At 45.8% G+C, this 57671-nt stretch carries 63 protein-coding genes, 2 other RNA genes and 1 pseudogene (2 of these 66 cut by a window edge); 4 read left to right on the forward strand and 62 right to left on the reverse strand.

What is annotated here, in order from left to right; genetic code table 11:
* The 11 genes and pseudogenes from ACTNEN_RS09285 to ACTNEN_RS09335 form a co-directional block, all read right to left on the reverse strand.
* Positions 1-965, reverse strand: the 5' portion of a protein-coding gene (locus tag ACTNEN_RS09285; RefSeq protein ID WP_441206029.1) for a hypothetical protein. It extends 889 nt beyond the left edge of the window; the window shows 965 of its 1854 coding nt (coding positions 1-965); the start codon lies at positions 963-965; its stop codon lies off the left edge, out of view.
* A 121-nt stretch (positions 966-1086) separates the two neighbouring features.
* Positions 1087-2466 (reverse strand): replication-associated recombination protein A, encoded by a 1380-nt coding sequence (locus ACTNEN_RS09290; RefSeq protein ID WP_441206031.1) that lies wholly within the window; start codon positions 2464-2466, stop codon positions 1087-1089.
* An 18-nt stretch (positions 2467-2484) separates the two neighbouring features.
* On the reverse strand, positions 2485-2901 hold the full coding sequence (locus ACTNEN_RS09295; RefSeq protein WP_441206032.1) for a winged helix-turn-helix transcriptional regulator: 417 nt from the start codon (positions 2899-2901) through the stop codon (positions 2485-2487).
* A gap of 147 nt (positions 2902-3048) precedes the next feature.
* Positions 3049-5556, reverse strand: coding sequence for an excinuclease ABC subunit UvrA (locus tag ACTNEN_RS09300; RefSeq protein ID WP_441206033.1), 2508 nt, complete (start codon positions 5554-5556; stop codon positions 3049-3051).
* Positions 5557-5954: 398 nt separating this feature from the next.
* On the reverse strand, positions 5955-6137 hold the full coding sequence (locus tag ACTNEN_RS09305) for a hypothetical protein (RefSeq protein ID WP_441206035.1): 183 nt from the start codon (positions 6135-6137) through the stop codon (positions 5955-5957).
* Positions 6138-6555: 418 nt separating this feature from the next.
* Positions 6556-6786, reverse strand: coding sequence for a hypothetical protein (locus ACTNEN_RS09310; RefSeq protein WP_441084590.1), 231 nt, complete (start codon positions 6784-6786; stop codon positions 6556-6558).
* A gap of 75 nt (positions 6787-6861) precedes the next feature.
* Positions 6862-7259, reverse strand: a pseudogene (locus ACTNEN_RS09315) (RNA 2'-phosphotransferase); the annotation flags it as partial.
* 141 nt (positions 7260-7400) lie between these two features.
* Complete coding sequence (locus tag ACTNEN_RS09320; protein ID WP_441084589.1) at positions 7401-8093, reverse strand: ABC transporter permease; 693 nt, start codon at positions 8091-8093, stop codon at positions 7401-7403.
* Entirely contained in the window at positions 8090-9007 is a 918-nt protein-coding gene (locus tag ACTNEN_RS09325; protein ID WP_441084588.1) for an ABC transporter ATP-binding protein, read from the reverse strand. The genes ACTNEN_RS09320 and ACTNEN_RS09325 overlap by 4 nt, the downstream gene beginning before the upstream one ends.
* Before the next feature lie 50 nt (positions 9008-9057).
* Positions 9058-10023: a sensor histidine kinase gene (locus ACTNEN_RS09330; protein WP_441084587.1), complete on the reverse strand. Its 966-nt coding sequence runs from the start codon at positions 10021-10023 to the stop codon at positions 9058-9060.
* 44 nt (positions 10024-10067) lie between these two features.
* Positions 10068-10649 carry a response regulator transcription factor gene (locus tag ACTNEN_RS09335; protein ID WP_441084586.1) on the reverse strand — a complete coding sequence of 194 codons (582 nt, stop codon included), beginning with the start codon at positions 10647-10649 and terminating at the stop codon, positions 10068-10070.
* A 108-nt stretch (positions 10650-10757) separates the two neighbouring features.
* Between ACTNEN_RS09335 and ACTNEN_RS09340 the strand changes: the two genes are divergently transcribed.
* Complete coding sequence (locus ACTNEN_RS09340; RefSeq protein WP_002575858.1) at positions 10758-11558, forward strand: helix-turn-helix domain-containing protein; 801 nt, start codon at positions 10758-10760, stop codon at positions 11556-11558.
* Positions 11559-11638: 80 nt separating this feature from the next.
* Here the strand turns inward: ACTNEN_RS09340 and ACTNEN_RS09345 are convergent, their stop codons facing one another.
* The 7 genes from ACTNEN_RS09345 to ACTNEN_RS09375 form a co-directional block, all read right to left on the reverse strand.
* Entirely contained in the window at positions 11639-12859 is a 1221-nt protein-coding gene (locus ACTNEN_RS09345; protein ID WP_002584949.1) for an MFS transporter, read from the reverse strand.
* Between the two features lie 1320 nt (positions 12860-14179).
* Positions 14180-15706: a MobA/MobL family protein gene (locus tag ACTNEN_RS09350; protein ID WP_441084585.1), complete on the reverse strand. Its 1527-nt coding sequence runs from the start codon at positions 15704-15706 to the stop codon at positions 14180-14182.
* A 369-nt stretch (positions 15707-16075) separates the two neighbouring features.
* On the reverse strand, positions 16076-17377 hold the full coding sequence (locus ACTNEN_RS09355; protein ID WP_441206207.1) for a VapE domain-containing protein: 1302 nt from the start codon (positions 17375-17377) through the stop codon (positions 16076-16078).
* A gap of 7 nt (positions 17378-17384) precedes the next feature.
* On the reverse strand, positions 17385-18119 hold the full coding sequence (locus tag ACTNEN_RS09360; RefSeq protein ID WP_441084583.1) for a CHC2 zinc finger domain-containing protein: 735 nt from the start codon (positions 18117-18119) through the stop codon (positions 17385-17387).
* A complete protein-coding gene (locus tag ACTNEN_RS09365; protein WP_194611358.1) occupies positions 18106-18447 on the reverse strand; it encodes a plasmid mobilization protein in 342 nt (113 codons plus the stop codon). Before ACTNEN_RS09365 ends, ACTNEN_RS09360 begins: the two co-directional genes overlap by 14 nt.
* Positions 18448-18449: 2 nt before the next feature.
* On the reverse strand, positions 18450-19514 hold the full coding sequence (locus tag ACTNEN_RS09370; protein WP_441206037.1) for a tyrosine-type recombinase/integrase: 1065 nt from the start codon (positions 19512-19514) through the stop codon (positions 18450-18452).
* Positions 19514-19708 (reverse strand): ICEBs1 excisionase, encoded by a 195-nt coding sequence (locus ACTNEN_RS09375; protein WP_235986279.1) that lies wholly within the window; start codon positions 19706-19708, stop codon positions 19514-19516. The genes ACTNEN_RS09370 and ACTNEN_RS09375 overlap by 1 nt, the downstream gene beginning before the upstream one ends.
* 202 nt (positions 19709-19910) lie before the next feature.
* Here ACTNEN_RS09375 and ACTNEN_RS09380 point away from each other — a divergent pair, with 202 nt between their 5' ends.
* Entirely contained in the window at positions 19911-20552 is a 642-nt protein-coding gene (locus ACTNEN_RS09380) for a helix-turn-helix domain-containing protein (protein ID WP_441084581.1), read from the forward strand.
* A gap of 88 nt (positions 20553-20640) precedes the next feature.
* Here ACTNEN_RS09380 and guaA read toward each other — a convergent pair whose 3' ends face one another.
* The 3 genes from guaA to ssrA all read right to left on the reverse strand — a co-directional run bounded on the left by guaA (position 20641) and on the right by ssrA (position 24437).
* Complete coding sequence (gene guaA / locus ACTNEN_RS09385; RefSeq protein WP_441206040.1) at positions 20641-22182, reverse strand: glutamine-hydrolyzing GMP synthase; 1542 nt, start codon at positions 22180-22182, stop codon at positions 20641-20643.
* Positions 22183-22329: 147 nt separating this feature from the next.
* The gene (locus tag ACTNEN_RS09390; RefSeq protein WP_441206041.1) at positions 22330-23694 is read right to left on the reverse strand and encodes an NCS2 family permease; all 1365 of its coding nucleotides are present in this window, start codon (positions 23692-23694) and stop codon (positions 22330-22332) included.
* A gap of 402 nt (positions 23695-24096) precedes the next feature.
* Positions 24097-24437, reverse strand: a transfer-messenger RNA (tmRNA) gene (gene ssrA / locus ACTNEN_RS09395).
* A gap of 155 nt (positions 24438-24592) precedes the next feature.
* Between ssrA and ACTNEN_RS09400 the strand changes: the two genes are divergently transcribed.
* Positions 24593-24961 (forward strand): helix-turn-helix domain-containing protein, encoded by a 369-nt coding sequence (locus ACTNEN_RS09400; RefSeq protein WP_441206042.1) that lies wholly within the window; start codon positions 24593-24595, stop codon positions 24959-24961.
* Positions 24962-25141: 180 nt separating this feature from the next.
* On the opposite strand, the gene uvrA is transcribed toward ACTNEN_RS09400, so the two are convergent.
* The 37 genes from uvrA to ACTNEN_RS09585 all read right to left on the reverse strand — a co-directional run bounded on the left by uvrA (position 25142) and on the right by ACTNEN_RS09585 (position 52855).
* Complete coding sequence (gene uvrA, locus ACTNEN_RS09405) at positions 25142-27973, reverse strand: excinuclease ABC subunit UvrA (protein WP_441206043.1); 2832 nt, start codon at positions 27971-27973, stop codon at positions 25142-25144.
* A 48-nt stretch (positions 27974-28021) separates the two neighbouring features.
* The gene (locus ACTNEN_RS09410; protein ID WP_441206045.1) at positions 28022-28534 is read right to left on the reverse strand and encodes a Gx transporter family protein; all 513 of its coding nucleotides are present in this window, start codon (positions 28532-28534) and stop codon (positions 28022-28024) included.
* A 150-nt stretch (positions 28535-28684) separates the two neighbouring features.
* Positions 28685-28882, reverse strand: a complete 198-nt coding sequence (locus ACTNEN_RS09415; protein ID WP_441206046.1) for a cold-shock protein — start codon at positions 28880-28882, stop codon at positions 28685-28687.
* Between the two features lie 140 nt (positions 28883-29022).
* On the reverse strand, positions 29023-29934 hold the full coding sequence (hslO, locus tag ACTNEN_RS09420) for an Hsp33 family molecular chaperone HslO (protein ID WP_441206047.1): 912 nt from the start codon (positions 29932-29934) through the stop codon (positions 29023-29025).
* Positions 29931-30488: an SEC-C metal-binding domain-containing protein gene (locus ACTNEN_RS09425; RefSeq protein WP_441206049.1), complete on the reverse strand. Its 558-nt coding sequence runs from the start codon at positions 30486-30488 to the stop codon at positions 29931-29933. The genes hslO and ACTNEN_RS09425 overlap by 4 nt, the downstream gene beginning before the upstream one ends.
* 160 nt (positions 30489-30648) lie before the next feature.
* Positions 30649-31866, reverse strand: a complete 1218-nt coding sequence (locus tag ACTNEN_RS09430; RefSeq protein WP_441206051.1) for an AI-2E family transporter — start codon at positions 31864-31866, stop codon at positions 30649-30651.
* A 38-nt stretch (positions 31867-31904) separates the two neighbouring features.
* Positions 31905-32085, reverse strand: a non-coding RNA gene (gene ssrS / locus ACTNEN_RS09435) — 6S RNA.
* Between the two features lie 31 nt (positions 32086-32116).
* A complete protein-coding gene (locus tag ACTNEN_RS09440) occupies positions 32117-32845 on the reverse strand; it encodes a thiamine diphosphokinase (protein WP_441206052.1) in 729 nt (242 codons plus the stop codon).
* Complete coding sequence (locus tag ACTNEN_RS09445) at positions 32842-33390, reverse strand: nucleoside deaminase (protein ID WP_441206053.1); 549 nt, start codon at positions 33388-33390, stop codon at positions 32842-32844. The genes ACTNEN_RS09440 and ACTNEN_RS09445 overlap by 4 nt, the downstream gene beginning before the upstream one ends.
* Positions 33387-34160, reverse strand: coding sequence for a uridine phosphorylase (udp, locus tag ACTNEN_RS09450; protein WP_441206055.1), 774 nt, complete (start codon positions 34158-34160; stop codon positions 33387-33389). The genes ACTNEN_RS09445 and udp overlap by 4 nt, the downstream gene beginning before the upstream one ends.
* Positions 34161-34169: 9 nt before the next feature.
* On the reverse strand, positions 34170-34874 hold the full coding sequence (gene deoD, locus ACTNEN_RS09455; RefSeq protein ID WP_441206056.1) for a purine-nucleoside phosphorylase: 705 nt from the start codon (positions 34872-34874) through the stop codon (positions 34170-34172).
* 121 nt (positions 34875-34995) lie between these two features.
* Complete coding sequence (locus ACTNEN_RS09460; protein ID WP_441206058.1) at positions 34996-35427, reverse strand: cytidine deaminase; 432 nt, start codon at positions 35425-35427, stop codon at positions 34996-34998.
* A 480-nt stretch (positions 35428-35907) separates the two neighbouring features.
* Positions 35908-36693, reverse strand: coding sequence for an N-acetylmuramoyl-L-alanine amidase family protein (locus ACTNEN_RS09465; RefSeq protein WP_441206060.1), 786 nt, complete (start codon positions 36691-36693; stop codon positions 35908-35910).
* Positions 36694-36864: 171 nt separating this feature from the next.
* Positions 36865-37023 carry a hypothetical protein gene (locus tag ACTNEN_RS09470; protein WP_441206062.1) on the reverse strand — a complete coding sequence of 53 codons (159 nt, stop codon included), beginning with the start codon at positions 37021-37023 and terminating at the stop codon, positions 36865-36867.
* 48 nt (positions 37024-37071) lie between these two features.
* Positions 37072-37269, reverse strand: a complete 198-nt coding sequence (locus tag ACTNEN_RS09475; protein ID WP_441206064.1) for a phage holin — start codon at positions 37267-37269, stop codon at positions 37072-37074.
* Between the two features lie 10 nt (positions 37270-37279).
* Positions 37280-37765, reverse strand: coding sequence for a hypothetical protein (locus ACTNEN_RS09480; RefSeq protein ID WP_441206066.1), 486 nt, complete (start codon positions 37763-37765; stop codon positions 37280-37282).
* Entirely contained in the window at positions 37762-37914 is a 153-nt protein-coding gene (locus ACTNEN_RS09485; protein WP_441206068.1) for a hypothetical protein, read from the reverse strand. The genes ACTNEN_RS09480 and ACTNEN_RS09485 overlap by 4 nt, the downstream gene beginning before the upstream one ends.
* Position 37915: 1 nt before the next feature.
* Positions 37916-38224, reverse strand: a complete 309-nt coding sequence (locus ACTNEN_RS09490) for a hypothetical protein (RefSeq protein ID WP_441206069.1) — start codon at positions 38222-38224, stop codon at positions 37916-37918.
* Between the two features lie 15 nt (positions 38225-38239).
* Complete coding sequence (locus ACTNEN_RS09495; protein ID WP_441206071.1) at positions 38240-39598, reverse strand: glycine-rich domain-containing protein; 1359 nt, start codon at positions 39596-39598, stop codon at positions 38240-38242.
* A gap of 2 nt (positions 39599-39600) precedes the next feature.
* Positions 39601-40056, reverse strand: coding sequence for a hypothetical protein (locus tag ACTNEN_RS09500; protein WP_441206073.1), 456 nt, complete (start codon positions 40054-40056; stop codon positions 39601-39603).
* Positions 40057-40464, reverse strand: a complete 408-nt coding sequence (locus ACTNEN_RS09505; protein ID WP_441206074.1) for a hypothetical protein — start codon at positions 40462-40464, stop codon at positions 40057-40059.
* 17 nt (positions 40465-40481) lie between these two features.
* Entirely contained in the window at positions 40482-40634 is a 153-nt protein-coding gene (locus ACTNEN_RS09510) for a hypothetical protein (RefSeq protein ID WP_441206075.1), read from the reverse strand.
* 20 nt (positions 40635-40654) lie between these two features.
* The gene (locus ACTNEN_RS09515; protein ID WP_441206076.1) at positions 40655-41017 is read right to left on the reverse strand and encodes a hypothetical protein; all 363 of its coding nucleotides are present in this window, start codon (positions 41015-41017) and stop codon (positions 40655-40657) included.
* A gap of 379 nt (positions 41018-41396) precedes the next feature.
* The gene (locus ACTNEN_RS09520; RefSeq protein ID WP_441206077.1) at positions 41397-41753 is read right to left on the reverse strand and encodes a hypothetical protein; all 357 of its coding nucleotides are present in this window, start codon (positions 41751-41753) and stop codon (positions 41397-41399) included.
* A complete protein-coding gene (locus ACTNEN_RS09525; protein WP_441206079.1) occupies positions 41746-44643 on the reverse strand; it encodes a phage baseplate protein in 2898 nt (965 codons plus the stop codon). Before ACTNEN_RS09525 ends, ACTNEN_RS09520 begins: the two co-directional genes overlap by 8 nt.
* The gene (locus ACTNEN_RS09530) at positions 44643-45032 is read right to left on the reverse strand and encodes a hypothetical protein (protein ID WP_441206081.1); all 390 of its coding nucleotides are present in this window, start codon (positions 45030-45032) and stop codon (positions 44643-44645) included. The genes ACTNEN_RS09525 and ACTNEN_RS09530 overlap by 1 nt, the downstream gene beginning before the upstream one ends.
* A gap of 8 nt (positions 45033-45040) precedes the next feature.
* Positions 45041-48361 (reverse strand): phage tail protein, encoded by a 3321-nt coding sequence (locus tag ACTNEN_RS09535; protein WP_441206083.1) that lies wholly within the window; start codon positions 48359-48361, stop codon positions 45041-45043.
* 49 nt (positions 48362-48410) lie between these two features.
* On the reverse strand, positions 48411-48770 hold the full coding sequence (locus tag ACTNEN_RS09540; RefSeq protein ID WP_441206084.1) for a Gp15 family bacteriophage protein: 360 nt from the start codon (positions 48768-48770) through the stop codon (positions 48411-48413).
* Complete coding sequence (locus tag ACTNEN_RS09545; RefSeq protein WP_441206085.1) at positions 48739-49032, reverse strand: hypothetical protein; 294 nt, start codon at positions 49030-49032, stop codon at positions 48739-48741. Before ACTNEN_RS09545 ends, ACTNEN_RS09540 begins: the two co-directional genes overlap by 32 nt.
* Positions 49033-49048: 16 nt before the next feature.
* Positions 49049-49504: a phage tail tube protein gene (locus ACTNEN_RS09550; RefSeq protein ID WP_441206086.1), complete on the reverse strand. Its 456-nt coding sequence runs from the start codon at positions 49502-49504 to the stop codon at positions 49049-49051.
* Between the two features lie 2 nt (positions 49505-49506).
* On the reverse strand, positions 49507-49914 hold the full coding sequence (locus ACTNEN_RS09555) for a minor capsid protein (protein WP_441206088.1): 408 nt from the start codon (positions 49912-49914) through the stop codon (positions 49507-49509).
* Positions 49914-50396, reverse strand: coding sequence for a hypothetical protein (locus tag ACTNEN_RS09560; protein ID WP_441206090.1), 483 nt, complete (start codon positions 50394-50396; stop codon positions 49914-49916). Before ACTNEN_RS09560 ends, ACTNEN_RS09555 begins: the two co-directional genes overlap by 1 nt.
* Positions 50396-50734, reverse strand: coding sequence for a hypothetical protein (locus ACTNEN_RS09565; protein ID WP_441206092.1), 339 nt, complete (start codon positions 50732-50734; stop codon positions 50396-50398). The genes ACTNEN_RS09560 and ACTNEN_RS09565 overlap by 1 nt, the downstream gene beginning before the upstream one ends.
* An 11-nt stretch (positions 50735-50745) precedes the next feature.
* Positions 50746-51120, reverse strand: coding sequence for a hypothetical protein (locus ACTNEN_RS09570; protein ID WP_441206094.1), 375 nt, complete (start codon positions 51118-51120; stop codon positions 50746-50748).
* A gap of 12 nt (positions 51121-51132) precedes the next feature.
* Complete coding sequence (locus ACTNEN_RS09575; protein ID WP_441206095.1) at positions 51133-51333, reverse strand: hypothetical protein; 201 nt, start codon at positions 51331-51333, stop codon at positions 51133-51135.
* 11 nt (positions 51334-51344) lie between these two features.
* On the reverse strand, positions 51345-52235 hold the full coding sequence (locus ACTNEN_RS09580) for a capsid protein (RefSeq protein ID WP_441206096.1): 891 nt from the start codon (positions 52233-52235) through the stop codon (positions 51345-51347).
* A 17-nt stretch (positions 52236-52252) separates the two neighbouring features.
* Entirely contained in the window at positions 52253-52855 is a 603-nt protein-coding gene (locus ACTNEN_RS09585; protein WP_441206097.1) for a hypothetical protein, read from the reverse strand.
* 162 nt (positions 52856-53017) lie between these two features.
* Here ACTNEN_RS09585 and ACTNEN_RS09590 point away from each other — a divergent pair, with 162 nt between their 5' ends.
* The gene (locus ACTNEN_RS09590) at positions 53018-53383 is read left to right on the forward strand and encodes a hypothetical protein (RefSeq protein ID WP_441206098.1); all 366 of its coding nucleotides are present in this window, start codon (positions 53018-53020) and stop codon (positions 53381-53383) included.
* A gap of 218 nt (positions 53384-53601) precedes the next feature.
* On the opposite strand, the gene ACTNEN_RS09595 is transcribed toward ACTNEN_RS09590, so the two are convergent.
* From ACTNEN_RS09595 to ACTNEN_RS09610, 4 genes are all read right to left on the reverse strand, one after another.
* Positions 53602-53727, reverse strand: coding sequence for a hypothetical protein (locus ACTNEN_RS09595; RefSeq protein WP_441206099.1), 126 nt, complete (start codon positions 53725-53727; stop codon positions 53602-53604).
* Positions 53724-55364 carry a phage minor capsid protein gene (locus ACTNEN_RS09600; protein ID WP_441206100.1) on the reverse strand — a complete coding sequence of 547 codons (1641 nt, stop codon included), beginning with the start codon at positions 55362-55364 and terminating at the stop codon, positions 53724-53726. Before ACTNEN_RS09600 ends, ACTNEN_RS09595 begins: the two co-directional genes overlap by 4 nt.
* A gap of 179 nt (positions 55365-55543) precedes the next feature.
* Entirely contained in the window at positions 55544-57118 is a 1575-nt protein-coding gene (locus ACTNEN_RS09605) for a phage portal protein (protein ID WP_441206101.1), read from the reverse strand.
* On the reverse strand, positions 57115-57671 hold the 3' end of the coding sequence (locus tag ACTNEN_RS09610) for a terminase (RefSeq protein ID WP_441206102.1). The gene runs 808 nt beyond the window's last position; the window shows 557 of its 1365 coding nt (coding positions 809-1365); its start codon lies beyond the right edge, outside the window — the gene reads right to left on this strand; its stop codon occupies positions 57115-57117. Before ACTNEN_RS09610 ends, ACTNEN_RS09605 begins: the two co-directional genes overlap by 4 nt.

Genomic DNA, 57671 nt, shown 5'->3' on the forward strand with positions numbered 1-57671 from the left:
GGACGATCTGTGCCACGACGTCCTTTTTCAAAAAGCCATAAGGCACAGGTACCTAAGGCAAGGATACACATACCTGCCGCACTGCCTGCAATGAATGCATAATTGCTGCGCAGATACCAATCGGAGGATAAGCTGTTTTGCAGTGTGAAGAAAAAAACGAAATGTGCCAGCATAAGGCCCATCAACAGCGGAAGCCAGAGTTTGGCTTTAGGTCCAATATGGGCCGAAGAAATTGACTCGATCAGCTGCGTCTTACGTTCCGCCGCACCCTGACTGCTTCCCTCCATCCAGGCTTTTACAACCGCATCCGCCGGAAAACTGCCGGATGCATCTGAAATTCCGGAATATCGTATGTACCAGTCTGCCACCGATAGCTCCGGGGCTTTGGATAATTCCGCCCCAGTTGCATTCGCGTGGCCGGACTCCGGCGATGCCGTTAAATTATGCGCTAAAACCTTCGCAGCAATCCGGAGAAGTGCAAACAGTTTAAGCTGAGATGCACTGAGCTTTGCTGTGTTAATTTCATCCAGTGCTGCTTCCGCACGCGACGAATCATCCATCAAGATATCAAGCCTTGCCATCGCAAGCAGCGACGTAACACGCAATCCTTCTTTTTTATGAAATCCATACCAGTATCTGTAAAGGTTAAAATCATGCCGGCCCTGGGATGAAAGACCGTCAGCGATGCGCACCAAAAGATTATTAACAAAAAGTAAAAGACTTACAATCGTAATAAACAGCGAGAGGAGAAGACCGAGAAGCCCCCAAAGCTTCACCGCCTCCAGCTTGTAATCCATGTAAATCAGATAAAATCCGATACTAAGCCAGCCTACCGGCATAAGAAGCGTTGAAAGGATACGCCAGAGCACAGCAAGTCTTTTACCTCTCTTGTGCCATTGGTATCCACTGAGACCATGCCTCGAATGATACATATTCTGATTTTCCCATTCGCTCCTCTGAACCATTTCCGCCCTCAACCCTAGCTTTGTCTTATTATTCTGTTCATCAAAATTTCTTCCAATTGGAATATCTCATCGCGCCCAATCATTGCTTCTTTGCCTTTGCAGGCTGCTTTACTCTCTATGATCAATCTTCCCATGGTTTCTCGGGCTTCCCCGAAAGCGACGGGTCAACGTAAGCGTACCTCTCCGGTTCTTTCCCGATTTTTCTGAAATACGCTTTGATGTCTTTCTCGTGTCCGATATCATTCGGCTCATAGATTTGTTCTTTACGAACCGCATCGGGCAGATACTGCTGCTCCACCCAGTGGTTTGGATAGTTATGTGCATACTTGTAACCGACACCCCGGCCGAGCTTTTTGGCACCTTTATAGCTGGAGTCCTGAAGATAGGATGGAATCGGCAGATTTCCTGTTTTCCGGACCAGCGACAATGCTTTTTCAATTCCGAGATAAGCAGAATTTGATTTCGGTGCAGAAGCAATATAGGAGGCCGCCTGCGCCAGAATGATTCTGCCCTCCGGCATACCAACACGCTCCACGCCGATTGCCGCCGATGCTGCAACACAGATCGCCATCGGGTCGGCATTGCCGACTTCTTCCGATGCAGCTACCAGCATTCTGCGTGCAATATACTTCACATCCTCTCCTGCCTCAAGCATCCGGGCCAGATAATAAAGGGCAGCATCCGGATCAGAGCCGCACATGGACTCAATAAAAGCTGCGATCGTATCGTAGTGATTGTCCCCGGTCTTATCGTAGCGGATTGCCTTCTTCTGTATGCACTCCTCTGCCACCTTCAGTGTGACATGTATCTTTCCATCGCTTCCCGGATCTGTTGTAAGCACAGCAAGTTCTATGGCATTCAGAGCGGCACGGGCATCGCCATCTGCGATATCGGCCAGGAAATCCGCCGCATCCTCCGCGATATCTGCATTATATGATTTTACTCCCCTTTCTGACTCAAAAGCCCTGTGGATCAAAGTCAGAATATTCTCCTTTGACAACGGCTTCAGTTCAAAAATTCTCGATCTCGAAAGAAGCGCACCATTCACTTCAAAATACGGATTTTCTGTCGTTGCGCCGATCAAAATCACCGTGCCGTCTTCCACATATGGCAGCAGATAGTCCTGCTGTGCCTTATTGAACCGGTGGATCTCGTCAATAAAAAGAATTGTCTTTCTTCCGTAGCCTCCCAGGTTCTCTTTCGCCTTTGCGACAACCTCATCAAGATCTTTCTTTCCCGCAATCGTAGCGTTCACCTGATGGAAATCAGCGGATGTAGTATTAGCAATCACGCGCGCAAGGGTTGTTTTTCCCACACCGGGCGGGCCATAAAAAATAACCGAGCTGATCCGGTCTGCCTTAATCGCACGGTAAAGAAGCTTATCCTTCCCGATAATATCCTCCTGGCCAACCACCTCATCCAGAGTTTGCGGGCGCATTCTGGCAGCAAGCGGAGCCTCCTTTTCTTTCTTGCTCTCCGCCGCATATTCAAAAAGATCCATCTGCTTTTCCACCGTCCTTTATCTGCATTCTATATCTCCATACAGCTCTTTATCATACTTAAAGCCCCAGTTCATAATCGCATAGAATACCGGAAGCAGGTCTCTTCCCATTTCCGTCAGGGAATATTCCACATGCGGTGGAATCTCGTTGAATTGCTTTCTCGTGATCAGACCATCGTCTTCAAGTTCCCGGAGTCCCTTGCTGAGCATCGTATTGGTAATACCCGGAAGATCTTTCTTCAGCTGTCCGAACCGGACCGTATCATAAATGCACATCTCATACATAAGCTGTGATTTCCACCTGCCCTGCAGCATTATAAGAAGCGGGGTGACGGGGCAATGCCCGTCCTCCGTTACAATTCCCTTCTTTATATTCACCAGGTACTCCGAGTAGCTCATATACTCTGCAGGTTTTTCTTCTTTTTTTGCTGCCATTGTTTTTTCCTCTCAGCACTGTTTAACTCACATCTTTAAATCTTCTTCCGGCTTAATTGTATATAAATGATACTATATTCAGATATAAAACCAAGTACATAGAATTTCCAACATCGTATCATATATTACGCAAGAAGTATTTACCTTTTATATATAATGCCCGGTAATGCTTTCATCTATCTGTTTGATTTCATCCGGTGTCCCGCAAGCAACGATCCTGCCGCCTTCCTTTCCGCCACCCGGTCCCATGTCGATGATGTAGTCGGCATTCTTAATGACATCAAGGTCATGCTCAATGACAACGACAGTTGCTCCATGGTCAATCAGTGTCTGAAAAACAAGCAGCAGCGTCTTCACATCCTGCGGATGCAGGCCGATCGTTGGTTCATCAAAAACAAACACGGAATCGCTCTGACCCTTTCCCATCTCGCTGGCAAGCTTTAACCTCTGTGCTTCACCGCCGGAAAGTCCCGGCGTTTCCTCGCCAAGAGTCAGATAGCCAAGTCCTAAGTCGTGCAGCACCTGCAGACGCTGCTGCAGGAGTTTAAGTCCGCCGAGAGCGTGCAGTACCTGATCCACACTCATATTCATGAGCTCCGGCAGACTGTATTCGTTTCCGTCCTTTGCTTTTCTGCGAATATCAGCAGCATCTCTGCTATACCGGGAGCCCCGGCAGTCCGGGCAGGGAATCTTCACGTCGGGCAGGAACTGAACATCCAGCGAGATCTCTCCTGTTCCATCACAGGTCGGACAGCGGAGTTTTCCCGTATTGTAAGAGAAATCTCCGGCCTTGAAGTCGTGTTCCTTTGCGTCTTTTGTTTTTGCGTAAACTTTTCTGAGCTCGTCATGGACATTTGCGTACGTCGCCACGGTCGAGCGCACATTGATGCCGATCGGTGTAGCGTCGATCAATTTGACCTGTGTGATGCCTTCTGCTTCGATGTTTTTCACATGTCGCGGCAGCTTCTGCCCGCTGATCTTTGCCTTCAGCGCCGGGATCAGGCTTTCGAGCACCATTGTCGTCTTTCCCGAACCGGAAACGCCCGTCACCACGGTAAGGCGCCCCATCGGTATCCGGACATCCAGAGGATGCACCGTATGAATCCCCCCTGTTTCCAGATGTATGACACCTTTCTCAAACATGGAAGCCGTCTGCAAAACCGGACGGATTCTTGCTTCATACTGATCGGATAGGAACGGCCCGATAACAGACCTTGGATTCTTAGAAACGTCTTTGATGCTTCCCTCGGAAATCACCGTCCCGCCGTCTGCTCCGGCTCCTTTTCCCATCTCGATCATCCAGTCGGCATGCTTCAAAACCTGTGTGTCATGATCGACAATGATAACGGAGTTCCCGTCCGCACGCAGATCGTCCATTACGCCGGTCAACCCTTTGAGATTATAGGGATGCAGACCGATCGACGGCTCATCAAGAACATAAAGGACACCGGTCGTGCGGTTGCGGACTGCCCTTGCGAGCTGCACACGCTGCCGTTCCCCCGTGGAAAGCGTTGAAGCCGCCCGATCAAGCGACAGGTATCCAAGGCCGAGGTCCATCAGCCGCTTTGAGACGTCCATAAAGGATTCACAGATATTTTCCGCCATCGGACGCATTTCTTCCGGAAGAGAAGCCGGAACACCCTGCACCCAGGGGATCAGTTCCGAGAGGGTCATAGCTGCCGCCTCATCCAGTCCGATTCCCCGAAGCCGCGGCGCGCGGGCCGCCTCCGAGAGCCGTGTCCCATGGCAGTCCGGGCAGACGGCTTCTTCGAGATATTTTTCAAGCCGCTTCATTCCCTTCTCGTCCTTGACCTTGGCAAGGGAATTCTTGACGGAATTGACCGCGCTGTAATAATTAAAATCCATCTCCGCGGGTTCCAGCGTATTTGGATTGACGTAGTGGATGTGATGTTTTTTAAGCTCGCCGTGATAGACAATTTCCTTTTCCTCCGGCGAAAGGTCACGGAACGGCACATCGGTCCGCACGCCCATCGTCCGCACGATATCCTTCATCAGCGACCACATGAGCGTTCCCCAAACGACAACCGCGCCTTCGTCGATTGTCTTGGAATCATCCGGTACCAGCGCTGCCTCATTTACAGTCTGGACAACTCCTGTTCCGCCACAGGTCTTGCAGGCGCCGGTGCTGTTGAAAGCGAGCTCCTCGGCTCCGGGGCCATAGAATTTCGCGCCACAGACAGGACAGGTAATTTCCTGCATGGCCGCGACAGAAAGAGACGGCGGGCAGTAATGCCCATTGGGGCAGCGGTGACTCGCAAGCCGGGAAAACATCAGCCGCAGACTATTGAGCATCTCCGAAAGTGTACCGAACGTGCTGCGGATGCCGGGAACTCCCGGCCGCTGGCGCAGCGCAAGCGCCGCCGGTACGTACCGGACATCTTCCACATCCGCCCGTTCCGCCTGCGTCATCCTTCGGCGCGTATAGGTGGAGAGAGATTCCAGGTATCTGCGGGATCCCTCCGCATATAACACGCCAAGTGCCAGCGAGGACTTTCCTGAGCCGGAGACACCAGCAATCGCTACAATCTCGTTAAGCGGGACATCTACATTGATATTTTTCAGGTTATGAACCTTTGCGCCGCGTACCTCAATGTATCTTGGCAGCATCTTCCTCTGTCTGATCTCACTGGACATAACAATTACCTCTTCTCTGTACATTTTCCAGTTGATATTTTCCTTTGGCGTAATCCGGAATCGAAACTAACATTTTATTTCATCAGTTCCGATGTATTTATCATCAATGGTGGTTTTCTTGATTCTACCCACAATTCTGGTATTTATATCGTATCATATTCCAAATTTATATCTAGTACGCAGATTTTTCTAACCTAGTATCATGCGTGATACCATATCATAAATCGCCGGTATCTATACAAGACAAAGAGTCAACGTGCTATGAGCAGGTAATCCTATGTCAAGTTTTCGGTTTGGCAAATATCTGGACGATATTGTTTATTGTTCAGCGATTTTTATGATTGTTTTCCCTTTGGAGCCGCCATGCTTTACCTTGTCCAGGGCTTCATTTACCTGATTTAGACTGAATAAGGAACGATCAGTTTTACCTCCCCTCGGATAATCATGTTGTCCAGAGGATTCACAGCTGCCACCATAATACGCGCCAGAATTTCGTCATCCTCCGGAACAGGAACCGGAAGGTCTTGAATTTCCAGATCTGTGCCTTTTTTGTCATAATGTGTTAAAACTGCCGCTTTCAATGTACAGCCTCCGTATCATTTTTCCTGATGTATGCCTGCATCGATTTCATTTAACAGACTCTGAAAATCATCCCGAAAAAATGGTATGCTACCCCCAAGTAGGACATTGAAATATAAAACCTACTTGGGGGTAGCATACCAGTCCACATAAAATATGGCTTTTTCAGGACCGGAGCATTATTCCAGCTCGAGTCTCCATAAAGAAATCTGCGTAATTTTAGTAGCGTATGCGCTACTTTTATTTGGTTTTATCGCCCATTTGGATCACGATAATTTATATCGCGCTCAAAGTGTACTCAAAATGTACTCACGGCTGTTCTTAGTTCAAACTGTTTCGCGGCTGGTGTCCCCAATTTGTACCCACTGGCTTCTTTGCCTGAATCAGTCGCCCTATTAGTCACCTTGCGCGAAGTCAATATTAATCATGCTTGATCTCCCAATGTCCGTGATTTCCGCTTCCAACGTAATGTAATTCATCCATCGCATTAATAATCCTTTGAAGAGAACGGAGACTGATTGATAAATTTTCCGCCATTTCTTTCCGGATAATTCTGTTATTTGACTTTACCATTGCGAGAATGCCAGATTCATAGGATTCTCTTATTTTTTCTTCATCGTGAGTGCCACCGTGAGGGACATTGGCACTCACGCCTGTCCCCCAGCCTTCTCCGCAGTGCCGGTGGAATCTTACCGTAAATCCGTAATCGTCGGGACACCTCTTCTTGACCGCAGTCTCTTCATCCAGAGACAGGTGCACATACAGCCTCGACTTCGGGATCAATCCCTGTTTATCAATGGATGCCGTAAACTTTTCGCGGTTCCGTGATACAGAAATTCCGGCGGTTCCATTTCCTCCAGTTCCACATCTACTGGAATAGAATGTCCCTGATTTGCACGAATCAGCGTATGATCTTCGTTATAAGAATACCGTTGTTTCTCATCTGTTCTGACAATTTCGTCCAGCATATCTCTGTCAATCTTATATTCCCCAGATTGATCCCGGCAATCATATCATCAACATCCCGCCTAGCCATGCTCACCCAGCGTGATGCCGATCGCCTCCGGCTTATGGCGAAGGATAAGACTGATAAAGCGGCTGGTACCGGTAAGTGAATCTGACATATCCAAAACTCATTCCTTTCCATAGACAGGCGCATCTTCCGCGACCATTACTGTACGGTCTTCCGGAATACCCGTATGTGTAACATCTTTTCGGCGGCTCTTTGGGGATGTTTCCCGTGGCCGGATTGTTCGAGATATTTCTCAAGCTTTCAGTCTATTCATCCAATGATGAATTGAAAAGACATAGAAGGCGGTACACACTATAAATATCGACGTATAGCTGCACCATAGAATCGGGAACGAATTGATCTGGCTGATGATCACCTGATAGATAAACAAAAATCCAATGCCGTATAAAAACACAGAAGACACGGCCTTTTTCATAATGGCAACCGCAGAGATAAAAAGCACTGCTGCCTCCGCGACAAGCAGATCAACCATCACATATTGCCAGAATTCGTTGCAGGCACTTTTCGTAAGGACACCATTTACCAGGGAAAACCGGTTATCTGCGATAATAACAAAAGCAAAGCAGATAACCTGCGATAGAAATTGACAAGTAAGGCTAATCATAGAAGCCAGCAGTATTTTTGCCAGAAAAATGCGTGTCCTTTTAATCGAATATGTAAACATGATCATTACTGTATGGTTGACATATTCTTCCACGATAATTTTGCTGATCAGATAAGCTGTATAAAACAAATAGAAATCCCATACGGTAGATGTCATCATTTTAAAGATCGCCGCAAAACTGCTGGCGTGGTCCTGATTGACTCCGAATATGGAAACAAAGGTTGAGAAAAGCAAAATTGCCGTAATCGGAACATCTAACAGAATCAGATTTCTGATCCGGATTTTTCGAGCCTCAAGGCGCACTAGTGACCATATTTTCATTGCTGGCCTCCATTCTGCAGAACTGCAAAGAAATAGTCCTCTAATGTTTTATTGGCCTGCGACAGTTCATAAAGGGAAACCCCGCCATTTATCAGTTCCTTAGCAATCATGGATGAATCCGTATTCTGATAAATATGAATTCTGTTATTTTCCTGCACTGCAAAATCTTTGATTCCAAGACGTTCGAGAATGATACAGCTTTTCCTGACATCATCAATGCAGATAGTCAAATGGCTCCGGTTGTTGTTCTTTATTTCGACCATTGTCTTTTCCTGAACCATTTTATGCTGATCGATTATCCCAATCCAATCCGCCAAATGCTCCATTTCAGACAAAATGTGGCTGGAAATCAAAATTGTAGTGCCATAATCCTTGTTGATATCCTTCATCAGGGTTCGCATATTCTTGATCCCTTCCGGATCAAGCGCGTTCGTTGGTTCGTCCAGTATCAACAACTTAGGATAGGCTAATATGGCACGCGCGATAGCAAGGCGTTGACGCATCCCCAGCGAATAAGTCAAAACCTTTCGCCCGGCCGCCGCCGTCAGATCAACCTGCTCTAAGACCTCAGCTGCCCGTTTCTTGTCATGAAATCCCATATAGGAAGCATGGAGCTGTAAATTTTCAAGTCCCGTCAAGTGCTCGTAAAAATATGGATACTCAATGATGGACCCGGTTGAATCCAATCCTTCTGATGTAACTCCTGTATGATCAAAAATTCGCAGGCTGCCCTTGTCCATCGTCTCAAGTCCAACCAGTATTTTCATGAGAGTGCTTTTCCCGGCACCGTTCAGACCAATCAGTCCATAGATCGAACCTTCCGGAACATGAATATTGAAATTGTTTAAGGCTATGGTGGAATCGAACCTTTTTGAAATGTATTCCCCTTCTATGATGTATGTGTATGCATTCAATTCAATAAGCCCCCTTTCTGTAAATGGATGTCTTATTGAATGATATGATATCAGCCGATGTTGTCATTTTCTGTTCGCATTTCTAACGTTTTTCTAACAATAATTGAAAAACAAGTAGCTCCGGGCTGGCTTTCCAACTGAATTGACATGTGACAACGTGCGGCAATCTTTTCCACGATGGATAGTCCCAATCCGGCATGTCCTTGTGAAGCATAGTCTGATTTATTGATCTGATAGTTTCTGTCAAAGATCTTTTTCTGCTCCGCAGGCGGAATGCCGGGTCCATGATCTGATATCTGTATGACAATTTCCTGATCATTTTGCGAAATGGCAATTCCCAAAAACCTGCCGGATTCGCCATACTTAATAGAATTGTCGATCAAATTTTGCATGATGCAGCGAATCGCGTCAGGACTCGTCGCAGCATAAATTGGAGGATCACTTAAATCCAAACTTACCTGAAAATGATTATCATTCAGGCAATCATAGTATGAAAGCGCGATCTCCCGGCACAATTCTGTAAGGTTTATGCGTTTCAATGGAAATTCCGCATCCCCCGAACAGATTCTGGCAAAATCCAGCTGTTGGAGTATGATATGCTGCATCATCTGCGCTTTTTGTTTTGTTTTCTGCAGGGCAAGATTTACTTCAGGGGAATTGTTTCCAAACTCCCGGTATTTCAATACTAATAAGTCGATATACCCAGACAGGGTAGTGATCGGCGTCTTCAGATCATGGGAAATGTCGGCAATATTTGTCCGATACTGTTCCTGAACATCACGGTATTGCCGGGAAAGACGATATCTTTGAAGCAGCAAAGTATTGAGCGAAGTGATCATCCTCTGCAGTTCCTGATTATCTGTATGATATAAGAGAGGTTTGAAATCATCCTGCTCCCTTGTAATATATTTCGTGATTACGGAAATACTCCTCTGTAAGTCTCTTCTCAGGTTATATTGATAAATGGAAAACCCGATTAAAATAGCAATTAAAATTATAGCAGCTGTCAAGATCATGCAAATTTGTCTCCAATATAAATTCCATCACAGTTGGATTTTTATTAATCTGAGTTCTTCATGCGGTAGCCGATTCCCCATAAAGTTTCAATGCAGTCTCTAGATGGGCCAAGCTTTTTACGAAGGCGGTTGATATGCGTATTGACGACATCTTCATTATCTGCATATGAATCTTCCCATACGTGCTGATAAATCTGTCCTTTGGAGAAAACCTGATTTTGATGAGATGCCAGGAAGTACAAGATATCGAATTCTGTTCGTGTCAGGTCAATCTTCCGATTGCCTGTATAAACTTCTCTCGTATCAGGGTTGATAAGCAAATCATAGATTTGAATGGATCTCTGCGGCATTTTTCCGTCGTAAATCTCAACTCTGCGCAAATTTGCCTTAATCCGTGATTCGAGCTCCGTAATGGAAAAAGGCTTTACTACATAATCATCTGCACCATACATGAAGCAGATAGATTTTGCATTGTCACTGTTTTCCCCTGTGATCACAATGATCGGCAATGTGCACACGTTACGTATGTTTTTAATTGCAGTGATTCCACTGCCATCCGGCAGCCCAAGATCAATTAATATGAGGCAGTAGGCAGACATAGATGAGATGTCCACTAAAGAATCCAATCTATGGACAGCGGTAAAATAAAACTGTAAATGCCTATGCCGTTATGCTATGAGCATAGTACATAGCATAACGGCTTCTCTTTCGTTGAGCTAGCAAGGAGGGTGAATATGTCTTTATCCATACAAGAGCGATTAAAAGACCTACGTGTGGAGCGTGGCTTGACGCTGGGGCAGCTTGCGGAGCAGACCGGGCTTTCCAAGTCTGCGCTGGGCAGTTACGAAACGGAAGACTTCAAGGACATCAGCCACTATGCCCTTATCCGGCTGGCGAAGTTTTACGGTGTGACCGCTGATTATCTGCTGGGGCTGTCTGAAATGAAAAATCACCCAAACGCCGATCTTGCAGACCTGCGTTTGAGTGATGAAATGATTGACCTGCTGAAAAGCGGGAGGATAGACAATACCCTGCTGTGTGAGCTGGCGGCGCACCCGGATTTCCCCCGGCTGATGGCTGACCTTGAAATCTATGTGAACGGAACGGCACTGAAACAGGCGCAGGGTGCAAACGCCATAGTGGACACGATGAGCGCAACTGTTATAAAAAAGCATAATCCTGGCATGAGTGATACGCAGTTAAGACAGCTTATCACCGCCCATATTGATGAGGACGAGTTTTGCCGCTATGTGATACAACGGGACATAAACGGGATTGCCCTTGCTCTGCGGGAAACACACAAGGACGATTTTTTCAGCGTCCCAGAGGATAACCCGCTAAAAGAAATGCTGGAAACTGCTGGTGAAATCGTCAGCCAGGACAGCGACACGGAACAAGCGTACTTGGCGTTTATCTGCAAACGGCTCAAGCTGAATTTTAGGAAGCTGTCAGTAGAAGAACGGAAGTGGCTGAAAAAGATTGCGGAAAAATCCGACTTGCTGAAGAATCCAAAACCGCAGAGAGGACGAAGATAAAAAATGCCTGAACGGCGGTTCTGGTTTTTCAGAACCACCATCCAGGCATTTTGTTTAGTAATAGAAAAAGGTGCAGTTGATTATTGCGTATTGTCAATCTCTCTCAAACCGGGTAGTAAAAATACGGCAAGCGCAACGATGATAATGCCAATTCCGCAAATGACAAACCATTTCTCAACTCCCAGCCGCTCCGCCAGAGGCCCGGAAATGACAAGGCCAAACGGCATGGCGAGGGAAGCGGCGCTTGTCAGTAGAGAAAAAACTCTCCCCAGATATTCTGGTTTGACCGTTTCTTGAAAAATCGCATTTTGCACACCGTAAAATGGAGCGGAAATTCCCATAACAGTACAGCACACAACAAAGACAAGAAATGCGTCTGGCGGCAAAAGCCCGGAGAGCATATTGCTAACGCCCATCAGGAGAACGGAAAGACCGATGGTGTACCGCCGTTTCTTAAAACCGCCCCAAATGCTCAGAATGACTCCGCCAAGCAGCATACCAACCGCAAAAGCAATTTCAGCGGCAGAGGCATGGGCCGGTGTTCCTTTGAAGTATGACATACAGATGAGAGGAAAAAGCGTACTGATTGGCATATAAAAGAACATATAAATTACACCAATCCAGAGCAGAGCAAAGAGGCCCCTGTTTTGCTTTAATACCACATACCCCTCTTTCATATCCTGTAAAAACTGTTGTCTTTTCGTTTCTGGACATAGTTCAGGCGTTGGTATGGACGAAATCGCAACAGTCACACAGGCAAGGATTGCACCCACAATATCTAACAATATAATTGCATTAAGAGGCCAAACAGCATATAAAAACGCTGCGGCAGCTGGACTGATAATCGCACTTACTGCTTGCATGGTCTGCGTGTAACCAGCGCATTTTGTAAGTTCCTCTTTTGGCACAATCATAGGTGTTGCTGCGCTGAATGCTGGAGAATGAAAAGCAGTTCCCGCACTTCGGATTAACAGGACAACCATAATAGACCATACGGGCAATTCCATGTAAAACGCCACCAGCGCCAGAATACCGCCAGCGGCGGCAATTATCAAATCCGCACCAATCATTACGCTTTTACGGCTGTGCCGGTCAACAAAAGCACCTGCAAACGGGCCTAAACAGGCTTGCGGCAAAAATCCAATCAGTGTTGCCGCCGTCAATATGATTGCAGAATTAGTTTTCGCAACCAAATAAAAGATAATGGCCATTTGCAAAATACCGCTGCTAATAAAGGATATTGCTTGTCCGGCAAGAAGTGTAAAATAAGTTTTTCTCCATGAATTGTTGTTTTGGGTCATAATGCGAACCTCCTTTTTTATTGCATTGTTCCTTTGTTTCTGCAATAAAAAGCAGGCGTTGTCCCACAGAGAGGGCAGACGCCTGCATAACAACAAAGCACGAAAAAACACCACGATACAGTTCAAAGACTGCTCGTGTCAAACCTACGTGTTCCTTTGCATACGCACGCAAAAAAAGCCCACCATCATGTGGAAAGGTACTTCTACTTTTTATTGCTTATTAGCGTACACAAATTAACACACGTAAGCCTCCTTCCAATCTCAAACTGTCGCACAGTATAACACACATCCGATAGACTTGTCAACCATTTTTAACCTTGTTTTCCATCTTGTTTTTCCATCTCTTACGGGCAGTAGCAAAGCCAGGCGAGCCAGTCAACGGTCAAGATGAACGGCGCTTTCAGCGCCGCCGTTGACAGTCTCGCCCGTCTTTGCTAATGGGTAATCAAGGCGGGAAAGCCATTTTAGGGCTTTCCCGCCCATTTCAATTTTGGGAGAAGAAAGGCCCCAAAATGAACGAGTGCGGCCAAACACTTTTAGGGATTGGCCACCTTGTCCACCCATCCAGCGGGGCGGCGGGGAACGGTCAAGGCCGGGCGTCAGCCCATTCATTTCAGCCTTGACGGTTTCCTGCCGTCCTGCTACTTTTCCCGGAGTGTGGCCACACATCTGGTCACGGTGTCCAGAGCTTTGGGACTTTTTGTCCCATAGGCCGGGGGCGGAGGACGAGGGACGGGGGCTTTCATAATACGCCCTGTCTGCTGCTGAAATCAGCCCTTTGTTTCCGGCTTACCAGCCCCAAACAAAGCCCTGCTTTCCTGCCGCGTCAAATGCCCTTGCCCTCCCCGGCGGCAACGGTATTTTCAGGGCAACGCCGACAGAGCGTATAACACACTACACTTTGCTCCGCAAAGTCGTGTGCCAAATGGGGCGCTGCCCCCTTTGGAAACCCCCGCAACAAACAGGTGCTATGCACCCAGCCGGGAGCATAGCGCCGTTTGTTGTCAGCAGCCCGTTTCACGGTCTGCGTGTAGTTCCTTGTAAACTGACCTAATATGGTAGCCTTTACAATTCATATAGTCAGTGAGCAGTTCACACATGTGAAGATCATCTTCTATAAGCAAAATCTTTTTCATAATTCATACCAATATTCAAAAGCAGGTTTCTCTAGGTATATCCAGTTAAAGTGTCTGTACGGTTTTCCCATACATTCATTATGCGCAGACAACATGGATAATCAACCAAAAAGGGGGAACTCGTTCTGCAAATCGGATAATGTTTCTGTATAGAATAATTCAAATGCAAAAGCTTGCTGCACACTTACAGACTTGCCTCTTTACCGAATAATTTCTTATCAGCATGGTTCATATCGTGTTTTGAAACTTCTGCTTTCATTTCCGCGAGCTGCTTCAGTACACTTGTTTTCTGCTCCTGCATCCGCTGGTTTTGCAGCTCATGAACATCCCTATCCGGCAAGATCATCCCATCCCACTCTTCCTCTGCCCTGCGGACCTGTTCCAGTGCCCTCTTTGCCAGCCGGTATTCCTGCTCCGCTTCCTTTATGCTTCCGTACCCGTTGGCATCCACAATCAGAAACAACTGATTCCTACATAACCTGATCTGGCGCTCCAGTCCGTCAACCCGCTCCTGCAGTTCCTTCCGCTCTTTGTGATGGAAGATGGGTTTCGGTGTATGATCCAGCGCCAGCCGGACCGTTTCTCTTTGTTTCTGCAGTGCATAGAGCTTGCGGTTGGTCTTATTGAGCTGCCGGTGAACCGATTCGATCCGCATGAACCGAAACTCCGCTTCACGGGAATCCGGGCGCTCAGCCTTCTGCTTCCCCGGCAATACAGATTCCGGCCTGTCAGAGCTTTCCCTTATACCGCCAGCGTCTGTTTCTTCCTTTACGGGCTGCATCAGAAGATCCAGAAATTCCTTAAGTATTGTGATGGCTCTCCTTAAAATCTCCGCCAGAAGCCCCGGCTGCACACCATGCGTCTTTACAGATTCCGATACCCTCTGGACGACTTCCTCCTGCTTGAACTCCGTCACTTCCTCCTGGCTGCCGCCAGCAATCAGAACCTGATCTACAGTCTGATTCCATTCCTGACGGAGCTGATTGTCGCTGCGGATTTCTTCCTCTTTCGGATTATTTTTCCCGATCTTCTTTGTGGCAAGATAGGGGCCGGATGCATCAAAGATCTGCAGTTTGTCTTCCTCCCGGTCCACGACCTTGTTGATCAGATCCGTGTATATCACCTTTACATCATCGAGAAAGTTCCGGTTCTTGAACACGTCCTTTCTTCCGGAGAACCACTTGATGTCATAGATCTCGCCTTTCGCCAGGATCCGGCATCCCGGTCTGACATTGCCGTCCGCATCTAAAATTTCCTTTTTCGTCCGAACATGACGTCCTGCTTCATCGAAAAACATGTTCCGGCCTGCCCGCTTCACGTCTGTCTTCTCCAGCATTTCCCGGTCCGCAAAGACTAAGTGGATGTGATAGTTGGTCATTGCCTTATTGTGGTGAAGCGCTGCTGTACACTGCACGCCGTATTTCTGCCGGAACGTCTCTGTAAACAACTGGAGCAGAAGCTCCGGATCTTTTTCTCGCAGGCTTTCCGGGAGGGCGATGATCAGCTCCCGCCCTTCAATACACTTGCCCGTCTTTTGATTGCTCTTCCAGAAATCGTGCTGCGCCTGTTCCGACAGATACTGCCAGAACTCCGACTTTACTGTGCTGTAGACGGCATACAGATGTTCCTGTCTTTTCGGATTGCTGATATAGTCCACACGCCCCTTCACGTCGGTCAGCTTTGTCATCCTGATGAAGGAATGTCTTGGCATGGATTTCTCTCCTCTCGCTATTGCGAGCCCCCGGAGGGCCTCCGGAGGACGAAATTCTTTGCATAGACCGCAGGTTTGTGCAAAGGGAGTATTTCGCTCTCAGTCGCCGAGGGCTCTTCTGATTTGTTCCTTGTATGAGCTTTGAAATGTTTCTGATCTGAACTTGTATGATTTTTCTTTCGACTGTCGCCGGATTATCGCCTTATCCGGCGTGAATTTTGATTTCTGATTGCCGTTTCCGGCATTGCTTTTTTCTTTGCATCTGTTCGTCTGCTTCTTCAATCAGATTTGTAAACGTAAACTGTAAACGAAGCAAAAAATATCTATTTTATCTCGTTTACGTTTACTCGTTTACAATTTCATCGTCTCTCAGAAAGGAATGTCTGCATTATCCGGCACCTGCATGAATCCTTCTTCCTCTGTCAGTCTGATCCATGCTCTCTGTGTCCCATAATTCGCAAATCTGTGGGATTTTGTTTTCGTGCTCCAGCCCGGCATACCTGCATTCATCGTATTGGAAATTGGCTGCAGAACGCTGCGGTTTCTCGGATCATAGGTCTGGCCAAATGCCTCTTCATAGATCTGAATGGCACACACTTCGTTTCCGCTGAATGTGTCAAGAAAATGTTGAATCACACCGAATGTGGAATCGTCCGGCATATATTCCATCTGCATAGCCCTGACGGTTTCCTCCATCTCCTTCGGAAATGTCAGCTTGAAATCTCCGCTTCGATAAATGGTCATTGCCTCTGCCCAGCAGTCGATAATATATTGACGGCATTCCTGCTCATTTTCGAGCGGATGATGTTCTGCACGACTCGCATCAATCTGCACCGGGGCAAATCGCCGGTTCCCTGTCTTGTCGTACGGTAGGAAATTCACGTTGTTGGATGTCCCTAGAAAGACACACTGCCGCGGCCGGTCTTCCGGATGAACCTCGTACGGAATCTTATATGTTTCTTTTGTCCTGCTCAGAAATGATTTGATGAGTTCAATGCTCTTGGCGCTGGTGGTCGCCAGCATTTCCGCCATCTCGATGAACCAGTGACCCTGCATTTTCCGATAGACATTGTCATCATCCAGTCTCCGAAGATCATCGGTGAACCATTCGTCACGAATTGCCAGGAATCTAAGAAGCGTTGACTTTCCAGCTCCCTGCCCGCCGACGAGACACAACATGATTTCAAATTTACAGCCGGGACGAAATGCTCTGCTGATCGCTCCGAGCATCATCAGCTTTGTCATTTCATAGACGTAATCACTTTCCTCTGCACCAAGGTATTTCGAAAGCAGATGACGGATCCGTTCCACGCCATCCCATTCCAATGTGTTCAGGTAGTCCCGGATCGGATGAAAGGAATTCTCACTGCTGACAATATCCAGTGCTGCACGGATCTGCTTTTCCCTCGTCAGTCCGTAATGGTTTTCCAGATAAAGCCGGATCTGATTGACATCTGTATCTGTGATTGCTTCTCCCCGGCGTTTCCAGCCGACATCCTTTACGATCTCTGTCTTGTCGGTCAGCTCGTTCCGGCGGATACTGCCAGCAAGGACCGGATCCTTCTGAAGCACCGTCACACAGTTCTGAATGGACTGTCTCGTCTGTCCCTTTTCGGTCTGTTCCAGTTCCTTTACGACATCTTCCACGGATAGTTTCCCTGCATTCTGCAACTCCTGATCAAGCAGGTCTTCGAGCTGCAGATTCTCTGTTCCATTTTTGTTCTCGTCTTTCAAGATTTCTGATGACCTCCTTCATTTCAAGAAAGAATCCTCTCTGTTCCGCATCTGATCCGTAATAGAGAACGTCCAGAAAATAGTTATATGCGTCGAGATTGCTGAGGGATTCCACGAACAGCGGATTCCACTCCTCCGATTCGGATTTCGGGGCAAATCGTTCTTTCCAACCCTGCATACTGTTCACATACATCGTCAAGACACTGATCGCCCAGGACCGCCACCTTTCGAATTTCTCATTGACTCTGCAATCTGTCTGTCTTTGCTTTGCCGCCGGGGATCGTATTGGCCGAAATGTTTTTTCTGATATGTGAATTTCAAAATCTCCTGCCAGTTTTCTGGCTGCCTCAATATTGGTCAGATGAAACAGCTTTGCCGCGTAGTCAATCACATCGCCATCTGCTCCGCATCCGAAACAGTGAAACCGTTCATCCACCTTCAAACTTGGATTACGATCCGGATGAAACGGGCAACACGCCATCCCGTTTCTTCCAACCTTCAGCCCGTAAAATTCTGCCGCCTCTCTTGTGGTTATTTTGCTTTTTATTGTCTGAAAAATATTGTCGCTGCTTCTTTGGTTCGCTATACTATGACTGTCATTTTTTGATCGGAACCGCCCCTCAGCTGTGCCACCAGCTGATTTCGGGGCAGTTCTTTTTACTTTTTCAGGATTTCCCATGCGAATTATCCTTGTCCGGTGTTTTGGTACTGATGCGGATCATTTCTTCCACAAGAGCACTGCACCTTTCAACTGCGTCACGTATTTCTTCCAGATCCGATACCTTCTCCAGTGCTGTCCGGAGTTTTTTCAGTTCCACGGCCAAACGGTCGCTCTGATATTTGCCTGCGCGGATCACAACCGTCTCTCCATAGAGCATCCTGATGAAGTAATCACCCTTGGCCAGTCCGCTGACTGCGACTTTTGCATCAATCAGGCGAAGTTCCTCTTCCGAAACCCGAAAATTCAGAATCCGGTTTCTTTTTCTGTCCTTGTTTTCACAGCTCATTTTTATTCCTCCTCCCTGCCGAAACGATCGAGCCGTTCTGCGATTTTCGCCTGCTTGTTGGGATACAGATGGGAATACGTATTCAGGGTCGTTTCGATCTTTTCATGTCCGAGCCTGTCCGCTATCTCCTTCGGTGAGAAACCAAGTTCAATCAGAAGGCTTGCGTGACTGTGCCTTAAATCATGAAGCCGAATCTTCTTTACTCCGCTGGCCTTAATCCCGCGCTGCAACTCCTTTTCCAGAAAAGTCTTGGTAACGGGGATCAGAGGTTCATCCGGATCCGGATCATAACGGTCTTCCAGATAATCGCGGATATCCTCTACCAGGAATTCAGGGATTGTGATGTCACGGATGCTCTTCGGTGTCTTGGGCGGTGTAATAATGTCTTTTCCTCTTAGCCGTTGATAGGATTTTGTAACAGAGATCACTCTGGTCTGCAGATTTACATCATTGATTTCCAGCGCCAGCAGTTCCCCGATCCGCATCCCGGTCCAGAACAGAATCTGAAATCCCAGCCAGGATTCCCGCTTATCGATAACGCAGTCGGCAAATGCATTGAATTCCTCTTTGGTCCAGAAGCTCATCTCACCAGCCTTGCTTTTCCCCATACTGCCCGCGGTCCTGCACGGATTATTCTTCAGTCCGTAATAGCGGACCGCGAAATTGAAGATTGCGCTGAGCTGGTTATTGATGGTCTTCAGATACGTCTTGGAATATCCCTTATTGATGAGTTCCGTCTGCCATTTGCGAATATCAGCCGGAGTTATCTCATTCATTTTCTTTTCTCCGAAATACGGAAGCACCTTGTCATCCATAATGTAGTGCTTATTGATCATGGTGTGCTCCCTGAGCCGCGCTTCCATATCCTTGAAGTACAGATCCGCGAAGTCCTTAAACCTCATGTCGAAATTACTCTGCTGCTTCAGCAGGAAATTCCGAAGCCATTCCTCGGCTTCCCTTCTCGTGTTAAATCCCCTCTTCATGCTCTTTCTGAGCTTTCCCGTCCAGTCACGATAGCGATATTGAATCAGCCATTTTCCTGTCTTCTTGTCTTTTTCAGGTTTCATCAGGTGGTCACCTCCTCGATTCCATAGCATCGTTTTTCCAGATACTTGCGGGGCACTCTTCCGGATACTGTCAGGAATCCTTTGGTCTGCAGTTCTTCATTCAGCACGTGAATAATCTTGTAGGCGTGCCCTTTGGAAATTCCCATTATCTCTGCGAGCTGTTCCGCTGTCACAAAATTCATTTCCGATCTCATGTGTTTTCTCCTCCTGTTGTTTTGTAGCTTACTAGCTACATTCATTATATTGTAGCGTTCTCGCTACGTCAATGTCTTAACGGAAATTTTGTAGCCAAGTCGCTATGTTTGTGATATGTTTTATGTAGTGACAGATATATCCCGATCCTATATGGACCAGGCATATGTACGGAATACGAAAAGAAGAGGGGAATTACATACGATGACAATCGGCGAAAAAATAAAATATTACCGCAAACAGCGGGGTATTACACAGGGAGAACTTGCAGAATTGACAGGAATCCATCCTGTTTCCATCCGAAAATACGAGACAAATAAAATGCAGCCGCTCCCTCCTCAGGTCGAGAAGATTGCAGCTGCATTGAACGTAAACTTCAGTGCGATCTATGGAATGGATCAGAGCGCTTTCCGTCTGGAAACACGCGGAGATCTGATGGGATTATTGATGACTGCTTATAAAGCCGGACTGATTCAGGTTGATGGTCCGAAAGACAGATATGGTGCCTTCAAAGAAGAGCAATGCTGCATCCGCCTGCTCCCGGTACTCTCGCAGTATTTTGCTGTGGCTGGTCAGGAAGATGAGAATAGGAATATGCTGCCAGCACTAAAAGTGACAGATTCATCTGTCCTGTCTGATTTTATTCGTTGGGAAGGTTTATACCGTGAAGGATATCTGAAGGATCAGGAGCTGCTGACAAAAGGAAATTCTTCTGAAGATGAGAAATATGTCGCTGATGATTTTCGGGAGATGCTGGAGCAGATCGAGCTGGACCTGCAGGCGTCTCAGAAGAAACTGGATAAGACCTGTGATCACGGCGATGATGCCAACTCTGAAACGGAATAATTTTGAAAAGTGTACTCAAAATGTACTCACGAGACATAGAAAAAGTCCGGAAGCCCAGTGTTTATACTGGTTTCCGGACTTTCAATATTTATTCGAACTCGATTGTCCCTGGCGGTTTACTCGTCAGATCGTAGAATACACGATTGACGCCCTTCACCTCATTGATGATGCGGTTCATGCACTTTTCCAATACTTCAAACGGAATATTGGTCACTTCTGCAGTCATGAAATCATCTGTTTCAACTGCGCGCAGAACAACCGCATAATCGTATGTACGGAAATCACCCATAACGCCAACGGAACGCACATTGGTCAGCGCCGCAAAATACTGACTGATCTTCCGGTCCAGCCCTGCGTTTGCAATTTCCTCACGGTAGATCGCATCTGCATCCTGGGTAATCCGCACCTTCTCCGGAGTCACTTCTCCAATGATACGCACCCCAAGTCCCGGTCCCGGGAATGGCTGTCGATAAACAAGATATTCCGGAAGCCCTAGCTGCAGACCAACCCGTCGCACCTCATCCTTAAAGAGAAGTCTCAGCGGTTCAATGATCTCTTTAAATTCAATATCCTTAGGAAGACCACCCACATTATGATGTGACTTGATCTTGGCTCCATGTCCCAGACCCGACTCCACAACATCGGGATAAATCGTGCCCTGACAAAGGAAATCCACCGCACCAATCTGCTTTGCTTCCCGCTCAAACACGCGGATGAACTGCTCTCCGATAATCTTACGCTTCTGCTCAGGCTCCGTAACACCTTTCAGCTTTTCAAAGTACTCGGGTCCTGCATTTACGCAAATGAAGTTGAGCTCATACTGTCCGTGCGGACCGAAGATTGCTTCAACCTCATCTCCTTCATTTTTACGCAGAAGTCCATGATCTACAAATACACAGGTCAGCTGCTTGCCAATTGCCTTGGCCATCAACGTCGCAGCTACAGAGGAATCCACACCACCGGACAGAGCGAGCAGCACCTTGCCATCTCCTACCTCGTTACGGATCTCCTCGATTTTGTCCTGTACAAATGTCTCAATCTTCCAGTCTCCAGCACAGCCGCAGACATCGTACAGAAAATGATGAAATATCTTATTTCCCTCAACGGAATGCTGAACCTCCGGATGAAACTGAACTGCGTAAATCCGTTTCGTCTGGTTTTCCATTGCCGCAACAGGACAATTTGCAGTGTGCGCTATGATTTTAAAGCCTTCCGGTACCTCTGAAATATAATCGGTATGTGACATCCACATAATGGTCTTGTCCGATACCTCTTGGCAAACACTGTCATGGTCGTCAACGAAAACCTCAGTCCTGCCATATTCGGAAACAGGTGCTGTTTTAACCTGTCCTCCCAGCTCATACGCAATCAGCTGAGCACCATAGCAGATTCCCAGAATCGGTATACCGAGATTAAAAATCTCCGGATCAATATGCTGGGATTCCTTCTTATAGACCGATTGCGGTCCTCCCGTGAAGATAATTCCCTTAGGCTTCATTTCACGGATTTTATCCAGCCCGATGGAGGATGCATATACCTCCGCATACACACCCTGATCCCGGACCCGTCTGGCAATCAGCTGGTTGTACTGGCCGCCAAAGTCAAGTACAGCAACTAGTTCTCTCGCCATGTTTCCTCCATTCTCAAAGTAATTGTTTTCACGCTGCCATCATTATATGCACAGCTCGTCGGATACGCAAGAAAAAATACAGACATTCCCTTTGTAATACATTGAATGTCTCCCCAAATGCAGCATCCGTATATCCGCATGTCTATTTTACAGCGCAATATATTTTAAGATAAACAGAACAGCAAGCACATACATCAGAGGCGTAACTTCTTTGGACTTTCCTGCAGCAACATGGAGAATCACATAAGAAATGATTCCAAGTGAAATACCCTCGGAAATTGAATACAGAAATGGCATCGCAAAAATTGCTACATATGCTGGTATTGCTTCAAGCAGATCATCCCACTGAACCTTGACTACCTGCTGGATCATCAGGAAACCTACAATCACAAGTGCCGGTGCTGTCGCAAAGGATGGTATTGCCAGGAAAATCGGTGAGAAGAACAATGCCAGCAGGAAAAAGATACCGGATACCACTGCCGTAAGACCACTGCGGCCGCCTTCCGTAATACCTGCAGAGGACTCTACAAAGGTAGTAATGGTTGAGGTTCCAAGGCAGGAGCCAACAACTGTACCTATAGAATCTGCCAGCAATGCGCCCTTGATTTCCGGCAGCTTACCATCCTCATCCAGCATGTCTGCCTTGGAAGCGCATCCAATTAACGTACCCAGAGTATCAAACACATCTACAAACAGAAACGCAAAAAGAATTGAGAAAAAATCCAGTGGATGCGCAAACGCTGACGCAAAATCAAATTTTAAAAATGTTGGTGCCAGTGATGCCGGTGCGGATAAAATACCGCTTGGAATCAGACTGTAAAATCCATGATCCGGATCCGGTACATAAAGCCCCGCGATCTGACAGATAATGCCAAGCAGCCAGGTTGCAAAGATTCCGATCAGCATATTACCCTTAACCCCACGGATTACAAGATAGCCGGTGATCAGAATACCAAGCAGCGCAAGTACTACGGTAATACCCTCGGACTGGAAGGTTCCGTTTTTAATGGAATTGTTAAAAGAAAAAATGGTAACCAGCGTAGAGCTGTCCACTGCGATATGGGCATTCTGCAGACCAATAAAGCAGATAAAGAGTCCGATACCTACCGATACTCCATATTTTAAGGTTGCCGGAATTGCATTAAAAATAGCCTCACGGACATTGGTGAGTGAAAGCAGTATAAAAATGATACCTTCTGCAAATACTGCCGTCAGCGCAAGCTCCCAGGAATATCCCATGCCGGCAACAACCGTATATGCAAAATATGCATTCAGTCCCATGCCTGCAGAAAGGACAAACGGCAGATTGGCAAACAGAGCCATACAAAATGAAGCAATCGCCGATGCCACAGCTGTAGCAGTAAAAACTGCGCCGGAATCCATCCCTGTCGTGCCGAGAATTGCCGGATTAACTGCAAGGATATATGCCATGGTCATAAATGTGGTTAATCCCGCCATGACTTCTGTCCTTACATCCGTTCCCTTCTCCTTGAGTTTAAAAAATCTTTCCATACCTTAGCCTCCTTGTTTTCTTGTCAGATACAGTCTGGTAGTTTGGCCATCAAAACAGATCCTGTATCAATAAAACAAAGTTAAGTGTATCACATTCCGCAGAGATTTGGGACATAAATAAAATTCAAACTAAGTATCAACCTAAAAAGAGTCAGAAAAGGTTAAGCTGGATTTTGCGGATAGAATATCTAAGCTTGTATGATTGCAAAAATCCGTGCGTAATTTCGTGCGTAATTTCTTTTATAAAATGGCATTTTGAGGTTATAAAGAGTTATAAATCATAGCACAAAAAATGGCTGAAAACCTAAGGAAAATCAACGTTCCTAACGGTTTTAAGCCATTTCTCATTCATGGACATAACAAAACCGTACTTGAACACAAAGTGTTCGAGTACGGTTCACAGAGTGGACCTGATGGGAGTCGAACCCATGTCCGAAAACAAATTCCCTTTCCTTCTACTATCATAGTACGCTTTGAAGCTTCCCCACCGATAAAAGATGCGCACGTCTTTTACCGACCGGTATCCTCTGATACGCCCGGAGCCAGGAGGAACTGGATCCGTCGTTTCTCACATAGTCAAAGCCAGATTCTTAAAGTGTGAGTGCCTTAAGGCTGACTCGCAGCGCTTAGGCTGCGTATGCTAAATTATCGTTAGCGTTTATATTTAGGTTTGAAGTTTAACGCTACTGTCTTTCGGATAGCTTCTAAAGCTGCATCGTCCCCGTCGAAACCGGTACAAGCCCTGATGAATTGATATTAACAAACTTTGAGGCATCTGTAAATGATCAACAAATAAAACAAAAATTAAATTTTTAGGAAACGTCTTTTAAAAGGATAGCTTTTATCCTTAAAATCTTATAGAATATGGGTATATAAATCAAAAAACGAGGTATTTTCTATGAGTGAAAACGATGTAACAACCAAAAAAAGTAATGCTTCCTATCCTATCGACTGGACACTGCTCGGCAGAACCGTACGTAATATCCGTAAGCGCCGGCAGCTGACACAGAAGGAGCTTGCAGATCTCTGCGGTCTGGGCTTCAGCACCATTTCGCATATTGAAACCGCCCAGATCCATACAACAATTGAAACCATACTGCTGCTGAGCGACGCGCTGATGGTGACTCCAAATGATATTCTTGAGGGCAACTACAATCGGAAGCATTCACGCCGGCTTGCCGCCGATGATGAGTACTATATGGGACTTGGCCGCGCTCTTGCCGATGCGACCCGAGATTACGAGCACAAGCATAAAAGCCTGACGTAAGCGCCATAAATTTCGTAAGCCACACCAAATCCACGTACATTACCGTTCTATTAGAATCTGTACATTAGAAAAAGCGGATCAGAAATTTGCATCAGAAATGCGTATCAAAATAATTTGACAAAACAAGACAGACGATACCATCAACTACCGGGTTTCGTCTGTCTTTTGGTTTCATTCTGATCACTGCGCCAGATATTTTTTAAGGTATTTTCCGGTATACGATGCCGGAACCTCTGCAATTTCCTCCGGCGTGCCCCTGGCAATCACAGTTCCTCCTTTATTTCCACCCTCTGGTCCCATATCAATGATATAGTCAGCACATTTAATCACATCCAGATTATGCTCAATGACAACGACCGTATTGCCATTTTCCGCAAGACGATCCAGCATTTCCACCAGGCGATGCACATCCGCAAAATGAAGTCCGGTTGTCGGCTCATCAAGGATATAAATGGTTCTGCCTGTACCCCGGCGGCTCAATTCTGTTGCAAGCTTGATTCTCTGCGCCTCACCTCCGGAAAGCTCGGTACTTGGCTGCCCCAGACGCACATATCCGAGTCCGACATCATACAGCGTCTGAATTTTCCGTGTAATCGAGGGAATGTTTTCAAAAAATGTAAGTGCTTCTTCTACAGTCATATTAAGCACATCATAGATGCTTTTGCCTTTATACTTTACCTCCAGAGTTTCCCGGTTATAGCGCTTTCCACCGCACACCTCGCAGGGAACATATACATCCGGCAGGAAATTCATTTCAATTTTGACAATGCCGTCTCCGGAGCATGCCTCACAACGGCCTCCCTTAACGTTAAAGGAAAAACGTCCCTTGGTATATCCACGTGCTTTGGCATCCGGGGTTGTAGCAAAAAGATCCCGGATCATATCAAAAACGCCGGTATAGGTCGCCGGATTAGACCGAGGTGTTCTGCCGATTGGACTCTGATCAATGTTAATCACCTTATCCAACCGCTCGATGCCCTCGATGCCTTTATGCTGCCCCGGGATCGTCCTTGCACGATTCAGTTTTTTAGCGAGCGCCTTATACAATATTTCATTCACAAGAGAGGATTTTCCGGAACCCGATACTCCGGTAACGCAGGTAAATACACCAAGTGGAAATTCCACATCAATGTCTTTAAGATTGTTTTCTCTGGCTCCTAATACCTTGATCCAACCATTTGGCTGTCTCCTGACCTTAGGTACACTGATTTTTTTTACGCCGCTTAAATACTGACCTGTGATGCTTCTCGGAGCCTTCATGATATCATCTACCGTACCGCAAGCCACAACCTCGCCGCCGTGCTCACCCGCTCCCGGTCCGATATCCACAATGTAATCAGCTGCTCGCATGGTATCCTCGTCATGCTCAACTACAAGTACAGAATTACCCAGATCCCTCAGCCGCTTCAGTGTTGCAATCAGACGATCATTATCCCTCTGATGTAGGCCGATACTAGGTTCATCCAGGATATAAGCAACGCCAACAAGCCCGGAACCAATCTGCGTTGCCAGCCGGATCCGCTGCGCCTCACCTCCCGACAAGGTGCCTGCCGCTCTTGCAAGTGTAAGATAGTCCAGTCCCACATCCAGCATAAAGCGGCTGCGTGCCTTTATTTCCTTAATAACCTCTGCGCCGATTTTCTGCTGCATTTCTGTAAGAGGAATCCCGGAAATCCAGCTGTAAAACTGGTCGATCGGCATCAGGGTCGCTTCATTGATGTTTTTATCTCCTACCGTGACCGCAAGACTGGAAGCCTTAAGTCGTGCCCCATGACAGGTTGCACAGGGAGTGATGCGCATAAACTGCTCATATTCCGCTTTCATCTTGTCCGAGAAGCATTCCCGGTATCTGCGGCTGACATTGTCTATTAATCCTTCAAATGCCACATGATGAATATTTCCTTTTCCGAACTGAGACGCATAGTGCACTGTCACCTTTTCTCCGTGTGTTCCATGCTCGATGATCTCCCTGACAGAAGCAGGCAGGTCCTGATACGGGGTATCAAGACTGAACTTATAGGTTTCTGCAAGAGCTTCCAGCATTGCATGCGTAAAGCTTCCTTCGTCCTTGGAGTTCATCCAGCCGATCACAGAAATTGCTCCCTGATTTAAGCTCAGACTCCGATCCGGAATCATCAGATCCAGATCAAATTCCATCTTGTAGCCAATACCAAAGCAGTCAGGGCATGCTCCAAAGGGATTGTTAAAGGAAAAGCTTCTCGGTTCAATCTCGTCAATGCTGATCCCGCAGTATGGGCAGGAAAAGCTGGTGGACATATTGATCGGTTCTCCACCGATAACATCCACAGTCATAAGACCATCTGCCAGCTCTACCACCTGCTCAATAGATTCTGCAAGCCGTTTCTCGATTCCCTCCCGGATCACCAGACGGTCTACAACGATCTCAATGGTATGCCGGATATTTTTCTCAAGATGAATTTCCTCGGAAAGCTCATATAAATTCCCATCAATCCGCACACGGACATATCCGGAGCGCCTGGCACTGTTCAGCACCTTTTCGTGCATACCTTTTTTGCCACGGACAATTGGTGCCAAAAGCTGGATACGAGTCCCCTCCGGAAGCTTCAGAAGCTGATCCACCATCTCATCCACCGTCTGCCGGCGAATGACTCTGCCGCATTTCGGGCAGTGCGGAGTTCCGATCCTTGCAAACAAAAGGCGCATGTAATCATAGATTTCCGTAACGGTACCTACCGTAGAGCGAGGATTCCGGTTCGTAGATTTCTGATCAATAGAGATCGCAGGCGACAAGCCCTCGATAAGATCCACCTTGGGCTTCTCCATTTGTCCCAGAAACTGACGCGCATAGGAGCTCAGCGACTGCATATATCGCCGTTGTCCCTCCGCGTAAATGGTATCAAACGCCAGGGAAGATTTACCCGATCCGGAGAGTCCTGTCAGTACAACTAGCTCGCCTCTCGGAATATCTACATCAATATGCTTCAGATTATGCTCACTTGCGCCACGAATTTTTATATATTTTCTTTCCATTATTTATTGTCTCTAACATTCCAGCAGATTTTTGCAATATAACAATACTCAGGCGATTTTTTTAAGATACAGCCGGATCCTCTCGGTAACGAGACCAGCGAGAAGTCCGATCACGGCACCGGAAATGACTCCGGCAGCAAGCAACACCGGGAAATAATAAAATAACTGCTGCGAATGCAACAGCACCACCGCCGACCCGAGCTGCCCGAAATTGTGCATGACGCCACCGGAAACGCTGATTGCGATCCGCGAAAATCCGCCAAGTTTTTTTAAAAGCAGCATGAATACCAGGCTCAACGCAAAGCCACTCAGAGAATATGCGAGTGTCATGGCATTACCAAAGGTAAATGCCACAAGGAAAATCCTTAACAGGCTGATGATAATAGTTGCACCGGTGCCGATCGAGTACAGACCGATCACAGTAACGATATTGGGAAGTCCGAGCTTTACACCCGGCACTCCTATGTTAACGGGAATCATTGCTTCTACATAACTCAGCACCATGGAAAGTGCCAGAAGCATGCCATAAAGACTGATCATTTTAGCTTTTGTATTTTTCATGTTCCTATCTTAATCTTGGAGGGAGCAAAAGTAAATCATTAATATTACAAAAAGGCGATATCCTTACGGATACCGCCTGCTCGTCTTCATAGATCTTGAAACTTGTTGCAATATATAATATTAACAATCAGGTACAATGGACTATAAAAATCAAAGCTTTACTACGTTTGTTGCCTGTGGTCCTTTAGCGCCGTCTACAACGTCGAACTCTACTGCCTGACCCTCTTCCAGAGACTTAAATCCATCTCCTACAAGTCCGGAATAGTGTACGAATACGTCCTTACCAGTCTCGTCCGTGATAAAGCCGTAACCCTTCTGGTTGTTAAACCACTTAACTGTACCCTTCATTGAATATACCTCCAAAAAATAATTGTAAAAGAATTTACAACAGAGTCATATTACCATAAATTGAATGCAACGTCAATCTGATTCCATCACTTTGCATAAAAAGCATATAGACTAATTCACAATACCATACTAGATTTATATCATTTTGCGTCCCGTAGCAGCTGTTTCAGCTCCTCCGGTGAGAACTGGTATGCCTTGCCGCAGAAATCACACTTCACTTCCTGACTTTGATGCTCGTCAGCAAGCTTTGTAAGCTCCTTCCTGCCCAGAGAAATAAGTGCTCTGGATACAACCTCCCGGGAGCAGTTGCAGTAAAAGCTGACCCACTTCCGGTCATTGATTTCCAGCTTCATATCGCCAAGGATAAATTGGAGCATTTCCTCCGGTGACATGCCTTCGTCCAGCATAGCCGTTACGGATTTGATGGTTTTCAGCTTGTTTTCAAGCTGTGTGATCACTTCATCACTACAGCCGGGCATGAGCTGAATAATAAATCCGCCTGCCTGCTTGACCGTATTGTTTTTTTCCATTAAAACACCAAGTCCTACAGAGGATGGAACCTGCTCTGAAACCGCAAAATAATAGGTAAGGTCCTCGGCAATTTCTCCGGAAATAAGCTGTGTCTGACCGACATATGGCTCTTTTAGTCCAATGTCTTTGATTACGGACAGCATACCTTTGCCTATGGCACCACCGACATTCAAATGGCCGGAAGCATTCGCCGGAAGCAGGACATTGGAATTGGCGCAAAAGCCCTTAACATGTCCGTGACTGTCCGCTGTTACAGTAAGGCCTTTCATCGGACCATCGCCCTTTATGGTCAGCGTAAGCAGGTCCTTATCGCCCTTCATGTCAACAGCCATCATCAAAGCCGCGCTCATGAGCCTTCCTAGCGCTGCTGTACAGATCGGAGCTGTATTATGAATCCGTCTTGCCTCCTCTGCCACATGTCGGGTGGAGCATGCAAATGCCCGGACCTGTCCCTCTGCCGCGGTTGCCCGGATCACATAATCTCCGCTCTGGGAGGTCCCTGCGTAACGAATTTCACTCATGCATTAACCTCTTTGGCATATGCCTTGAGAGCTTCCTCCTCATCGATTCTCATATGGCATTTCTTGTACTTCTTACCGGAGCCGCATGGACACGGATCATTAGGATAAACCTTCTTGCCCTGACGACGCACTGTGCCGGATGCCTTCTGCTCTCTGTACAGCTCATGTCTCCGCTCCTCGGTCAGGATACTGTCCCACTGTGGCAGCTTATAGAGCCAGCTTGCCTTTGCCTCAACCATGTTGTAATACAGCTTCTCCGGATCAATTTCGATCTTAACCACTGTGTTTTCATCCATCGTATCGATCGGATTGTGATAGCCCTTAAGGGAATCATCGATACCGTCCAGAACACCTGTGAAATGGAAAACATCAATCTTAAAGTGATCCGCCAGTTCTTTTACCGTACCCTCAAAAACATGTGTCGGATCAGCAAGTACTTCCTCGTAAAAGCCCTTTTCCAGTACAAAATATTCATTCCAAAGCTTCTCCTGCTCCGGCTTGGTCAGTCCGTTGCCATAAGCTTGTACTCTCCATGTTTCCAGTAATGTTGCCATAATTATCTCCTTACTATAATAATAGGGGATTTCTGTCTTCCCTATCGAAATACGAATCTATTATACAAAAGAATCTGCAAATTACAATGAATGTTATTGGCTCTGTTGAAGCACACAGCATTGCATTTCTATCTGCATCATGTCACTTGTCTTATCCTGATCAAGGCTCAATCCTGCGGCTCTCCGTATCTTTAAGGTAATCCTCCCTGGCGGATGGCATGCCCTTACGATATAAAAGCAGATTTATAAGCCTCTCGACGAGATTAAGTATAACTGCCCATGTCGGAACCGCGATAATCATACCGACAAAGCCGAACAGCCCTCCAAACAGGAGGATGGAAAACAATACCCAGAAGCTGGAAAGCCCGGTAGAATTTCCGAGGATCTTGGGGCCGAGGATATTCCCATCAAACTGCTGAAGTATCAGGATAAAAATCAGAAAATAAATACTCTGTATCGGGCTTGCGAGCAGGATCAGGATAAAGGAGGGAATCGCACCGATGAATGGTCCGAAAAACGGAATTACATTGGTTACGCCCACGATGACCGACACCAGCATCGCATACGGCATGTGCAGGACGGAAAGCGCAAAGAAGCAGATGAATCCGATAATGATGGAATCAATAATTTTACCAATGATGAATCCGCCAAACACCTTGTTGATATACTCAAATTCCTGGATCAGCATACCAGCTCCACGCTTTGGCAAAACCGCATAAATCATCCGGCGTGCTGCCCCCAGAAAGTCTTCCTTAATATTCAGGAGATAAATCATCACGATGAGACCGATAAAGATATTTTTAAACCAGTTTAACATGCTGAAAATCCCGATCGAGAGAGACGCAACGATTTTCTGCATGTTTGGAAGCAAGGTATCCTGGGTAAATCCTGTGATAAAGTCATATGCCATATCATACATCTGCCGTACACCTTCCCGGATCTCCGGATAATCCTCCAGAGCCCGCATTGCATTGGCATAGAGTGCTGCCATATTGGACGGCAGCGTCACAGCCAGATCCATGACCGAGGTATAGATCTGCGGGATAATCATCGCAACCAGTCCAACCGTCAGTATGATCAGAAGCAGCACAGAAAGAAAGGTTGCAATTCCCTTGGCAACGTTTCTTGCTGCCGCCCCACGTGGCAGATATTTTTTAAGCTTTGGCTTCAAAGCATCCAGAAGCCGGTTGTAAATCGGAGAAAATAAATACGCAAGCACAGCACCATATATGATAGGTGAGAGAATCTTTAGAAGTGTCCCTACCGCACCACTGATTTTGGCAAAATTAACAAAAACAAATATGACGGCAACCACTGCAGCGGCGACCACAAAAACCATTGTCCCCCACTTGATCTGTTCTTTCCATTTCTCCTTCATATTTCACCTGTTCTCTGAAAGTAAAAAACAAAAAAGACAGGTGTACCAGAACGCCGTACTGCACGCTTGACTCCTAGCAACAGCTAGGTGGGTTTCCTCACGGGTACCTCTACCGTCCTTAACCTTGCGGAAGGCCTGGTATCAATATCACAAATATTGGAATCCCGAATGTCATATTTGTAGGTTCAATTTGTGCAGCCTCGAACGCCCCAGCAGCATCCTGTCAAAAGGATTATATCAAAGCATAAATTCACATGCAAGAAGCGGAATGATATTCGTACACCAGAAGCAGCGTCCCGTTTCTCACAGAGACAGTTGCTTCTGTGCCGACAAACTCATTGCTGAGCCCGGTCGGAGTCAGATTATTAAGTGTTACGTCCTCCACAACATATTTTAATCCTGTCTCCGTAACTCCCTCGGATGTATCCGTCAGTGAAAATACCGATAGATACCCCTGCATGGTTCCAGAAAAACAGACGCTTGTATTGCGGATCGCTGTAATGACCTGATCCCGTCCGTAAAGGTATCCCCTGCAGCCTTTACCTGCAAGGAATCCGAGAATCTGCAGATTGGCAATACTATGATCCACTCTTTTGCCTGTTCCTCCTAAAAGATGCATTTCCCGGCAGCCCTCTGCCAGTCCGATCCGGACACATGCCATCATATCCGGATCATTTTTCACCGGATTGATCACCCTGGTCTCCACACCATCAATTTCCATGTGTTTCAGATGATGGATATATTCCGCTTTTTCCGCATCCGCAAAAATACTAAGACCGGATACGGGTCCGGTAACACCCTTCACCCCCTTCACCTGCATGGAATCGAAATCACCAATAATAAGATCCGGACGTATTCCTCTGTCTTTTAAATATTCATATCCCGCATCTGCCGCGATCACCAGATCATCCTTCTGGATTTCAACAGGTATGCCGTAAAAATCCCCGGCGCCCACAATGATGCATCTTCTGTTTTTCATGATCCCTGCTCGATTTTCTTAAGTTTTTTCTCCCGGAGAACAGCAAAGAAGTCTGTCATCAGTGCCTGGCATTCTTCTGTAAGTATATGCTCTGTCATTTCCGCCTGATGATTCAGCCTGTCCTGATGCAAAAGATCAATAACCGATCCGCAGCAGCCTGCCTTGGGATTTCTTGCGCCCAGGACAACCCGGGGCAATCTTGCCTGCACAATCGCTCCTGCACACATCGGACAGGGCTCCAGTGTCACATACATCGTACAGTCCTCCAGCCGCCAGTCCTGGAATTTTTTGCAGGCCTTGCGAATGGCAATGATTTCTGCATGCATCAAAGCATTATGATCCTTATTTCTCCGATTATAACCTTTGCCGATCACAGTTCCCGGCGTAATGCCAAGCTCTGAAGCATGCATATCCGCCTTACTCTGCGGAGCACTGCCATCATAAACAATAATACAGCCAATCGGCACATCTCCATTCCGCGCCGCCTTACGCGCCTCACGGATTGCCTGCTTCATATAGGCTTCCTGTTCAGTAACGCTATTCATTTTGAATCCTGGCGGATCAAAAGACGGATCGCTTCAATTGCTGTCCGGATCGCCTTATCCGTATCATGCTCAATCGGATTAGGGAGTCCCTGCTTGGCTCGTTCCTGATTGGACATAATAAACAGTACACTGCCGCAGCGTACACCCAGGCAGGCGGCCACAGTAAACAATGCTGCGCTTTCCATTTCCGAAGCCTTACATCCAAGCTTAAGCCATGCATTCCACTTCCTTATGAGCTCCGGACCATTGGGAAGCTCCTCCGGCTTATGCTGTCCGTAAAAGGCATCCTTACACTCTACCACACCAACATGGTATCGGAACTTAAGGTTTTTTGCTGCCTGCACGAGTGCTGTCTCGACCTCAAAATCAGCAACCGCAGGCCACTCGATCGGCGCATACTCCTTGGAAGTGCCCTCCATCCGGACCGCACCGCTGGCAATGACGACGTCTCCGCTCTGTACCTTCAGATCCATACCCCCGGCAGTTCCGACACGGATAAAGGTATCCGCACCGCACATACGAAGCTCCTCCATGGCAATAGATGCGGATGGTCCTCCGATGCCTGTGGATGTCACACTGACCGGAACTCCGTCGAGAGTGCCGGTGAATGTCACATATTCGCGATGATCCGCAATCTGGCGCGCATTATCAAAATAAGCTGCAATCTTCCTGCAGCGTTTGGGATCCCCCGGAAGGATAACGTATTTTCCTACATCTCCGGGAGCCACATCAATGTGGTACATACGATTCGTTTCAGAATAATTAATCATAGTATCCTCTTATTCTGCAGTTTCCAAAGCAATCTCCATCATCTGATGGAAGCCTGTCTGCCTCTCCTCTGCCGTTAGTTCACCCGGTTTAAATAAATGATCCGAAATCGTTAAGATGCCCAGTGCGTGTTTATGTGCATAGGCTGCATTCATATAAAGTGCCGCGCACTCCATTTCCACGCACAGTGCGCCCATAGAAGCCCACTTTTTATTCACATCCGGAAATTTATTATAAAAAACATCTGCGGACACTACATTACCAACCTTAACGTTTGCTCCAATGCTTCTTGCCGCTGCAACCGCCCGCTCCATAAGATCAAAATCCGCAATGGGCGCAAACGTCCCCGGAAGCTGATACTGGTATGCGTAATTGGAATCCGTGCAGGCCCCCTGTGCAATTACGATGTCCATGACATTCACATCATCCTGCAGTCCTCCGGCAGAACCGATCCGGATGATATTATCCACATCGTAAAAATTGTAGAGCTCATAAGAGTAGATTCCTACAGAAGGCATGCCCATGCCCCCGCCCATGACAGATACTCTCTTGCCTTTATACATGCCCGTATAGCCAAGCATGTTTCGTACTGTATTAAAGCATACCGGATTTTCCAGGTACGTTTCCGCAATATACTTTGCGCGGAGCGGATCTCCCGGAAGCAGGACCGTTTTGGCAATGTCGCCTTTTTCTGCTGCATTGTGTGGTGTAGACATAAAAAATCCTCCTAAATCCTTTTATCACTTCTCTGTTTATGTAATATATTATGTTTCTTTTAATGTTGGTGTCTCTGTCAAAGTTACTGTTCCGTTGACTACCGCACCGTGATCATAGATCTTATTTCCGGCTTGCAGAATCCAGCTGCTCCGGTAGAAATGCATGTGGAAGCAGATCTCGCAATAGAAACTCCTGGTAATCCTCGGTCGATCTCGCAAGGATAATGCGGAAATGGTCAAGGTCGCAAAACTCAGCCATAACCTGTCTGCAAATACCGCACGGCTGGCAATACTCAAATTCCGTGGCATCCTCCGGTCCTCCAACGATGGCTATGGAATCAAATTCACGGACGCCCTCGCTGATCGCCTTAAAAAAAGCGGTACGTTCTGCACAATTTGCCGCGCCATAGGAAGCATTCTCAATATTGCAGCCTTGATAAATCTTTCCGTCAGATGCAAGCAGTGCCGCGCCAACCCGGAAATGTGAATATGGCGTATATGAGTATTTTCTGGCATCAAATGCAATCCTGATCAATTCTTTTATATCTGCCATGTTACAGGAACCTCTTCTATTCTATAAATTATCTTGTTATCTTATAAATTTTCCAAAGGAATATTTACAGTATATCATATCCCGCCATTACCGCAAAGCATGCGCCCGCTCAAGTTCTTTGCAAAATGTTAAACAAATATCATAATGAACATAAAAAAATGGCTTGAAACCTCAGGAAAATCAACGTTTTCCTCGATTTCAAGCCATCCTTTTCAGTCTGCGGATAACAGGACTTGAACCTGCACTAAATCCGGTAAAAATGACGTATTTAAGCCATTATTTCAATTATTGGACAAAATTTTGGACTAATTTTTTTAAGTTCAATAAAAAACACTATGACTATTCGGCTTTTTGCTGCTGCAATTTCAAAGCTGAATAATATCGCAGCCGAAACTGAAAAACCAAAGTCTGACATTATAGAAAGATTGATCATGTCAGCAAAATAAGATCAAAATCGAGGCATTACTGCCCCGGTCCTTTTTATTCCACATACCAGATGTCCATAGCGCCCCGGCTGTCGGAACGGTATAGAGCTCCCTCAAGTGGTCCATCCGGCTGACCGTAGTACCACTCTCCGTTTACCTGGAACCATCCCTTGAGCATCTTGCCGCTTGTGTCGAAATAGTACCAGTGATGGTTGATCTTCTGCCACCCGTGAGCATTCACTCCGTCAGCCGTGCGATAGTACCAGTCTGCACCGGACTGCACCCAACAGGGATAGGGCACCGGTTCCTGTGATCCTGCCTTTGAACCACGATCAAGGTTCACGGCAGTATGATGCCCTTCGTATAAAAGGATGTCGCCCGGCAGCAGATACTCATCACTTGCTAGATACTTCTGATCTGTCAGCACCTGGAATCCTGCCTGCCGGAGGACCTGCTTAAGGTTTCCAGTATAGGCATAGATTGAAACATCCTGCAGATCCTTTAATCCCATCAGGAACCCGGTAGCCTTTACATTTGCCGCAACCCCCGCAGAGCAGTCAGCTTCGCAGAGAACGTCGATCTTGGAGGGATTATATCCGGCATTCCTTAAAGCATACCAGTAAGTGTACCTCTGACTCTGATCGTACCCTATGTTGTTATTTTGAGCGGCCATTCTCGCAAGGTCTGCAATTCTTTCTCCAACCCTCGGATCCGGATGTCTTAGCACTACATTCCATGGTCTGTTATACCATGGGATCACTTCCCACTCATGTCCGGTCTGATCCCCTGCTCTTCCACCAGAGTACCGGTTATTTTCATCTTTACCACAATTGGCGATCATTTTTAATTTAACCTCCATACAAAAATAGACCGGACAGAATGTGCCCGGTCGTTAATTTATTCAATTGTAAGTTACTATATTCAGTTTTTAATCTTATTTGCACACAAGGTTGGGCTGAATTTATAGTACCGGATTACGGTCCGGTCCCGAGATACAGAGGATCACCTCCTGTCAGTCCTTGCTCTTACCGAGGCCCGGCTTCTTGTCGAGCCTTCCATCATGGTCCTTGTCGGCTTCATCGTCCGGACCATGGAAATCTCCCTTTGCATCATGCTCGATACCTTCGTATCTCTTGAACGGTCTGTCTTTCTTGGTTTCTCTTGTAATCATAATTTTTCCTTTCTCCCATCCGGGATATATAAGTACAGCACTATGCTGTTACTTTTTATTGTAATTAAGTGTAGATACTCCAATCAGGATACCAATCAAAGTACCAATTGCATTTAGTGTGGTAACTGTAGCATCAATATTCTGCCACCCCCACACCGGACCAACCTGTCCGACGAACCAGGCAACTGCCGGAAAAGCGATTAGTCCGATCCACTTTAAAACATCATAAATTTTGTCAGGTAACATTTTTTCCTCCTTATAAAAAGCTGTGTTCATCCGCACAAGTACGGTACATTTTTTTGATATTTGACTCTGCTTCGTGTGTCCGATCATTGATGAAATCGGGATGTTCTGCGCAGTACCGGTTATAAGTCGTGATGTTATCGAGAGCATTATCAAACATCTTTTCCGAATGCCGGATTCCATTAAGAATTTCATCGTTAAAGCTTAAAATTTCTGATCTGGCTTTCTTTGCATCTCTTTCAGCATCTCGGTGATCCTGTTCATCCTGCCGTTCCTTGATCACCGTAAGCTCTGACTTAATCGCACCAATCTCCTTAACCATATCCGCATTAATTGCTCTGCCAATCCCCCTGGCTATCCAGCTCCAGGGATGGCCCGGAACCGGAAGCATCTGCCACACTGACAGAAGAATCACTGCCATAAACATTGCTGTAGTACCAAGGTTATTGATTGGCATCACATCATGAACTACTTTCCAAATAAAATCCCACTGTGTCATTCCTTGGTGCCAAGCTCCTCTTTGATCTGATTCTTGTCTTCCTCTGACAGTTTTGTACAAGATAAAAGGATGGCTTCCAGTTTTTCACCGGAGTCCATCCTCTGTTTGATGTATTTCTTCATCACTACCATCTGAAATTGTCCAAGCATTTTACTTAACACCTCCAATCGTTTCAGCCAAAGCATTCATTAATTGTTCGGATAAACCCTCTACGGACTGGATCCGCTGCAGGTCTGTGGGTATTTTTTCTGCTTCTGTTTCTGTTCCATCCTCTGAGACATTGAAAAATGTCCCATTTCTGTATTTTGCAAAGGGATAGACATTGATGTAATCCACATTGATAGCCTCTGCATCATTGCCATAGCAAGCCTTTGCTACATGGATTGCATCCTCCCTTGTCACCGCTACAATGATGGTTTTAACATCTCCCTTACTCACCAGTGCATATTTTGATGTCATCGTCTTATCCTCCATTTACCATCTGATTCTTATGATTCCGGATCCTCCAGTTTTACCCGAAGCAAAACTGTGATTGCTGTTATGTCCGACACCTCCAGCGCCACCGCCAGTGTTGGCTGTTCCGCTGTTAGCACTTTCATAATCTCCTCCACGGCCTCCACCGTCCCATGCATCACCACCGTAATTATACTTGGCACTTCCACCGCCTCCGCCTCCGGCATAGGCTATATCATCCCAAGGGCAGTGAGTTGACCTACCTTGCCCTATACCAACGCTAGATGAATCCTTGCTTGGTTCGCCATTACCACCATTTCTGCCACCAGGTCCGCCATACGAGTATCCTCCAGCACCTCCGCCAGATCCGCCAGATCCGCCGCGTGCACCATCAGCGCCAGCCTTCCCACCGTCAGCAGAAATCAAATTTGTCCCACCACGATATACAGACGATGCGCTTCCGTCTCCGCCGATTCCTCCACCGGCTCCAACATTAATGGATAAGGTTTCTCCTGGAGTAACATCAATATAAGCCGAATTAGTATATCCTCCTCCGGCACCTCCGCCATACTGGGAATTGTCTCCGTTACTAGATAAGTTTGGAGTTCCACCTCCTCCACCAACAAGAAACACCTGTATGGATCTAACAGCATCCGGGACTCTCCATGTTGTGGAACCAGTAAAGTTCTGTGATCCACTGACCACACTATTATTAAAGGTAAATTGTCTTACAATTCCTCCATAAGTTCTCCGGCTGTTACTATCCCATGTGACGTAGTTCCAAACTGTGATATACCAGTTTCCACTAGGGATAACATCTGTTATCAGATACACACTATTGGAATCCCATTTGTAGGATGAATCATCCGGACCATTTGGATAGCGGTCTTGCCTTGCTGTGATCCGAATACCAGACCACATCTTTTGGCTCCTGTCAGGTTTCGCCCAAGTAAACTGGAGCCGCTGGGACGTATACTGGGCTGCATTAAAATTTGTTGCCGTTGCAATTCCAAGTGCAGAAATAAAAGCATCTGCAGATCCGCTTATTTCTGGATATCCGCTAGATGCTTTGTCAATGTGAGCCCCTGGAGTCATTCTTACATAAATTTTTCCATCACTTAGCACAGCCGAGTTCATCGAATCAATAGCTGCTACTCGTTTTAATGACCCTGTCTGTTTTATTTTGAAATTGCCGGAATAAAATGTCTCATTTTCAACTACATGCTCTGCCTGTGCATTACCTGTGGCTGCCAGTGTTCCGGATACCGGTAGTGGAGAATCCTTACCGATCCCTGTATATCCAGAAAGAATTTCTTCTGCTCCAGCTGTACAAAGTACATTACTGCTTCCGCTTCCACCTTTTGGTCTGAATACTCCCATGCTTAAGCCCCCAATAAAACAATAGGCAAATCCTGTGTTGGTTTGAAGTCACGACACATAAACGTAACATATCCATCCTCGGAATTTGCCTGGTCAATAAATCCTGCCTGTGCTTTCAACGTTGCGCGCAATGTGGCATTGCCTGATGTATAAGCCGATGCCGTTGTGTCACAGGCAAACTCTCCGCTATCCGTCGCCAGTACTCCGCTTACCGCCACACGTTGTGTGTATGGAGAAGATGCACTCCAACCGGAAGCTGGAACTGTTACGCTTAGTCTTCTTGCCAGCCGATTGATCGCCCCGTTGGTCTCGTTAATATCTCCGGCTCCAAAAGTATCCCCAGCTGTCGTGTATGTCGTAACATCATCAATGTTACTAACTCCGTTAGTTGTTGTGATTTTATATTGTTTCTTGCCATCGTGAACCGCATCTTTATAATTCGTTTTTAGTTCTTTCAATTAAAAGCCACCTCCTCCAAGGATAAAAGAAAGTCTCTTACGGTCAGTTAAGATCTGTGTCAGATTATCACCTAGTCTTGCGATCCAGCTTTCAAGCCTGTTTAATTCTGTATAGGATATGAAGCTTCCATCATATGTATAGACTCGTGCCGTCCCTGGCTGATAGCTATCAAACTGGTTGGTTGATAAAATCCGTTTAAGGTTTTCTTCCAGCAGATTAAACTCAGCAGGATCCCATATGTGGTTAGGATCTGTAACATCGTTGCCCATGTCCGCTATGGTGCATGGATTCAATACCTTAAGTGACTGCTCTTGCAGAAATTCCAGGTTATTTTTAATCCGGTTATAATCCGACCGGTTAAAGTAATCTGTGCTTTTCCAGTCGGTTTTGGGTGTAGACCACGCCATAATTTACCTCCTGAGAATTAGCCTTTTTTAATTGTTCCATCGGAATTTACAGTATATCCATCCAACAAAAGAATCTCATCAATTGCATCCTTATACTGTGGATATTTGCTTATCACCTTGGTGTAATTAAGATGTCCACCTTCAATTCTCATAGCAAGATATGCTGCCATTTTTAATACCTCTCTTTCTTTTACTCTGCACCCATCAGGATCTGATCAAGAACTGCGTTCTGCATCTCCTGAGACTGCCTGAAATCATGTACAACTGTTTCAATCTCCGTCATTTTTCTCAGCCGGATAGTAACAATTACTGCTCCATCCGATTTTGTCTGCCGGGACGGAATATCCGACAAGGTAACATTTTCATAAGTCCCGTAAGGTTTGTTCTCTCCGGATCTCTGAAATTCCACCATGCAAACATTGTCTTCCGTGATCTTCTTACAGATTTCAACTGCTTTTGTTTCATCCGGTGCAATGGAAACAATTTTTTCTAAAGTGGCATCTTCTTCAATTTCTATCATAGTGCCGTCTTTGAGCTTTAAAAAATTATTCATATACGTTTACCTCCTTTCAAAGGGTAATTATGCGCGAAACTCTAATTTAACGAATACTAAGAGTGAACTAGACTCAAGCATCAATTCGTTAAACAACGGTTTAACGAAGAAGATAGATGGCAGTGAATTAACAACTACACAGTTTTCGGGCAATACAAGCCTAAATAGTATACAGAAATCAGGATTTTACCGTTTACAGGACCATTTATCGGATACCCCATCACAAGTAAATTATGGTCAATTACTTGTCATACATGGTGGCGGTGATACTATAGCTCAACTGTGTTTTAGGTATGACCGACCTGCAATGTACTTCAGAACAGGAAATGTAGTCAATCATACAAATGGGAAATGGACCCCATGGGTTGAAGTAGTACATTCATGACAATGAGATGTCATCTTCATCTATATTTCCGGTCATATCTATTATTGCTATAGTGCTCCATGGTTCAGAGTTAATTGTATAAATATCACTTTTTGAAATTGACGCACGGCCATTTACAATTGTATTTACTCCATAACAGCTCAATAAATATGCTCCACCAATATAATTATTGGCTTCACATAAAATTAATGCAAAAATATGGGCCTTTATGTTTATCTTTATAGTACTTCTCATTCCTGTGCTGAAAACAATTATTCTCGGATTACCAATGTATGCTCTATCTGTATTTTGCGAGTAATAAAATACCGGAAATTTCTTCGTTAAACCGTTGTTTAACGAAGAATTAAGCAATCCTTTTCCATATATAGACCGCAAGGTATGGAGGCATGTTGTTATGAGGTAATGAAGTCCCTGCAGAGCTAGTATTTGCCTCGTTACTAACTGTAGTACTATGAGCTGTATAGTTTGGGCCGTGATAACCAACTTCTTGTGTCCATGGGAACATGAAACCATAATAATATGATGTATATTGGGGCCAACCATCATATCCTTGAGCTCTTAAATTAATCTCATGATAATGTGTTGGCATTTCATTAATAGTCAGCGTGTGAGTTGCTTCACCACCGGTTGAGCCCGCAGCATATGTGGATCCTGCAGCCAAAAGGAATCGGTCCTTAAGCTGCTCCCAGTTTCCACCAAACAGTACAGATGGATTGGTGCTATTAACACTCATATAAATTGAGCCAACTGGATAGAATCTATTCGTTAAATTAGAGTTTAACGAATTTATCTTATCTAACAGCTCCTTTCCCTGTCTTGCATCCAATGCATATCCGGCTTCTGTTGTAGCTAGATTATTCTGTATGTGACTATATGGTACATAGTTGTCAACAATAACATTCCCCTCAGAATCTTTTACCGCTGACGCTGCCGACTCCGCAGATGTTGCCTTATCTGCAGTATTGGATTTTTTCGCCGCTAAAGTAGCCACTGCACCAATAAAGTTCCCATGCTCTACCGGCATGTCACGCCGAGCTGAAATGCTGCCGGATAGCCCGCCGTTAAACTTAATCTCATGCTGATACACACGAACAAAGCATTGTTCAATGTAGTGGTTTTCCAAAAGCAGGATGTCGTTTGCGTCAATTCTTGGATCCCCTCGATAACTCAGTTTCTTATAATCCCTATCTGAATAGTTATAATCTCCTTCCCATTCAACCACATCATGTGCAAGATCAATCGTTGAAACCAACGGATTATCATATTTCACAACACTGCCGGTCTGATTGATTGTGTACCGGTAGGTCTTTTCATTCACGATGTATTCATTACCATTAACGATTACCTCTGCCGTGCCGGATATACCGGATGGAATTGTCAGCACAGCATAGTGGGCTCCTGATTCCTTAATTTCCGCAGTCTTTCCGGCAATTGAAGCGTTGTAATTGTATGACGCATTGCTGAACGTCAATGTGATCTCTGACAGCCCGCTGACGTCCACTGTTTCTTTGTACAGCTCCTTTGCCGCTTCTGTGGAAACGATGTAGCTGTAAATCATTTGGGTAAGCTCTTTGACCTTGCTGATCTTTTCGCCGGTAGGATAGTCTGTCAGCTCATGACTATATTCCAGCATATAATCCGTCACATCTCCAAAGGATACAGAATCAATGTAAACATTAGCTTCCGGTGCTCCCTTAGTGATCTCTATCTCCATCCGGTCAAACTCTTTAAATTCGTCCTCAGTTGACCATACATTTGATGAAATGCTGTAGCTCTTGGTTTCTACTGCGGATCCGGCAAGCATTGTGCGAATAGTCATTGCCTTAGGTGCCGCTCCACCGAAGTTAATATGCAAACCATATGAATGATATGATGCTTCCAGCGTAATAATCACAATCGGATCTGTTTCAAAATTACCCGATGCATCCGACGCTGTACTTGAAATAAATCCAGTATCCAGTATGCCGGATGAATCCTTTGGATGGAACTTATAAATTCCATCGCTAAGAGTTACGTCCTGATTCGCCAGTGCATACCTTGTCTTCTGCGACTGAATGGCAATTTTTTCAACCCTTGACAGTGCATGCTCCTGATTAGCAGAAACCGTCATGTCAGGCAGCCTTTTTGCTGAGAATGAATGCTTGATGGTTAGTTTCCCATCTCTGTTCTGATACATAACACACCGGCAGGCATTTGCAATAAGCTGAAGTGCTTCTGAATGCTTCACAACCGGCAAAGGATTATAGATCTTAATTCCTTTCAGATACGTATCAACATCATAATCGTCTTCTGTAAGTCCAGCGTCCTTAAACACCAATATTGCAAGATCATAAGCTGTGATTCCATCCGGATAGAGTTTCCCTTTGTAATAGGTATCATTTAGCTTTGTCCACCGGTCAACGGCTGTCAGTTTCATCTGCTCATCATCTGCAGACCATGAACTTAAAAGAAATGTCCCTCCTTTCATCCAATCCACTGTGCCATCATCCAGCTCATAGCCGTAAAAGCTGGTTACGGTCTGACTGTTCTCAAGATAATTGATTGTGGATTTATCATTTTCAATGTTCCAATCACCGTTTCGATTATCAACAGTAAGTTTAAAATCTATTGCCGGAAGAGATTCTGACAATGGAGATACATTTTCCTTCATGTCAGAATCCATGATGGACTTATTGCCAAAAACAATACCGATTCCGGCAGTAAACCGTAGGATCCTCAGCCGGTCCTGCCCTCCTCTCATCTTTACCGGCTTGATGGTAATAGATGTGGTATTCTGGATCACTCCGTCATAGACAAAATGCTCGGAATCATTCCCAGTTATAGAGATTGCTTTTCCGGTACTATCGATAATCTGAAAGCTTTCCGGATAGCAGTCTCCAAACTCAATGGTTAACCCTCTCAGGCTATAAGTAAGCCCTCCGAAGTCTATTGCCACAGCTCCCATAACATCTTTAGACACAGCACCCTGAGACAATGCTGTGGGGCTGGTGCGAGGCGCAAAGAAGTAGCTTCCGTCTGTTTTAGTAAAGTTGTCCTCTGCGGTCGCATAGTAAGCTTCAAAGTTCGTATTTCCAAACGGCATGTCTAAATCACTCAGCCAGTGTGTAGGAAATGCATCACTATCAACAAATGCATTTCTCTGTGCCAGCTGATTGATAACCCCGACTGTCACCATCATGTAGGAGTGTCTTCTGAGGTCGTTCCGGATATTATATTTATATGCATTCGATACGCTCTGCATTACTTGTCTCCTATGATTCCACAGTCAATAATGTTAACCTTGCAATTCTTATACCAGTCCGGAAGCCCTGTCTTCGGATCGATGGAAGCCGGTGTTGCCGTTCTGTTACCGGGATACATCTTGAGTGTTGTCCATCCGTTTGTCTCCATGTCCGGAAATTTCACTACAACATAGAAATTTTTAAATTCCTGCAGCATTTCGCTCCAGGTTGCAGCATCTAATCTTGACCATTTCAGATTGTCAATTTTATACTGGTTCCGTCCAACGATCTGACCGACCACCTCTGCATTGGCATTTCTTCCGGAATTAACCTGTGTAGAGATGGCAAAATTCAAATCATTGTCCGGGGCGGGAAATTCCCGCCCGTTTATTGTTATCAGACTTTCCATGCATCACCTCATGATGTTTTAAGAACAAGCCCCGACCTGCTTCTCAACCGGTCGAGTCCGTCCTGTAATTCTCTGCTGTCAAGATTTACTGTCAGATGCATAGCTTCAATCGCTGACAGGATCATTTCCATCAGCTCAATCAGCCGGTTTGCCTGTTCAGCTGACATGCCGTCACTGTTACGTGCCAGTCCTGCCGCCCGATCTGCCATAGCCTGGAGCTTATCTTCCGGAGATACGATTTCTCCCTGCCTCCGGTTATCACCGATGACAGCAAGCTGTGGAGTGTTCGCCCGAACAAATCCACCGTTTGCAAGTCTTGGCAGTGATACCTCTGGGACAGTTGGTATATTGATGGAAAATGAATTTCCACCAATTCCAGGAACCCAATCAGGAATGTCAATATCAATGCTGTTCAGTGCTTCAATCATTCGGTTGATGCCCCGAACAACTCCATTTACCATGGTTTCCACACCACCAAGGATAGAGTTAATTGTTCCTTTGATGATTCCCCAGATTCCATCCCACACAGCCTTTGTGAGATCCTTGACCGCATTCCAGCCTGTTTCCCACGCTGACTTGATATTGGTAAGCACTGTGTCGATATTGGACTTAATCAAATCCATTGCGGTGCTGATTGTCGTCCGCACAGCTTCAATGGCAGTGCTGACAAGAGATTTGATCGTGTCCCATATCCTCTGGAAGAAATCCTTAATTGCAGTCCAAACGGTAATAATTGTTGATTTTATCGCATTCCAGATCTCTGATAACTTAGTCTTGATGGCGGTAAAAACAGTTGTTGCAGTAGACTTAATGGCATTCCATAGAGTAGTAATAAATACTTTAATACCATTCCATACCAATTCCCAATTTGCTTTGATCGCCGCGATAGTGTCCGCAACAAAGATCTTTACTGTCTCAATCGCATTGTTAATGCAATCTTTTATTGCGTTCCATGTTTCAACAGCAAAAGCTTTTACTTCATCCCAGTGTTGATAGAGCAAAACGCCTGCCGCTATGAGTGCCGTAATAGCTATAATTACTAACCCGATCGGGCTAGTCAAAAAAGCGATTGCCGCTCCAAAAGCAGTTGTTACAGCAGTAGCAATGGTACAAATCGTATTCCACAGAACCGTTGCAGCTGTCATTGCCGCCTGTGCAATGGTATCTGCAATTTTTGCTGCTGTGGTGATTGCGATCTGAATGCCTTGTTTTACAATCTCAACCGTGGCACTGGCAATACCGCCTATAAAATCAGCGGTATACATTCCCACCAAAGCAATAGTTTCTACTTTATCTGCGATGACAGCTGCCGCATGACCGAGGATAGCCCCTGTACAACTTACAAAAGCGCCTGTCATACTGCTAAGTAGTCCCGCAACTCCTCCAGCATTAATGAGAAATTCGCCAATCTTAATAACCTCCCATGCTCCGAAAAATGCGGAAATAACGGATACAGCGCCATCAAAACGGTCTTGTGTTTCTGTTAGCCAGTTAACAACACTGCTCAATGCATCAGTAAATGCATCGAATACCGGTTTAGCCACAGTATCATAGGCTGTGTTCAGTCCGTCCCAAAGATGATCTATCAGCTCTTTCAGTTTGTCAAAATAAGGCTGTAGCTCAGTTAGCAGTCCTTGTATCCGGTCTTTGATCTGTCCTGCATTTTCTGTTATTGGGCGTGTAATTATACCGACAATATCACGGATGAACTTACCGGCAAGCTCAGTAGCACCCATGAATGAATCCGAAAAGATTCCTATCAAATCTGCCGTGATTTGTTTTGCCGCAGGGCTTCTGAAAACTGTAAATATTTCAGCTAATGCCTGAGTGTAATTCCCAACCATTCCAGCTATGTCTGATCCAATATCAAACATAGACTTTAAATAATTCTTTATCCTTTGACTATTCTGCTCAAGGTAGTTTGCAATAGCCCCTGTCAGGTTATCCACAATGGTAGCCCCAATGCTTGCCATTGATCCCACAACCTGACCAAACGCATACGTTATTTTGTTTGCGCATTCATTAGCTGCCGCTTGTACTTCCGTATCCGTAAATATTTCTTTCAGGCTTTTCCCGATCCTTGAAATATTGTCCTGGATGCTGTCGAATACAGAAGTATCCCCAAATCCCTGCCAGAAACCTGCAGTAAATATGCCTTTTAATTCATTCAGCCGGTCGATAATTCCCTGGATCTTAGATGAAGCTGCATCTGCCCCTTCATCAATACTGCCCATATCGAAATCATCTGCAGCATATCCTCCTCCGGCACCTCCACCGCCACCGGATCCACCAGAGCCGCCACCGGATGATTTATTCGGTTCTACAATATTCAGCTCATCTATTCCAAGTGTTGCCTTGGCAAGCTGTTTTGCCGCATCACCTGCTTTCTTGGCAGCGCCTCCTGCGCCTTTTGCGGCATTTCCTGCACCTCCAAGAGATTTGGAAAGCCCATCCGCGCCACTTGACAGTGCCTTTGTTCCGGAAGCCATTGCTTTGACTCCGCCTTTGCCACCACCTCCTAACAAGGCAAAAAAAGCTTTGATAGCGTTAGCCGCTGATATAAGCTTTCCGATCAAAGCGTTCAATACCTGGATTACTGGCAAAAGCGCCGCAATGAGTCCCTGTCCGATAGTTGCCCTGAGGCTGTCAAATTGCAGTTGGAGAAGTCTCACCTGGTTTGCCCAACTTCCGGAAGTCCTGCTAAAGTCTCCAGCTGCAGCATTCAGCTGATCCTGGACAAATGAATACCGGAGAGCTACCTTTTCAAGTTCTGACATATTGGCTGTAGTCTTCCCATAACCATTTGCCAGTGCATACGCATCCAAGGCACTCTGAGTCATTACGATTCCGAGGTCCTTTAAGGTTTCTGTCTCTCCGGAGAACACGGATTTCAGTTTGGTATATGCTTCATCCTGTGAAATGTTGTAAAAGGATGCCACATCTCCGGAAAGTCCTGTCAATGTGGTACCCATTTCATAAGCCTGTCGTTCCGTAAATCCAAACGCTTTTGCCATTGCTCCAAAAGAGCCGGTATACTTCTTAGCCATCGTTTCCGACAAGCCATAGGAAGCCGCTGCGCGTTTAGCGAAATCATCAATCTGTGATGCCATATGCGGGAATGTCACATCCACGACATTCTGCACTTCTGCAAGATCAGATCCAAGCTGAATGCAGGACTTGCTGAAATCCACCAGCTTTTTGATTGCAAAAGCTCCTGCCAGGGCGGCACCAGCTTTCTTGGCTAAAGCCTGGATTCCATTCATCTGCTGGACAAAGTCATTTTTATTAACGACCAGGTCCAGTCCTATTGTTCCTACGCTGTCAGCCATGTATTTACCTCATAAAAAATCCCCTACGTCCAAAAGGACGCAAGGGACATTATCTGCATGCTTCCGCGATCATCCGCTCAAGATTCTGCATTTCTTTGTCATACTGCTGTGCAGTCATTTTTTCTGCATTTCTTCTTGCCCATTCTTCATGGATCCGCATCTGATCCGGAGTGAAATTTTTTAATATATCCTTGTTTTTTTCAGCCCGGATCTCAACTACCCTGCCAAGGGCTGTGTCCGGACTGATACCTTTCAGCAGGGATATAAACTCATCCCAGCTGACTGTCTCAAATTGCTTTGTCGATAGACGGATGCCGTACTGTGATAGGAAGCTGGACACTATCAGATCCCAGTCATCAATCAAGTCATAGTACGGCTCACTGCTCTTTTTCCGGGATATCTCCCACAATAAGGTTGATGGCTTCACGGATTACTGTAATGAGATCCGCAAGGGACAGTTTCATGTCATCAATGGTCTTACGTGCATCTTCCGGGAAGATCAGGTTATAAGCCTGCAGAATTTCCTTTACTCCAGGATTATCTTCTCCCATGATTCCCATTACACGGAGGACCGTCGGCGCATCGGAGTTAACTGTAAGTTCTTTGCCCTTAATGACAAGTTCGGGATTTTCTTCAAAGGATAATTTTTCTGTGATATCAATCTTTCTCATTTATCTTTCCCTCTGCTCAGGCAGCTGGTGCATCTGTAAAATCCGGCTTGCCGTAGCACTGCACATCAAATTCAAGTGAATCAATATTGGTGGTGTCTCCGCCTCCAGGTGTCTTTACATTCACTACAACATCACATGCAAGCTTTGCGCCGGACACCATCGTCCATTCAAACTTTGTCATAACATCCTGTCCGAACTTCCAGGCAAGACCGGCAATATAATCATTACCAGGATCCCCAACGGATCTCTTACCCTTAAAAGAAAAAGACAGTTTCTTACCTGTCATTGCTGCCTTGGACCATCCTCCGGCATCCATTGCAAACCACTCTTCAACGGTTCCGTCGATAGAAGGTGCAAAGTTCTCTAGGTCCTTTGGCATCATCATGTCAACATCTGTACTGGCTAACCCTTTGATTCCAAATTTAAAAACGTTATTGTGTACCGGGTACACCTTTCCGGTTGTTTCTGCCATAATTAATTTCTCCTTTCACTGATTATGTCAAACCAAATGACATATTCATAAATTCCACTATCATTAGTCCCAACATCCACCGGTCCTGGTGTCTGCATCGCAAAAAATCGGATTTCTTTATCTCCTATGACTGGAGATGTTTCATTGGTCAGTTTCTCGTAAAGCTTAATAGCTGCATCTTCTGCGGCAGATACGCTTTTATTCCAATGTATCAATAGTGAAACTGGCGTGATTTCATAGGACCTGTACTGCATGCCACCAAGAGGAACTTCCGGCGGTCCGTCGGCTTTCCGATGGTACACTCCGATGGAGCAGTCCTTTTTATTATCCAACTTCCCGATGTAGACATGATCGTCTGATACAATGCCAAGTCCTGCAATATATTTTCTTATATCCTTAAGTCTCAGCATCACAGCCCTCCGTTTTTTCGGTATAACACTTTAAATGTATTTTTTGCGAAATTTGCTTTACTGCCTCCAGAAATCCAACTTTTGTACCACTCACCACCGGCGTGTGGATTTTCTCCTTTGTCAAAATGATATTCCGGATGATAATAGAGCCGTCTTGCATAGGGAGTGTTGGAAGCAATGGTTACTTTACCGTTCCTGGAATCGCTATAATCCACAAAAGTTGCTTCATTCTGCAGATGCCCTCCTCCGTGTACTTTCTCATGGATTATTTTTCCTTTATACTCTCTTCCATTCTTGGCAAATTGCCCACGTTTTCCATACACTTTCTTTTCTATGATTTGGGGATCATCAAACGGCATAACCTGCGCCTGTACAACTTCTGTATGCAGTGCTTCCGCTGTCTCCTCCAAGGCAGTGACAGCCGCTCTAGTCAACTGGTTAATTTTTGCCCAATTCATATTTACAGTAGATTTTACTTCCATCAGATCACCTCAATCGTACAGTAATTCACAGTGCCGTCCGGATTTCGGTTTTTCCTGCCGGATACAATCCTGCGCTCCTGTCCAAAGATCTGCACCGTTCCTCCGCTAATCGCCGGAATATCCGGTGCAATGTCTCCCGGGATCAATGCCGTTCCATTAACCTCAATCAGCTTTTTCTCAGTAGTGAGAACGGTCTTTGCATGATCCTGCCAGTTGCACAGGCACTCAATGTCTTTTACATACTTTGGATCGCCCTCAACTGTAAGCTCCTCTGATTCAATGTGGATGCTTATCGGGGTCTTACATACAATTTTGGGCACAAGACACGGATACATCATGTAATGCCTCCTCAAATCGCCCTGCAGCAAAGCCCGGTCTGACAGAGCAGAGCATAGTCACTTCTTCTCATGGCTACACCCCGCTCCATGAACACATTCCAACTCTGCCCAAACTGCACGGAAGCGCCGTTAAGACTGTAGCCGGAAAGTACAGAATCAATCATGTCCGCATTTTCCTGCTCAAATACCACCTGTCGGCATATCACTTCACGGATCGTTTCCTGCTGAAAAGCCGTAAGATTCTGAAATCCGATTCCCATAACCCTGTTATAGGTCAGGGAATCCACCTCACGACTTACATGATCCAGCAGTCTTTCAAGCTGATCAGAAGGCACCGCCCCTGTCCCGCACCTCTGAGTAAATTCTTCGGTCGTTACATAAGCCATGCTTTACCTCTTTCATTTCTTGGACACAGCCGACTTTTTTAATGCATCATTCTCTGCCTGGAGCTTTGCAAAGTCCTCATACGGTACGGTTTTACCCCTGCCGTAAGCAATCAGCTTTCCGGAATCATCGTAGATGTCATAACCGGAATCCTGATACATTTTCTGATTCACATCAGAAACGTTATATTCCCGGTTCCCCTTTATTGCTAACATGGCTTACCTCCTTAAGCGTGTGCTGTAATATTCATCCAGCATCCAGCAACCTTTCGATCCAGGAGGAACAGATCTCCATAATTACGGTTCTGATACAGATATCCATCAGCAGTTCTGGAATCGGTGCCCGGAGTAAACAGCTTAATGTAGCTATACTTGTCACGGCATACAACGCAGGAAGGATGAATCAGGATCATATTGATCTGGTCAGCATCAGATGCAGCCACACATCCATCAGTGAAGTTATACTTTGTCTTCATCCTGGCAGCTGGAACCATTTTGAAGGTCACATTATCCAGGGAATGAACCGTTCTTACAATGTTATTCGGTGCAGACACCGCAATGGTTCTTTCAATTCCCTGTGCCTCTTTGGCGATCTTCTGCATGGTTGGTGTGACATACAGCATTCTGCCTTCCTCTGGCACGGACTCCTCATCCATGTATGCCATTGCATCATCAAAGATTTCAAGGAAATTAGCCGCTGTAATCGCGGTCTTATCCACCTTGCCGCTCTTAGCTGTAAGTTCGCTGTTGAGCTTAGAGAATCGGTAAGAGTCCTTCTCCGGGATCGCCTGCTCAGTCTCAAACACGTTCTGGATATTTGCTACAGACAGCGTAAGATTGGTCTCGTCGATATCCATCGGATCAGCAAAGAACTCAATGTCTCTGTCGTGCTCAAGCTTTTTCGGCTCCCAGTCATTGGAAAGCGTACCGGCATTAAATCCCGGAGTTCTGGTGTGATCCTTGTAACCGGATACGGTCATTCTCGGAAGCTTGATTGTCTGAGCATTAATAAATGTTACCTGCTGATTACTCTTAGAAAGAGCATCAGAGCAAAGCTCCTTGGCATACTTCTGCTCAAGTAAGTTGCTGAAGCTTTCTGCATAGTCATAAACTGCCATAAGTTACCACCTTTCTTTTAAAGTCCGAACGCCTTCTTTAGTGCGTCCTCGTTGTTAGTTTGATCACCTTTCCCTTTGGCACCCACCTGGATAAATCCATTTGAGCCGGTATTGGAAGGTTTCAGTGCCGGTACATCTTCCAGCACCTTGTTGATTGCATTCTTGACAGCTTCCTCATCAATGGTGCCGTCATCCTTTACGGTCTTTGTCAGATCAGCCATCTTTAACACATACGGCACGGTCTTTGGCTGTAATCCAAGCTCCACTGCAATCATGGTAGCGCTGTTTTCAACCTTTGCCGCTGTCAGCTGGTGCTGTGCTGCATCCAGTTTAGTCTGCATCGCTCCAACATCAGGAGTATTTGCTGCCTTCTGCTGCTTATATTGTGCAATCGCAGATTCTACTTCCTGCTGGCTGAGTCCCTGCTGCTTGAAATAGCCCTTGAGAGCCGCATCTTCTGCGGAGCTTGTCCGCCCGGTGATGATCTGCGCAAGCTTCTCATAATCAAAGCTGAATCCACCATTCCCGCCATTCGACTGTGGCTGTGGTGTCGGTGCGGGCTGAGGGGTAGGCTGTGACTGTGGGTTGTTGCTAGGTGTCTGATTAATCTGTTCTGACATTTTTTGTCCTCCTGTTTTACGTGTGTCTCACACAATTAGTTACCCAGTTGTTTGCCCGGTGTCTCCGGGTAGTTTTACGCCTTCGGGCATAATAAAAGCACCGACTGAATAGCCGATGCTTTGCATTCATGATATGATATAAACAAAAAATGAGGTTTCTTTATGATCCGGATAACAAAAAACGAGCGTCGGTTTCTAAAAGCTGTAACTAACAGCCATTCAGACTGGCAAGACAATCATTATTCTGTAAAGCGCATTGCCGATGAGCTGTCTTTTGACTATGGCTATGCACTTCTTCTTGTCGATGATCTCGTTTCAAAAGGTCTCGCAATACGTCAGTACCCGGATACATCGCCGGATGACTTCTCTCTTACGTTTATGGGGATTTCCTATAACGAGTATAGACGAGATGTCATTTTAACTGTCTTCCTTTCCTCTGTCGTGTGTCCTATTGTGGTTACCATCATGACAGAAGTATTGATACATGGATCAGTATGGTTACTAAGAATGCTATTACTGCAGGGATGATGCACGAAAAGAAGATATCATCAGGGTCCATCATGTGTTGCTCCTCTCTTGATTTTTCTCACTATAATGTATACTATAAGTGAGATCTTAATAAGGTTATTCGGCGTCCCCAGAGCTCTAATGAGCTGGATACCGGATAACCTTATTTTTTATTACGAGTAAAACTCCTCCTTAAAAAACTGTACAAAAATACCACCAGTCATTACTGACTGATGGCATCAAATACGCCCTTCTTTTTTTAACTCTTCGAGTTCTTTCTTGGTAAGGTCGCGCCCTACGATGTACTCCTTAGACAAGGCATCGAGGTGCTCTTCAAGAGACGGTTTGTCATTGGATTTTTTCATTTTATCACCTCTAAAATCACATTGTTTCCTTGTCTTGATAATACTCTAAAAATTGTTCCTTTGTCAATCAATACTTCGCGTTGATTAGGAAACAGGCTTAACGACTCCACGTATGCAGCCCTCGATTCACCTCTTACGTAAATCGTAAAATGATAATTTCCCTTCAATGCTCTCGTTTCAATAGCCGACGTACTTGTAAACGGGTCAACCTTAAAAATTTCTCCTCTCTCTTTACCGACACTAAGGTCGTAATCGCTTCCCCTGAATACAACGATGTTTCTCCTCAACCGGTTTTTGTTTATTGAAGAACTTATTGCGTCAGCATATCTCTGTAACCTTTCATCTGTATCTCTCTTGAAAAGCATAGAATTAATCCGTTCAAAGAATCGGTCATGCTTTTTATCTCCCGGATTAAAAGTATACTTCTGAATTGCAATCTTCTCAAAATCCGTAAGTGCGCTGATCCATCCCTCAGAATCCTTTCGAAGAATTTCAACTACCTGCGATGTTTTTACTGCATTAAAACCTTCTCTAAACCGCTGGAGTTCAACATATTCTTCCGCACTTTTCTCACCGGTTTTAAAACGCACATGTTTCCACTGCTCAGCCCTTTTCCCATACACCCTCTTATTTTCCGGATCCAGTGAATACTCTGAAAGCCTGGCAAACTTTTCCATCTGCCTCTGTGCATATTGTTCCTTTGTCTCACGCCGTTCATTATCTTCTATCTCTTGGATTTCCGAACGTGTGTACTTTGCATCCGGCGGAGTACTGATACCAGGGAAATACGTTGTATGGCTGTCCTTGCATCTTGGATGGTAAAGACCTGCTGCTATTGCTGTACTAAGCAATGGATAATTTCCGTCAGAAGCTTTCCCTCCGCTCCATACATCGTCAATAAATACCTTGCCGACAAACGGCAGACAATGTGGACAGGGATTTGACCGCTTATTGACAATTACGGTATGGATTCCCCATTTCCGTCTGACCTCACCCTCTCCCTGAAGGTATGCCCGCTTGCTGGCAGTGCGGATTGCCATGTCTGCGTAATCTGAAAGCGTGTGCCTTGCACCGTTAGCGTATTCTATGCAATTAAGACCTCTGGACAACATATCCTTGGTTGCCATATCCACGGCCTGCTCATAGGTTCCTGCGCCACTGTTGGCATATACCTGCGCATTGTAGATTGCTTTCCTGTAATCATCATCAGCTTTGCGGAGAATCGCGATTTCCGCCCTCTCCATATCCTGAGTGACGGATTTTATCAGCGCTTCCAACTTCCGTTGGTTCAACATAAAGAACTTTCCACTCATGGTTTCGGATGCAGGTGATGCAATGAATCCCTTACGGATTGCTTCCAGGATTCTGATTTCCTGGCTCATTCCTCCACGATTCTTGGCTTCCCGGATCATTTCCTCAATAGATCGGTTGATGCTCTGGAACCGTTCGGAAAAGCGTTTCTGATTATCCCTTTTATACTTCTCAAGATATTTCAACTGTTCAACCTGCCACTGCGTCCACTGTATCCCTTCTTTGGTTTCTTCTGCCCTGTGATGATCCAGGTTACGGATCATGGACGCGATCAGCTGATTTTCGATAGCGGCGAACGCTTTAGAAATGTCATATTCATGTTGCACTCATCAACGCCCCTTCCGCAGCATACTTTGCAAGATGTTCTTTATTCGCATACACCTTGAAACCCTGAGAGCTGAACTTACGGATTAACGACTTTAGCTGAGTAATGCTTACGCACCGATCATTCCTAAGTTCTGCATAATCACTCTTTTCAATAGCGTAAATTCCAAACGGCACCTGCTCACTTGCGATTTGCAGGAGCTTTCTGTACTCCGTCTTTCCCATCTTGTACAGGTGGTTCATTACCTTCACTTTCATTGTCATCCTCCAAACTTACGGAAAATTCTCCTGCATCCATGCTGACAGATGGATCCTGCATTGCCGTAACACCCTGCTCAGCCTTAAGACGTTCGATCTCTTCCTGTTTCCACTCATCATCCTTACTGTCTCCGTACAGCTCCTCAACCTGTGCTTCAATAGACATCATCGCTGTGCCGGGTCTTGCTTTGGCAAGGGTCTCAACCTGTGCTTCAAAGGACGGATTAGCATATTCTCCAAACGGAAGCGTTACCTTAACGTCTTCCGGCGCTTTATGATGTAAAACATTCTCTGCATTGATACACTGGCTGATAAGATCTGGAATCTGTGCTTGCATTGCGTCCACAATTGCCTGACGTGTATACAACGTGGTCTTTTCCTTTTCTCTCTGAGCTTCTGCATTATCCAGTTTCTTTGTATCAATACCAAGCGTTGATGGGCTAATGATTCCCTGCAGGCAGAGATCCAAGGCTGTGACATATGATGCAAGGTAACTGTCATGTGGGATTGCAGGCTGTTCTGTCTGAATCGTATTTTTTCCGTTCTCGCTCATATTGTCAGAACCGGCAATAAACCGGTTGTCAAATGAGTTCGGACGCATCAGTTCTCCGGTATTGGGGTTCCTCGGAATACAGGATTCCGGAACATACGTCTTTGCACGTCCCGCCCGAAGAGCATCCATCCACTGAGACCAGATTTCGTCAAATGAATCAAAATTATCCAGCTTACTGTCAAAGATACTCCCGCCTCTGCCTTCAAAACGTGCGTTCTTAAATATCATGAATGGCACAGCAAGCATCAGACCTTCATCAAACTGCCAGTCTGTTACTCCTGCTGTCGGAGGATAGGTCTTTATGTCCTGCAAAGTGTCACCCTTGTACAGCTCATGATGGATGTATCCTTTTCCGTAATGTGCAAGCAGGACATGATTGTCCGGATACGGAATCCGGATCACAATTTCATGGATTCTTCTGTATTTGCGGATGTACTCCACACGTTCACCCGGGACCCACTCAATAATCGGATGCTTACTTTCCGAGGTATCCAGGATGATACGGAAAACTCCATCACCAACCGTCAGTGCGTCTCTTAGTGCATCCTCCATGATGGAACGGAAGTTGTTTTCCTTATCGATTTCCTCCCAGGTTTGGCTCTGTACATCATTATCAAAGTCAAAATCATACATATCTGCCAAAGTGATAGCACATAAGGTATTTACGATAAGCTTTGGCAGTCCGGTATGGATCTTTCTGATCTCCATGCCAGGTGTCGATTTGCACGCCCAGAACTTGAACCGGTCCGCATACTCCTGACACTGCGCATACATCTGCTGAAGCTCACTGCTGTCTCCTCTGTACCATATCCGGTTACGAATCGCACAAAGGTCAAAGTCTGCAAGCTCCTGAATCTGAATGTTATAAGGGCTTGACGGCTGGATCTGCAGCCAGGACCGTACCGTCCTTTTTAATTTGTCATTAATGTTATCCAACCAATTCACTCCTCTTTCTCCTCTGTTCCAATTATCTTTCTGAATGGGATCCAACCATACTGTGACGCATTAATCGTATGATCATGTCCGTCTTCCGGTTCATCTTTATCCTCTTTCCAGGAATAAGTATTCAGCTCTCGGATATGCTCCGGGCAATCAGTTGATACCAGGTATTTTCCCTGCACCATCCAACCAAGAACAAGCTTGATACGGTCAATAATTGCCACTTTCTTGTAGCTGTTGTAAAAATCATAAATGCATCCGTTCAGGCGCTTGTATTTCTGAAGCTCCGTAATGGTCGCCTGATCTGCCGAATCAACAAATACATCTCTGCCAAATCCGTATTCCTTCCGGCATTCCTCCAGGAATGAGAGAAACTTAACCACCGTATCTGACGGTGCTATCGGATTGGACAGATCCCGGTTGTTATAAACCTTTTCCTTAAGGTCGATCAGCCTACGGTCCTCTGTGATTCCCATAAACATCATCGCGATGGTGTCCGGTGACTTACTGGAATACGCCGTATCAAGTCCGGTTGTGAAACGCTGGAATTTAATCCTTC

It is taken from the genome of Oribacterium sp. HCP28S3_H8, from assembly GCF_052064775.1.
In the GTDB taxonomy this organism is placed as follows: Bacteria; Bacillota; Clostridia; order Lachnospirales; family Lachnospiraceae; genus Oribacterium.

Coding starts and splice junctions, on each gene's coding strand:
- ACTNEN_RS09290 (WP_441206031.1), bottom strand. CDS start 2,466: ATGGATCTTTTTGAATATGCGGCGGAGAGCAAGAAAGAAAAGGAGGCT.
- ACTNEN_RS09295 (WP_441206032.1), bottom strand. CDS start 2,901: ATGGCAGCAAAAAAAGAAGAAAAACCTGCAGAGTATATGAGCTACTCG.
- ACTNEN_RS09300 (WP_441206033.1), bottom strand. CDS start 5,556: ATGTCCAGTGAGATCAGACAGAGGAAGATGCTGCCAAGATACATTGAG.
- ACTNEN_RS09320 (WP_441084589.1), bottom strand. CDS start 8,093: ATGAAAATATGGTCACTAGTGCGCCTTGAGGCTCGAAAAATCCGGATC.
- ACTNEN_RS09330 (WP_441084587.1), bottom strand. CDS start 10,023: ATGATCTTGACAGCTGCTATAATTTTAATTGCTATTTTAATCGGGTTT.
- ACTNEN_RS09340 (WP_002575858.1), top strand. CDS start 10,758: ATGTCTTTATCCATACAAGAGCGATTAAAAGACCTACGTGTGGAGCGT.
- ACTNEN_RS09345 (WP_002584949.1), bottom strand. CDS start 12,859: ATGACCCAAAACAACAATTCATGGAGAAAAACTTATTTTACACTTCTT.
- ACTNEN_RS09350 (WP_441084585.1), bottom strand. CDS start 15,706: ATGCCAAGACATTCCTTCATCAGGATGACAAAGCTGACCGACGTGAAG.
- ACTNEN_RS09360 (WP_441084583.1), bottom strand. CDS start 18,119: ATGGGAAATCCTGAAAAAGTAAAAAGAACTGCCCCGAAATCAGCTGGT.
- ACTNEN_RS09365 (WP_194611358.1), bottom strand. CDS start 18,447: ATGAGCTGTGAAAACAAGGACAGAAAAAGAAACCGGATTCTGAATTTT.
- ACTNEN_RS09370 (WP_441206037.1), bottom strand. CDS start 19,514: ATGAAACCTGAAAAAGACAAGAAGACAGGAAAATGGCTGATTCAATAT.
- ACTNEN_RS09375 (WP_235986279.1), bottom strand. CDS start 19,708: ATGAGATCGGAAATGAATTTTGTGACAGCGGAACAGCTCGCAGAGATA.
- ACTNEN_RS09380 (WP_441084581.1), top strand. CDS start 19,911: ATGACAATCGGCGAAAAAATAAAATATTACCGCAAACAGCGGGGTATT.
- guaA (WP_441206040.1), bottom strand. CDS start 22,182: ATGGCGAGAGAACTAGTTGCTGTACTTGACTTTGGCGGCCAGTACAAC.
- ACTNEN_RS09390 (WP_441206041.1), bottom strand. CDS start 23,694: ATGGAAAGATTTTTTAAACTCAAGGAGAAGGGAACGGATGTAAGGACA.
- ACTNEN_RS09400 (WP_441206042.1), top strand. CDS start 24,593: ATGAGTGAAAACGATGTAACAACCAAAAAAAGTAATGCTTCCTATCCT.
- uvrA (WP_441206043.1), bottom strand. CDS start 27,973: ATGGAAAGAAAATATATAAAAATTCGTGGCGCAAGTGAGCATAATCTG.
- ACTNEN_RS09410 (WP_441206045.1), bottom strand. CDS start 28,534: ATGAAAAATACAAAAGCTAAAATGATCAGTCTTTATGGCATGCTTCTG.
- ACTNEN_RS09415 (WP_441206046.1), bottom strand. CDS start 28,882: ATGAAGGGTACAGTTAAGTGGTTTAACAACCAGAAGGGTTACGGCTTT.
- hslO (WP_441206047.1), bottom strand. CDS start 29,934: ATGAGTGAAATTCGTTACGCAGGGACCTCCCAGAGCGGAGATTATGTG.
- ACTNEN_RS09425 (WP_441206049.1), bottom strand. CDS start 30,488: ATGGCAACATTACTGGAAACATGGAGAGTACAAGCTTATGGCAACGGA.
- ACTNEN_RS09430 (WP_441206051.1), bottom strand. CDS start 31,866: ATGAAGGAGAAATGGAAAGAACAGATCAAGTGGGGGACAATGGTTTTT.
- ACTNEN_RS09440 (WP_441206052.1), bottom strand. CDS start 32,845: ATGAAAAACAGAAGATGCATCATTGTGGGCGCCGGGGATTTTTACGGC.
- ACTNEN_RS09445 (WP_441206053.1), bottom strand. CDS start 33,390: ATGAATAGCGTTACTGAACAGGAAGCCTATATGAAGCAGGCAATCCGT.
- udp (WP_441206055.1), bottom strand. CDS start 34,160: ATGATTAATTATTCTGAAACGAATCGTATGTACCACATTGATGTGGCT.
- deoD (WP_441206056.1), bottom strand. CDS start 34,874: ATGTCTACACCACACAATGCAGCAGAAAAAGGCGACATTGCCAAAACG.
- ACTNEN_RS09460 (WP_441206058.1), bottom strand. CDS start 35,427: ATGGCAGATATAAAAGAATTGATCAGGATTGCATTTGATGCCAGAAAA.
- ACTNEN_RS09465 (WP_441206060.1), bottom strand. CDS start 36,693: ATGATCGCCAATTGTGGTAAAGATGAAAATAACCGGTACTCTGGTGGA.
- ACTNEN_RS09470 (WP_441206062.1), bottom strand. CDS start 37,023: ATGATTACAAGAGAAACCAAGAAAGACAGACCGTTCAAGAGATACGAA.
- ACTNEN_RS09475 (WP_441206064.1), bottom strand. CDS start 37,269: ATGTTACCTGACAAAATTTATGATGTTTTAAAGTGGATCGGACTAATC.
- ACTNEN_RS09480 (WP_441206066.1), bottom strand. CDS start 37,765: ATGACACAGTGGGATTTTATTTGGAAAGTAGTTCATGATGTGATGCCA.
- ACTNEN_RS09485 (WP_441206068.1), bottom strand. CDS start 37,914: ATGCTTGGACAATTTCAGATGGTAGTGATGAAGAAATACATCAAACAG.
- ACTNEN_RS09490 (WP_441206069.1), bottom strand. CDS start 38,224: ATGACATCAAAATATGCACTGGTGAGTAAGGGAGATGTTAAAACCATC.
- ACTNEN_RS09495 (WP_441206071.1), bottom strand. CDS start 39,598: ATGGGAGTATTCAGACCAAAAGGTGGAAGCGGAAGCAGTAATGTACTT.
- ACTNEN_RS09505 (WP_441206074.1), bottom strand. CDS start 40,464: ATGGCGTGGTCTACACCCAAAACCGACTGGAAAAGCACAGATTACTTT.
- ACTNEN_RS09510 (WP_441206075.1), bottom strand. CDS start 40,634: ATGGCAGCATATCTTGCTATGAGAATTGAAGGTGGACATCTTAATTAC.
- ACTNEN_RS09515 (WP_441206076.1), bottom strand. CDS start 41,017: ATGAATAATTTTTTAAAGCTCAAAGACGGCACTATGATAGAAATTGAA.
- ACTNEN_RS09525 (WP_441206079.1), bottom strand. CDS start 44,643: ATGCAGAGCGTATCGAATGCATATAAATATAATATCCGGAACGACCTC.
- ACTNEN_RS09530 (WP_441206081.1), bottom strand. CDS start 45,032: ATGGAAAGTCTGATAACAATAAACGGGCGGGAATTTCCCGCCCCGGAC.
- ACTNEN_RS09535 (WP_441206083.1), bottom strand. CDS start 48,361: ATGGCTGACAGCGTAGGAACAATAGGACTGGACCTGGTCGTTAATAAA.
- ACTNEN_RS09545 (WP_441206085.1), bottom strand. CDS start 49,032: ATGAGAAAGATTGATATCACAGAAAAATTATCCTTTGAAGAAAATCCC.
- ACTNEN_RS09550 (WP_441206086.1), bottom strand. CDS start 49,504: ATGGCAGAAACAACCGGAAAGGTGTACCCGGTACACAATAACGTTTTT.
- ACTNEN_RS09555 (WP_441206088.1), bottom strand. CDS start 49,914: ATGCTGAGACTTAAGGATATAAGAAAATATATTGCAGGACTTGGCATT.
- ACTNEN_RS09560 (WP_441206090.1), bottom strand. CDS start 50,396: ATGGAAGTAAAATCTACTGTAAATATGAATTGGGCAAAAATTAACCAG.
- ACTNEN_RS09565 (WP_441206092.1), bottom strand. CDS start 50,734: ATGATGTATCCGTGTCTTGTGCCCAAAATTGTATGTAAGACCCCGATA.
- ACTNEN_RS09570 (WP_441206094.1), bottom strand. CDS start 51,120: ATGGCTTATGTAACGACCGAAGAATTTACTCAGAGGTGCGGGACAGGG.
- ACTNEN_RS09575 (WP_441206095.1), bottom strand. CDS start 51,333: ATGTTAGCAATAAAGGGGAACCGGGAATATAACGTTTCTGATGTGAAT.
- ACTNEN_RS09580 (WP_441206096.1), bottom strand. CDS start 52,235: ATGGCAGTTTATGACTATGCAGAAAGCTTCAGCAACTTACTTGAGCAG.
- ACTNEN_RS09585 (WP_441206097.1), bottom strand. CDS start 52,855: ATGTCAGAACAGATTAATCAGACACCTAGCAACAACCCACAGTCACAG.
- ACTNEN_RS09590 (WP_441206098.1), top strand. CDS start 53,018: ATGATCCGGATAACAAAAAACGAGCGTCGGTTTCTAAAAGCTGTAACT.
- ACTNEN_RS09595 (WP_441206099.1), bottom strand. CDS start 53,727: ATGAAAAAATCCAATGACAAACCGTCTCTTGAAGAGCACCTCGATGCC.